Source organism: Rhodococcus sp. MurmanLake-1 (genome assembly GCF_056945715.1).
Genome location: NZ_JBWZNF010000013.1, coordinates 57672 through 112920, shown reverse-complemented (window position 1 = coordinate 112920; position 55249 = coordinate 57672). Strand labels below are relative to the sequence as shown.

Genomic DNA, 55249 nt, shown 5'->3' with positions numbered 1-55249 from the left:
CCCCGCGCAGTGATCGAAATGCCAGACGTATCGAGTCGTTCATGGCGTCGGCGCTGCACGGCACACCTGTCGAGGTGAAACAACAGCTTCACGATCTCGCCGAGCGGACCGGTGCCGACGAAGTGCTGGCGTCGACGTCAACGTACGACCGTGACGCGCTTGCACTTTCGGACCGCCTTCTACGTGAGGTGCTTTAGCGGTGTGGTTGATCTAACGGGGCACGTGAAACTCGAGCAAAGTGGCGACGGAGTCGTCGAGTTCGGTCCACGGCACCGGTACGGAGAGGACGGCGATCGCCGAAGTGGGGAACTTGTCGCGGATACGTTGGGCCGCTTCGGAGTTTTCGTTCGACGCGAGATCGAGTGCAGTCCAGGGAATTCCGGGTTCGTGTCCGACGATCAGGAGCGTCTTGACGTGGTCGGACGTGGTTCGCGCAGCTGCAATGACGTCTGCGGGTGAGCCGCCGAAGATGGACTTCTCGAATCCGGCGGGAGCTTCGATTCCCGTCGAGGCAAGGGTTTCGACGGTCCGCCGGGAGGTGGAGCACAGAACGGCGTCTACGGGCGGGACGTTTTCGCGGATCCATTCGCCGCCGATGCGGGCCTCGCGCAGGCCCCGTTCGGCGAGCGGACGCTCGTGATCACGGATGCCATCGGGGTAGCTGGACTTGCCGTGTCGCATGAGGACGAGGGTGCGGTGGTCGGCCATGCGTTCACGGTATCCGCTTTGTGCCCGTCAGTCCGGTTACTCTGGATGGTCAGGACCTTGAAGGAGGTTTCGATGGCCGGTAAGAAGCTCGATCGAACTAATGCCCGAACTGCACTCGAGGTGGTACGCGAAAGCCCCACCATCGCTTTCATCACCGTTGCCCCGGCAGTGGTCGTGTTCGGCGTGGTGTGGTGGCTCTTCGGTTTCTGGGCCGCGATTCTTCTTGCGCTGGTGTTCGGTGTCGCGGCTGTCGCGACCCAGAAACTGCGTTAGAGGGCGCTCACCTGCGCAACTGCGCGGAGCGCTTCGCCGACCAGGAACCAGACCGTGACGGTCTTGTCGTCGACGCGGCTGCGCAGGACGACGTCGTCGCTGGAGACGATGGGGGAGAGGTACTCGATCAGTGCTCGATGCGGAACTGTACGCAGTTCGGTGCGCGCGCTGAGGACCTCTTCGACTGCCTGCCAGTAGACGGCGTTGTTGACGTGGTCGAACGGGTCGATATCCGTGGCGCGCAGAGCGAACGGCGTGTCCAGAACACCCGCGTCGTCTGCCTCCGGTGCGTTCTCGGCGAGGACACGCTTCCACTTCAGGCGATGCTCGTCGGTGGATTCTTCCAACGGCCGCATGAAGTCGTCGCTCATCCTGGTGGGCATGCCTGACTCGGCGCTGATGTTGATCCAGAAGCCTTCGGTTTCCATCAGCGCGCCGTTGCTGCCGTCGAAGCGCACGCGCATGTTCGCCCATCTCGTGGAGAAGCCGGAGCACCAGCGAGTCATCGTCAACTCTTCCGGCCAGATCGCCGGGCGTACGACATCGACGACCGTACGACGCACTATCCAGAGCGGATGAGTGTCGATGGCGCCGGCGGCTTCGATGTTGTCGTTGCCGATGTCCTGCAGATAACGGGCGACGGCGTCGAGCCTGACCTGCTTGGCGACGTCGATGTCGCCGGTACGGACCGGGCGGGACTTGACGAAGATCGGTCCTCTGTCTGGCTGCGGCGCGAGCGTGAGATCTGGGTTCACGTGAGATTCCTGTTCGCTGGAGTGAGCCGATTCTGTCAGGCTTTTCAGCGAGTGGCGATTATCTGCTTTCCGCAGCCGGAACCGTCGACCATTCGTGCCACGGCGACGGCGGTGTCGGCAAGGGGATGAACGGAGTCGATCACCGGGGTGATGACACCTGCGTCGATCATTGCCGTCAGCACCTCCAGATCCTCGGCGTTCTCCGAAGCCATCAAAGACCCGAGCTTCTGAGATACGAACGGAGACAAGCACAGTGCGCGGATTTGGCGATCGATTCCGCCGAGCCACCGTCCGCCGTTCTCGCCGCCCACGATCACGAGCCTTCCGGTGCGTGTGAGCGCCCGTCGAAGATCTCGCAGTCGGCGGTTGCCGCCGGTGTCGATGATGACGTCGTACCGATGCGATCCGTCGGTGGCGTCGTCGACGCGGTAGTCGAGAACCTCGTCGGCACCGAGGGAGCGGACGGTATCGGTTTTCGAGGTGCTGCATACGCCGGTGACGAGCGCGCCCATGGCTTTTGCCACCTGCACCGCGTAGATCCCGACGCCACCGGATGCACCGAGAACGAGGACGGATTGCCCCGCCTGCACACGGCCGTGGTCGCGCACGGCTTGCAGCGCTGTGAGGGCGGAGACCGGCACCGCTGCTGCTTGTGCGAACGACAACCGGGCAGGTTTTGCGGCAATCTTCGTCTCGAGTGCGCACGCGTACTCCGCAAACGAACCGACCGCGATCCCGTATACCTCCTGGCCGACTGCCACGCGGGTCACCGAACTGCCGACGGCCTCGACTCGGCCGGACACGTCCAGTCCGCGGACCCGGTTCTCAGGTCTGCGAAGTCCAAATCCCGCGAGGCGCAACGGATATGGCAGTCCGGCCATGAGATGCCATGCCCCGCGGTCGACGGACGCGGCCTCGACGCGAATCAGCACTTCGTTGTCGGCGACAGTGGGGCGCGGAATGTGGTCGAGGTAGAGAACGTCGGCTTCGCCGTAGCGATCCTGTACGACGGCGGTCATCAGTTCCTGCGGCATGCGAGTCTCCGTTCGTCGAATGCTTACACCGTAAGTATTGCACTTACGGTGTAAGTTTTGTCAATGTGGAGAAGCGCACAAGATTGACCCGAGATCACGTTGTACGCGCTGCCGTGGCGCTTGCAGATTCCGTCGGAATCGATTCGATGACCATGCGGAAGCTGGGGACCGAACTTGGCGTCGAGGCGATGTCTCTGTACAACCATGTTTCGGACAAGGGGGATCTGCTCGACGGAATGGTCGACGCGGTCTTTGCGGAGATCGATCTTCCGACGCCGGGACTGCCGTGGCGAACGGAAGTTCACGCGCGAGCGGTATCGACTCGGGAGGTGCTGGGGAGGCACCCGTGGGCAACTCCGTTGATGGAGTCCCGAACGACGCCTGGTCCCGCGACCCTACGCCACCACGACGCCGTCATCGGAACACTACGCGCTGCCGACTTTCCGGTCGCCCTTGCTGCGCATGCCTTTTCGATCATGGATGCGTACATCTACGGCTTCGTGCTGCAAGAGGTGAGCTTGCCGTTCGAAACAGCGCAGGAAACGACGGAACTGGCGAAGGCGATCATGGGCTCGTTCGAGAGCGGTCAGTATCCGCACCTGGCCGAGCTGACCACCGAGCACGTCCTAGCTCCGGGATACAGCTACGCCGCCGAATTCGCTTTCGGTCTTGATCTGATTCTCGACGGACTCGAACGTCTGCACATCGGGAGCGAACGATGATCTGACGTGAGTACCGGGTTAAAGTCGAGAAAACCGGGTTACCGGTCCAGACTTCAGACGTCCCGAAGAGGAGCTTTCTGTGCGCGCCATGGTGGTTACGGAACTGTCCGGTCCCGAAGGAATTGTCGCGCAGGAGGTTCCCGAGCCCGCAGCCGAAGGTCTTGTTCTCATCGATGTGAAGGCCAGTGGCGTCTGCTTTCCGGACCTACTCATCACCTACGGCAAGTATCAGATCCGCCCGGAACCGCCGTTCATTCCCGGCGCGGAGATCTCGGGCGTCGTGGTCTCCGCGCCGGAAGGGTCGGGTTTCGCTCCGGGCGATCGTGTTCTCGCGGCCGCGTATCTGGGCGGCTATGCAGAGCGGATTGCCGTCAACCCGGCGCAGGTACTCCGAATTCCGGACGGACTCGCCTTCGACGAGGCGGCCTCTCTGATCATCAACTATCAGACGATGGAGTTCGCGCTGGCTCGTCGCGCGAAGATCGTCGCGGGGGAGACTGTCGTCGTGCTCGGCGCTGCGGGCGGAGTCGGAACGGCAACCATCCAGCTGGCCAAGGCGCACGGCGCTCGGGTGATCGCCGTGGTACGACGCGAAGGCGTCGAGGACTTCTTGCGTGAGCTCGGTGCCGACGAGGTTGTCGCGCTGGCTCCGGGATGGGGAGAGCGGATTCGGGAACTGACCGACGGCGTCGGCGCTCAGATCGTGGTAGATCCGGTAGGCGGGGATGCGTTCGACGACGCGGTCCGGGTTCTGGCGCCGGAGGGGCGTCTTGTGGTTATCGGTTTTGCCGGCGGCGGCATTCCTCAGGTCAAGGTGAACCGGGTGCTGTTCCGCAACATCAGCATTGTCGGCGCGGCGTGGGGCGAGTTCACGCGCACCAATCCCGAAGCTGTAGCCGAGGTGCATGCATCGCTGGTAGAACACGTCCGGAACGGCTTGCGTCCGCTGGTCAAGGCACGGTATCCGCTTGCCGACGCAGCAGTTGCCCTGGCGGATCTCGAAAGCGGCAAAGTTCTCGGAAAGGCCATCTTGCTGCAGGAATGATTCTTCGCAACGTGATGGTGCTCACCAAATAATAAGTTGCAACATGTTTTCATTTGGGCAATAGTTGCAACCGCACTACCATTTGCCAGGTGATCGCTTCCGATTCTGATGACCTGTATGGAGCACTCGACGAGTTGTTCACTCGCCTGATGAGCGCCGGTGATTCGGAGTCGATCGATGCGTTGATCGAACTGGATCTCTCGTTCTCTCAGGTGCGTGTGCTGTTCGTACTTGCACAACGTGATGCGGCGATCCCGATCAACGAGGTTGCCGACGAGCTTCGGCTCTCGGTGGCAGCTACGGGGCGGAACATCGATCAGCTCGTGAACATGGGTCTGGTCGATCGCCGTGAAGACGAGCGGGACCGACGCGTCAAGCGGGTTTCCTTGTCGGAGGCCGGTCGTAAGGTGACGACCAACCACATCGAGTGCAAGCGCGGCCAGCTTCGCGAATTCGCGTCGCGTGTTCCTGAGCCAGAGCGGATTCGTTTGTTCGAGGCTCTCAAGCCCATTCTCGCGGGTGACTATCTGCGAGCACTTAACCAGGAGACTTCGCGATGACATCGCCGAACGCGCCGGCACCGGCGTCCGACAAACTTGACGGGGCGGTCCTCAAGATCGCTTCCGTGGTGGTGCTCGGCGCCATCATGTCGATTCTCGACGTAACCGTGGTGAGCGTCGCGCTCACCACTTTTGCCGAGGACTTCGAAACTTCGTACGCCACCGTCGCGTGGACGATGACGGCCTACACGCTCGCCTTGGCGACGGTCATTCCGGTTACCGGTTGGGCTGCCGACCGTTTCGGCACCAAGCGCCTGTACATGACGGCCCTGGTGCTGTTCGTGCTCGGTTCGGTCGCTTGTGCGATGGCGTGGGACATCACCTCGCTCATCGGCTTCCGCGTGCTCCAGGGTCTCGGCGGCGGCATGTTGATGCCGCTCGGTATGACGATCATGACCCGGGCCGCCGGTCCGGACCGTGTCGGTCGTGTCATGGCAGTTCTCGGTATCCCGATGCTGCTCGGTCCTATCGGCGGCCCGATTCTCGGTGGTTGGCTGATCGAGGCCGCGAGTTGGCACTGGATCTTCCTGATCAACTTGCCGATCGGCATCATCGCTCTGGCTGCTGCGTTCATCATTCTGCCGTCCGACAAGGCGAAGCCTTCGGAGTCCTTCGACTTCCTCGGCATGATCCTGCTGTCGCCCGGTCTGGCGCTGTTCTTGTTCGGTGTGTCGTCCATCCCCGAGGTGGGAACCGTTGCGTCGGCTCGGGTTCTGGTGTCGGCCGGGATCGGTCTGGCGCTGATCATCGCCTTCGTGTTCCACGCGCTCAACAAGGATCACCCGCTGATCGACCTGCACCTGTTCAAGAACCGTCAGTTGACCACCGCCGTCATCACGACGTCGCTGTTCATCGTCGCGTTCATGGGCGCCGGGTTGCTGTTCCCGAGCTACTTCATTCAGGTCGGCGGGCACACCACGCTCGCGGCCGGATTGTTGATGGCTCCACAGGGTCTGGGCGCTATGGTCACCATGCCGATCGCTGGTCGACTGGTCGACAAGATCGGCCCGGGCAAGATCGTCCTGACCGGTTTGCCGCTGATTCTCATCGGTTTGGGTGTGTTCACACAGGTTGCCTCGGATTCCCCGACGTGGCTGCTGATGGGCGCCTTGTTCGTCATGGGCCTCGGTATGGGTTGCACCATGATGCCGCTGATGACCGCAGCTATCGTGACGCTCTCCAACGAGCAGATCGCTCGCGGCTCCACTCTGATGAACATCGTTCAGCAGACCGCAGGTTCGATCGGTACCGCCGTGATGTCGGTGGTCTTGACCAACCAGCTTCTCGATCGTGGCCTCGATACGACGATGGTCGGTGCGGCGTCGCACATTCCGACCGAGCCGGGAAGTCCGCAGGAGTCTGCTGCGAATTCGATTCTCAGTGCGGCGTCGGACGCTTTCGGCAACACCTTCCTCGTTGCCACTGTGCTGATCGTCCTGACCCTCATCCCGGCGTTCTTCCTGCCGCGGAGCAAGACCACCAGGCCGGTGGCCGAGGGCGAGACGGCAACGCCGATCGTTATGCACTGACCGCTTTTCGGTAGATCGTTCGTCCAGGTGAGGGCGGCACACATCTTGTGTGCCGCCCTCATCTTTTTGCCGTGGAATACAGCTGGATGGTTGAATGTTTGATCAGTTACATGCAAACGCATGGATCTAGTTCGCGGAGGAGCAACCATGCAGTTCGGAATCTTCACGGTCGGTGACGTCACCACTGATCCCACGACGGGTAAGACCCCGACAGAGCACGAGCGCATCAAGGCCATGACGACCATCGCCAAGCACGCCGAGGAAGTCGGTCTCGACGTCTTCGCGACCGGCGAGCACCACAACAAGCCGTTCGTGCCGTCATCTCCGACCACGATGCTCGGATACATCGCGGCCCAGACCGAGAAGATCACGCTCTCCACGTCCACGACGCTGATCACCACCAACGACCCGGTGAAGATCGCCGAGGACTACGCGATGCTTCAACACCTCGCTGAGGGGCGTGTCGATCTGATGATGGGACGCGGAAACACCGCGCCGGTGTACCCGTGGTTCGGCAAGGACATTCGCGCCGGTATCCCGCTGGCGCTCGAGAACTATCAACTTCTTCGCCGGCTCTGGGACGAGGAGGTCGTGAACTGGCAAGGGGAGTACCGCACTCCACTCCAGGGATTCACGTCCACCCCGCGCCCGCTGGACGGCGTCGCGCCGTTCGTGTGGCACGGTTCGATCCGCAGCCCCGAGATCGCGGAGATCGCGGCGTATCACGGCGACGGATTCTTCGCGAACAACATCTTCTGGCCGAAAGAGCACTACATCGAGCTGATCAATCTCTACCGCCAGCGTTACGAGCATTACGGCCACGGCTCCGCGGACCAGGCGATTGTCGGTCTCGGTGGTCAGGTCTTCATGCGCAAGAACAGTCAGGACGCGGTCAAGGAATTCCGTCCGTATTTCGACAATGCTCCGGTGTACGGCCACGGGCCCTCACTCGAAGAGTTCACCGAGCAGACGCCGCTGACCGTCGGTTCCCCTGAGCAGGTCATCGAGAAGACGTTGGCGTTTGCCGATTTCTTCGGCGACTACCAGCGCCAGCTGTTCCTGATGGATCACGCCGGGCTGCCGCTCAAGACGGTGCTCGAGCAGCTCGATCTGCTCGGTGAGGAAGTTGTTCCGGTTCTGCGCCGTGAGTTCGCGGCCAGGCGGCCCGCACATGTGCCGGACAACCCGCCCACTCACGCGTCGATGAAGGCGGCTCGTGAGGCAAGCAGTGTCACTGCCTGACGAGCAACCGCCTGAGGTTCCGGTCAGCACCACCGAACTCGCCACCGACGCCTGGGAAGCCTTGTTTCGCGCCCAGGTGTCGGTGCTGCGGCGGTTGGCTGCCGACGACGTCTGGGATCAGGTCTCGATGCGCGAGTACGACGTGCTGTTCACGTTGAGCCTCACACCGAGTAGTTCACTTCGCCTGCATGATCTGAATCGCGAGATCCTGTTGAGCCAGCCGTCGCTCAGCCGCCTGGTAGAACGGTTGGAGGGCGAAGGTCTGGTATCGAGAAGTGTTGATCCACAGGATCGCCGCGGAACGATCGTGCAGCTCACCGAAGCGGGTGCAGCGCTGCAGAAATCAGTGGGTCGCCGTCATGCGGCGAGCATTCGTCGCCACGTCGGACCGGCCCTGGACGCGGATGAACTTCGAATGTTGGCCGAATTGTGCACGCGTCTGCGTCTCGCGCAGTCATGACTAGAGGCAGGATGGACGATATGAGCAACCTCGAAGCGCAGCCCGTCGAGCAGGAATGCGAAGGCCATCCGGCGGAGAGCGAGATTCAGATTCTCACCCCGCGCGACGTACCGCTCGGTGGCCCGCGGGCGATGCGAGTGCGTCGCACCCTTCCGCAACGCGAGCGTTCGCTGATCGGGGCATGGTGTTTTGCCGATCATTACGGTCCGGATGACGTCGGCTCAGGACCGGGCATGCATGTGCCGCCGCATCCGCATACCGGATTGCAAACGGTGAGTTGGCTGTTCACCGGAGAGATCGAGCACCGTGACAGCATCGGTTCCCATGCGATGGTGCAGCCGGGTGAACTGAATTTGATGACGGCCGGGAGTGGGATCGCGCACTCCGAGGTGTCGACGCCGAATACGAAGGTTCTGCACGGGATGCAGTTGTGGGTGGCGCTGCCGGATGCGGCGCGCGATACCGCACCCGCGTTCGTTCACTACCGACCGGAGCCGGTGACCACCGATGGTGTCACGCTCAGTGTGTTCCTCGGCTCGCTCGCCGGTGAAACGTCTCCGGTGTCTACCTTCACCGAATTACTCGGTGCCGAGGTGATTCTCGATCCTGGGGCCGAGATCGCCCTCGATGTCGATCGTTCACATGAGCACGGCGTGATCGTCGATCAAGGATCGGTTGTTCTGCGTGGTACCACCGTCGGCTGGGCCGAGTTGGGTTATCAAGCACCAGGTTTCGGAAAACTGACTTTGCGCAATCCGGGATCCGAACCGGCTCGACTGCTACTGCTCGGCGGGAAACCGTTGGGCGAGCAGGTCATCATGTGGTGGAACTTCATGGGTCGTACCCACGAAGAGATCGTCGAGTATCGACGCAAGTGGCAGGCCGAGCTGGCCTCCGGATTCGACGGCAGCGTCCCGGACCAGCGTTTCGGCGTGGTGCCGGGATACGACGGTCCGGCGCTCCCGGCACCCGAGTTGCCGAACAGTACGTTGCGGCCCCGAGGCTAGTCGCTGCTGTTGCGGCTACCGTCCGCGAGCATCGTCTCGATCAGGCCTGTTCGATGTCCTGGTGAGCCTTCGCGAGCATGATGTAGCCGGCGCCGTTGGCGGTGATACCGGCCTTTTCGCCTTCGGAGAGTTCACGTTTGACCTTGGCGGGCACGCCGGCGACCAGTGATCCAGGCGGGATTTGCATCCCCTGAGACACGACCGCACCGGCTGCAATCAGTGATCCCGAACCGATGTGTGCGCCGTTGAGCACCACGGCACCCATGCCGACGAGAACGTCGTCTTCGACGGTGCACCCGTGCAGCACTGCGTTGTGGCCGACCGAGATTCGCTCGCCCAGCACTGCGGGGAACGTGGGGTCGGCGTGCACCGTGCAGTTGTCCTGAATGTTGGTGTCCGCGCCGATGGAGATCGATTCGGCGTCGCCGCGCAGGACTGCGCCGTACCAGATACTGGCGCCCGCAGCGATGGTCACAGCGCCGACAACGGTGGCGTTGGGTGCGATGAACGCGCTTTCGTCGATCTGCGGGGTGTTACCGAGAACGGTGGCGATGATCGGGTTGGTCATGGTTCTCCTGTGCGTTGGAATTACGTGCTCTGACGGTACCTGGACTATTTCGGTGTGGACTTTCGATTCATGACTACCGTCCCGACACCCGCGGTCACCACCAGGCCGATGGCGACGAGTGTGAAAGCGTCGAGCGTTTGCCCGATCACGAGGACTCCGGCCAGTGCGGCCGCTGCCGGTTCGAGGGCGATGAGGACCGCGAAGACCTTCTTGGCCAAGGAGCGCAGCGCCCACATTTCCAAGCTGTACGGGATGACGGACGAGAGGATGGCGACGGCGGCGCCTGCGGCGAGCATCTTCGGATCCAGCAGTTCGCTTCCGCCCGAGACAACGCCGAAGGGGAGCGTCAATACGGCTGCGACGATGCTTGCCCCTGCCAACCCGTCGGCGCTCGGGAGCGTCGCGGCCAGGTGGGAACCGGCCACGATGTAGCCGGCCCACGCAGTCGCGGCGATCAACGCGAACATCACCCCGATCGGGTCCAAACCGGATTCGCCGTGATCGCCTAACCCGAGCAGCAACACTCCGCCGAAGGCGAGCAGTACCCACGCTCCGTCGGCCCACCGACGAGACAGAACTGCGGCCAGGGTGAGCGGTCCGAGGAACTCGATGGTGACGGCGGTGCCGATGGGCACCGTGTCGAGGGCGAGGTAGAAGGCGCCGTTCATCACGGCGAGGGCGATGCCCAGCGCGAAGATGCCTTTGCGTTGCCGGTTCGACCACCTGCTCCATCGTGGGCGGACGATGACGCCGAGGATGATCGCGGCGATCGTCAGCCGCAGCGTCGTGGCTCCGGCCGGCCCGATCTGCGAGAACAATGTCGTCGCGAATGCCGCTCCGAACTGGAGCGACAGTATCGAGGTGAGGACAGCGCCGACCGGTAGTAGCTGACTGCCCGCCTTCATTCTCCGGTGAACTCGGGACTTCGACGCTCGAGCATCGCGGCGACGGCTTCGTGGTGATCTCGGGTGTGGTGGGCGATCGACTGCATGGCGGCCGAGAGTTCGAGCAGGCTCTCGAGGCTCTGGTGCTGGCCTTCGCGGAGGAGTTTCTTGGTCATGCGGAGTACCTGCGGGGGATTGGCGGCTACTCGCGCTGCCAAAGCGTGCGCTGCGGAAAGCAATTCCTCGGGTTCGGTGATCTGCGAGACCAGACCCCAGTCGAGTGCCTTCGCAGCATCGATGGGTTCGCCGGTGAACGCCATCTCGGCGGCGCGGGCGTTGCCGATCGCGCGGGGGAGCAGCCAGGCTCCGCCGTCGCCGGGGATGAGTCCCACCTTGACGAAGCTCTCGGCGAAGACTGCGGCGGTCGAGGCGATGCGGAGGTCGCACATGAGGGAGAGGTCGCAGCCCGCTCCGATGGCCGGGCCGTTGACCGCGGCGATGGTCGGCACCTCACATGTGTACAGCGCGAGCGGAATGCGCTGGATGCCGTGCCGGTAGCCCTGACGGATCTCGCCGGGAGCACCACCGAACATGCCTTCCTTGTCTCGCATGTGTTTGACGTTGCCGCCGGAGGAGAAAGCCGACCCGGCCCCCGTGAGGATGACCGCGCGCACACTCTGATCTCGGTTGACTGCGGTGACCGCGTCTTCGAGGGCCTCGATCATGTCGATCTCGGAGATCGCGTTGCGGGTGTCCGGGCGATTGAGGGTCCACGTGACCACATCGCCGGTTCGCGAGATCAGTACGGCGTCGCTCATGGGTGCTCCTGGTAGTCGATGGCAGTTGAGCTCAGTCTCTCACCACAAGATTTCTCAATAACAATCATTCGTGCTTGATTTTTATGGACCCGGGTGTGATGCTGGTCGCATGGCCGAACTTCAGACGTTCATCGATGACTTGCGGGCCGAAGGCGAGAGCCTCGACGCCCTGGTTGCGGATCTGCCCGAGGAGAAGTGGGCGACAATGACGCCGGCGGAAGGGTGGAGCGTCGCGCATCAGATCGGGCACCTGCACTGGACGGACAGTGCTGCGATCCTGGCGATCACCGACCCGGACGGGTTTGCGGAGCAGTTGAAGGCGGCGTTCGTGAATCCGGCTGGGTTTGTCGACGACGGTGCTGCCGAGCAGGCGGCCCGCCCGCCGGCGGAGTTGCTCGCCGATTGGCGAGCGGGGCGCACCGCTCTCGTCGAGGCTCTCACCGCCGCCCCGTCCGGTACCAAGTTTCCTTGGTACGGCCCGCCCATGGGCGGAGTGTCCATGGCAACTGCGCGATTGATGGAGACGTGGGCGCACGGGCAGGACGTTGCCGACGCGCTCGGCGTCGAGCGAGCCCCGACGGCGCGCATCAAGAACATCGCTCATCTGGGTGTCCGCACGCGGAACTTTGCGTACTCGGTCAACGAGAAGACGCCGCCCGCCGACGATTTCCGGGTGGAGTTGACGGCGCCGGACGGTTCGCTCTGGACCTGGGGGCCGGAAGATGCACCGCAGAAGGTGACCGGGCCGGCGTTGGACTTCTGCCTGCTGGTCACCCAGCGTGCCAATCGCGCCGATCTCGATCTGGTCGCCGTTGGCGCCGACGCAGACGAGTGGTTGGGGTTCGCGCAGGCATTTGCCGGACCCAGCGGCGAGGGACGAGCCGCACGAGAAGCGGAGGTGGGCAAATGAGTTCGGTACGGATCGGTAACTGCTCCGGGTTCTACGGCGACCGCGTCTCGGCGATGCGCGAGATGCTCGAGGGCGGCGAACTCGACTACCTGACCGGTGACTACCTGGCCGAACTGACGATGTTGATCCTCGGACGGGACCGGATGAAGGACCCGTCGCTCGGCTACGCGAAGACGTTCCTGCGGCAGGTGGAGGACACCCTCGGACTTGCACTCGACAAGGGCGTGAAGATCGTCGCGAATGCCGGCGGTCTCAACCCGGCCGGACTGGCGCACGCGCTGCGCGAGGTCAACACCAAGCTGGGGTTGAACGCGAAGATCGCCCACGTCGAGGGCGACGATCTGGTCTCTCGGGCAGACGAACTCGGACTCGGCTCCCCGCTGACGGCCAACGCCTACCTCGGCGCCTGGGGCATCGTCGAAGCATTGTCGGCCGACGCCGATGTCGTGGTCACCGGACGTGTCACCGACGCTTCGGTGATCGTCGGTCCAGCCGCTCACCATTTCGGTTGGAAGCGAGATGATTTCGATCAGCTGGCCGGTGCTGTCGCGGCGGGCCACGTCATCGAGTGTGGAACCCAGGCCACCGGCGGCAACTACGCGTTCTTCACCGAGATTCCGAATCTGGGCCGTCCTGGATTCCCGATCGCCGAGATCAACGCGGACGGATCTTCGGTCATCACCAAGCATGCCGGTACGGACGGCGAGGTGAGCGTCGGCACCGTGACGGCGCAGCTGCTGTACGAGATCACGGGTGGACGCTACGCAGGCCCGGACGTGACCACCCGCATCGACAACGCGGTGCTCACCCAGGAAGGCCCGGATCGGGTGCTGATCAGCGGAGTCACGGGCGAGGCTCCGCCGCCGCAGTACAAGGTCTCACTCAACACGCTGGCCGGGTTCCGCAACGAGGCCACGTTCATCCTCACGGGTCTCGACATCGAGGCCAAAGCGGATCTGGCGAAGACTCAACTCGAATCCTGGCTGACGAAGAAGCCCGCCGAACTGGTCTGGACTCTCGCTCGCACGGATCACCCGGATTCCGACACCGAGGAAACCGCGAGTGCGTTGCTGCGCTGCGTGGTTCGCGATTCCGATCCCAAGGTGATCGGTCGTCCCTTCTCTGCGGTTGCGGTGGAAATGGCACTCGCCAGTTACCCAGGCTTCTCGCTGACCGCGCCGCCGAGCAACGGACAACCGTATGGAGTGTTCACCCCCGGCTACGTCGACGCGGGATCGGTGCCTCACGTGGCCGTACTGCCCGACGGCACTCGCGTGGACATCGCTCCGTCGACGCTGACGCAGGACCTCGAAGCCGTCGACGAACCTGAGCGTCCGGAGCCGTTGCCGCCACAGTCTTCGCTTTCGGTGCCACTCGGCACGATCGCCGGTGCCCGTAGTGGCGACAAGGGTGGAAATGCCAACGTCGGCGTCTGGGTTCGCACGGACGATCAGTGGAAGTGGTTGGCGCACAATCTGACCGTCGAAATGCTCAAGGAACTGCTACCGGAAGCAGCAGACCTGAACGTCACTCGCTACCAGCTTCCGCACCTTCGTGCCGTCAACTTCGTGATCGAGGGAATTCTCGGCCAGGGTGTTGCCTCGCAGGCGCGGTTCGATCCGCAGGCCAAGGGAATTGGTGAATGGCTGCGTTCGCGCCACATCGACATCCCGATTTCGCTACTCCCCACAACTGACGAGAAAGAGGATTCACGGTGACCGTGTGGACCACACCGGAAAGGCTTGCGCTTCGCGAGACCGTACGCGGATTCGTGAACCAGGAGATTTTGCCGCACCTGACGCAGTGGGAGCGTGACGGCGAGATTCCCCGCGAATTGCACCGCAAGGCAGGCGCTCTCGGGCTGCTCGGCGCCAGTGCTCCCGAATCGGCGGGCGGTGAGGGCGGCGACGCCGTCGACTCCATCGTGATCTGTGAGGAGATGCATCAGGCAGGTGCGTCGGGCGGGCTGTTCGCTTCGCTCTTCACCTGCGGCATCGCGGTGCCGCACCTGATTGCAGCGGGCGACGAGGCGCAGATCGAGAAGTGGGTCAAGCCGACCCTGCGCGGCGACAAGATCGGCTCGCTCGCCATCACCGAGCCCGGCGGAGGCAGCGACGTCGGGCACCTGACAACCACAGCCAAGCGCGACGGCGATCATTACGTCGTGAACGGCGCCAAGACATTCATCACCTCCGGCGTTCGAGCCGACTTCGTCGTTACCGCAGTGCGCACCGGTGGCCCCGGCGCGGGTGGTGTCTCACTGCTCGTGATCGAGAAGGGCACACCGGGATTCACCGTCTCACGCAAACTCGAGAAGATGGGCTGGCGTGCATCCGATACCGCGGAACTGTCCTTTGTCGATGCCCGGGTTCCGGTGGAGAATTTGGTCGGCGCAGAGAACAGCGGCTTCGCGCAGATCGCCCAGGCATTTGTTTCCGAACGTGTCGCGCTCGCCGCGCAGGCGTATGCCAGTGCAGAACGTTGCCTGGAGCTGACCCTCGAATGGTGCCGCGCCCGCGAAACTTTCGGTCGGCCCCTCATCAGTCGGCAGGCCGTGCAGAACACCGTCACCGAGATGGCCCGCAAGATCGACGTCGCCAAGGTGTACACCCACTCGGTGATCGAGCGGTACATGGCCGGTGACGGCGACCTGATCGCCGAGGTGTGCTTCGCGAAGAACACGGCAGTCGAGACGGGCGAATGGGTTGCGAACCAAGCCGTTCAGCTGTTCGGCGGCCTCGGATACATGCAGGAAAGTGAAGTGGAGAGGCAGTACCGGGACATGCGAATTCTGGGAATCGGTGGCGGAACCACCGAAATCCTCACCGGCCTCGCGGCCAAGCGATTGGGGTATCAGTCATGAGTGTCATCCGGTCAACGCTGGACACCAATTCCGAGGTGTATCAGACCGCAACATCGACCATGAACACCAAGCTCGCCGAGATCGAGGTCGAGCACGCCAAAGCGCTTGCCGGTGGCGGCGAGAAGTACACCGAGCGGCACCACAAACGGGGAAAGCTTCTGGCGCGCGAGCGGATCGAACTCCTGCTCGATCAGGATTCACCGTTTCTCGAGCTGTGTCCCCTCGCTGCGTGGGGGAGTGACTTCCCGGTCGGCGCCAGCACCGTGGTCGGTATCGGCGTTGTCGAAGGTGTCGAATGCCTGATCGTCGCCAACGATCCCACCGTGCGCGGCGGCACCAGCAATCCGTGGACGCTGCGTAAGGGATTCCGGGCCAACGACATCGCCATGCAAAATCGTCTCCCGGTGATCTCGCTGGTCGAGTCCGGCGGTGCAGACCTGCCGACGCAGAAGGAGGTGTTCATCCCGGGCGGGCGTATGTTCCGTGACCTCACACAGCTTTCCGCAGCCGGTATCCCCACCATTGCACTGGTCTTCGGTAACTCGACTGCCGGCGGCGCGTACATCCCGGGCATGTCCGACCACGTCGTGATGATCAAGGAACGCTCCAAGGTGTTCCTCGCAGGTCCGCCGCTGGTCAAGATGGCCACCGGTGAGGAATCAGATGACGAGGCACTCGGCGGCGCCGAAATGCACGCTCGCAAGTCCGGGTTGGCCGACTACTTCGCAGCCGACGAGCAGGACGCGATCCGCATCGGTCGCTCGATCGTCAAGCGACTCAACTGGACCAAGAAGGGGCCGGCGCCTCGCGCGGAGATCATCGAACCGCTCGAGGATCCGGAAGAGTTGCTCGGCATCGTTCCGGCCGATCTGAAGATTCCGTTCGATCCGCGTGAGGTCATCGCCCGTATCGTCGACGGTTCCGACTTCGACGAGTTCAAGCCGCTCTACGGTTCCTCCCTCGTGACCGGCTGGGCCGAACTCAACGGTTACCCGATCGGCATCCTGGCCAACGCACGTGGAGTGCTCTTCAGTGAGGAGTCCCAGAAGGCAACGCAGTTCATCCAGCTTGCCAACCGCTCCAACACGCCGTTGCTGTTCCTGCACAACACCACCGGCTACATGGTGGGTAAGGAGTACGAGGAGGGCGGCATGATCAAGCACGGATCGATGATGATCAATGCGGTTGCCAACTCCAAGGTTCCGCACATCTCGATCTTGCTCGGAGCGTCGTACGGCGCCGGTCACTACGGCATGTGCGGACGGGCATTCGATCCGAGATTCCTCTTTGCCTGGCCCAGTTCCAAGTCCGCCGTCATGGGCGGTGCGCAGCTTGCCGGCGTCATCTCCATCGTGGGACGCGCTGCTGCCGAGGCCCGCGGCCAGGTTTTCGACGAGCAGGCTGATGCCGGCATGCGCGCGATGATCGAGAACCAGATCGAGGCCGAGTCACTTCCGATGTTCCTGTCCGGGCGTCTGTACGACGACGGCGTCATCGATCCCCGAGACACCCGCACCGTGGTGGGAATGTGCCTGTCGGCCATTGCCACCGCCCCGATCGAAGGCACCGAGAACTTCGGCGTCTTCCGTATGTGAGGCACGCCGTGACAATCACTTCAGTACTGGTCGCCAATCGTGGCGAAATCGCCCGCCGTGTCTTCGCAACCTGTCGGAAGAACGGAATCGGCACGGTTGCGGTATTTTCCGACGCGGATGCCGACAGCCCTCACGTCGCCGAAGCCGATGCTTCGGTTCGCCTGCCGGGTAACACGCCTGCCGAGACCTACCTGCGGGGCGAGTTGATCATCGCCGCCGCGAAGGCTTCGGGCGCCGACGCGATTCACCCCGGATACGGATTCCTCTCCGAGAACGCGGAGTTCGCGCGCAGCGTCATCGACGCGGGGCTGACGTGGATCGGCCCACCCGTCGAATCCATCGAGCTCATGGGGTCGAAGGTCGAGTCCAAGAAGATCATGGACGCCGCCGGAGTTCCGGTGCTGTCCGAACTCGATCCCGCTGCGGTGACCGAAGCTCATCTGCCAGTGCTGATCAAGGCGTCGGCGGGCGGCGGCGGACGCGGAATGCGTGTCGTTCGTGAATTGTCTTCGCTGCAAGGCGAACTGGAAGCGGCGCGGCGTGAGGCGCAGTCCGCCTTCGGCGACCCGACTGTCTTCTGCGAGCGCTACCTCGAGACCGGTCGGCACATCGAGGTTCAGGTCATGGCCGACCGCCACGGTGGGGTGTGGGCGGTGGGGGAGCGCGAGTGCTCGATCCAGCGTCGGCATCAGAAGGTGGTCGAAGAGGCACCGTCGCCGCTCGTGCAACGCATCCCCGCCATGCGCGAGAAGCTGTTCGACGCCTCGCGGCTCGCAGCCAACGCCATCGGTTACGAAGGCGCAGGAACCGTTGAATTCCTGGCTGACGAAAAAGGCGACTTCTTCTTCCTGGAAATGAACACCCGTTTGCAGGTAGAGCATCCGGTCACCGAGTGCACCACCGGACTCGATCTGGTGGAACTGCAATTGCAGGTCGCTTCAGGTGAAGCACTTCCGGACGAACAGCCGGAGATCCGGGGGCATTCGATCGAGGTGCGACTGTACGCCGAGGACCCCGCCAAGAACTGGCAGCCTCAGAGTGGAACCGTTCACCACATCGAGTTGCCCGGTGACCCGCAAGAATTCAGTGTTCTGCGTGAGCAGGGCGTTCGCCTCGACTCCGGCGTCGTCGACGGCAGTGTTGTCGGCGTCCACTACGACCCGATGTTGGCCAAGATCATCTCGTACGCGCCGACGCGGACCGCAGCTGCTCGGCTGCTCGCGTCGACGCTGGCGCGCACCAGGATTCACGGTCTGCGGACCAACCGCGACCTGCTCGTCAATGTCCTGGCTCACCCGGCCTTCATTGCCGGGGACACCGATACGGCGTTCTTCGAGACCCATGACCTCGAGAAGTTGTCAACGCCTCTGGCCGACACCGACGCCGAAAGGCTTTCGGCGCTGGCGGCGGCACTTGCCGATGCCGCGCACAACCGGTCGTCGGCGCGTGTCATCGGCCGCTTGCCCAGCGGGTGGCGCAACCTGCCGTCGCAGCCGCAGAGCAAGAGCTACTCCACTGCGTCGGGCGACTACGACGTCCGCTACTCCCTGAGCCGAAGCGGCGTGTTGAACGCAGAATGCTTCGACGACGTGAGCCTGGTATCGGCAACTGCTGCCCGGGTAGTGCTCGAGCAGAGCGGAGTACAGCGTTCGTTTGACGTGGCGGCATACGGGAGTGAGATTTTTGTCGACTCCTCGCTGGGGCCGGTCGCGTTGACGGCAGCACCGCGCTTCGTGGATCCGTCGGCGGAAGTCGCCGCCGGTTCGTTGCTCGCTCCGATGCCGGGATCGGTTATCCGCCTCGGTGCCGCACTCGGTGACACCGTCACTGCCGGCCAGCCGATTCTGTGGCTAGAGGCCATGAAGATGGAACACACCGTCACCGCGCCGACTGCCGGTGTCCTGGTAGAACTTCCGGTCGCCGTCGGCCAGCAGGTCGAAGTCGGATCGGTACTCGCACGTGTGGAAGAACCCGCTACAGAAGAGGAAGCATGATGAGTTTCATCGAAACCGAAGAGCAGAAGGAACTGCGGGCATCCGTTTCCAAACTGGGTGAGCGCTTCAACTACGTCGACTACGTGCTGCCCAAGGCGCGCAAGGGTGAGCCGCTCACCGAATTGTGGAACGAGGCGGGCAAACTCGGATTCCTGGGCGTCAACCTGCCGGAGGAATACGGCGGCGGCGGTGCCGGTATCTACGAACTCGCGCTGGTGCAGGAGGAATTGGCGGCACAGGGTGCCGGTCTGCTCCTGGTTGTCGTATCCCCGGCCATCTGCGGCACCATCATCGGCAAGTACGGCACGGCGGAGCAGAAGCAGCAGTGGCTACCCAGCCTCGCCGACGGTTCCAAGATCATGGCGTTCGGAATCACCGAGGCCGACGCTGGTTCCAACTCTCATCAGATCACCACGACGGCACGCAGGGATGGCGACGACTGGATCCTGAGCGGCAACAAGATCTACATCTCGGGTGTCGATCAGGCTGACGCGGTCCTCATCGTCGCGCGCACCGAGGACTCCAAGACCGGCAAGCTCAAGCCCGCTCTGTTCATCGTCCCCACGGATTCTCCCGGATTCGTGAAGACGCAGATGGAGATGGACATCATCGAGCCGGACCACCAGTTCATCTTGTTCCTCGACGATGTACGGCTGCCGGCCGACGCTCTGGTCGGCGAAGCCGATGCCGCCCTGATGCAGTTGTTCGCCGGCCTCAACCCCGAGCGCATCCTGGGTGCGTCGATGGCCATCGGCATGGGCCGTTACGCCCTGAACGCTGCGGTGAAGTTCGCCAACGAGCGCACGGTGTGGAAGACGCCGATCGGTGCGCACCAAGGTATTTCGCATCCACTCGCGCAGGTGAAGATCGAACTCGAGCTCGCCAAGCTGATGATGCAGAAGGCCGCGGTGCTCTACGACAGCGGCGACGATTTCGGTGCTGCCGAAGCCGCGAACATGGCAAAGTACGCCGCCGCCGAAGCCAGCATCAAGGCGCTCGATCAGGCGATCCAGACGCACGGCGGCGCAGGCCTGACGAAGGAATACGGGTTGGCCGCCATGCTCGGCGCGGCTCGTATCGCCCGCGTCGCGCCGGTGAGCCGCGAGATGATCCTCAACTTCGTCTCGCAGCACTCTCTCGGTCTGCCGCGGTCGTACTAAACGGTCCTACTGAAGAGGAGACTCATGACGGATCAGGACAAGCCATACGTACGGTACGAAGTATCGGGCGGTGCTGCCACGATCACTCTCGACTCGCCCCACAACCGCAACGCGATTTCGACGCGGTTGGTCACGGAATTACAGGCCGGGTTGACGTCAGCGGCCGCCGATCCGGCAGTTCGAGCGGTGGTGCTCACCCACACCGGTGGAACATTCTGTGCGGGAGCCGATCTCAGCGAGGCTTCCGGATCGTCCGCGTCACCGGAAGAGGCCGTCAAAGAACGAGGGCGGGGAATGCTGACGCTCTTGCGCAGCATTCTCGAGCTTCCCAAGCCGGTGATCGGGCGCATCGACGGTCACGTCCGAGCCGGGGGTATGGGTCTTGTCGGGGCGTGCGACATCGTCGTCGCCGGACCGGCGAGCACCTTCGCGGTGACGGAATCACGGTTGGGTTTGGCAGCGTCCATCATTTCGCTCACGGTCCTACCGAGGCTCGACCAGCGATCTGCGAGCCGCTACCTGCTCACCGGAGAGAAGTTCGGCCAGCACGAGGCCGAATCCATCGGACTCGTCACCGCCGCGTCGCAGGACACGGGGGAGTCGATCACCGAACTGCTCGGCACCTTGCGCCAATGTTCACCGCAGGGACTTGCCGAATCGAAGTGGATCACGACGCGTTCGGTCCTGGCCGGATTCGACCGTGACGGCGAGGAGATGATCGCGCAGTCTGCCCGGCTGTTTTCCTCTGACGAGGCTCGTGAGGGCATGATGTCTTTCTTGCAGAAGCGTCCAGCAGCCTGGGCGCAGTAGAACTGCGCACTGGAACACAGCGGTAGAAAGGATGGCGGCGCGATGACTCGAGAACCCAAGCAGGACCGAAGTCGAGTCACGCGCTCCCACCTGCTCGAAGTGACTGTGGAGTGTCTCGCCGAACTCGGATGGAGCGCAACGACGATGAGCGTCGTCGCCCAGCGTGCCGGGGTGTCCCGCGGTGCGATGCAGCATCACTTCCCGACCCGCGAGGACCTCATCACGGCGGCGCTCGAGGTGATGTTCGACGCCAGGATGGATCAGGCGCGAAAGGAATCGACCGACCTTCCGGTGGGTGCCGGACGAACCGAGGCGGTCATTTCGCGGTTGGTCGAGTACTACACCGGAACTCTGTTCAAAGCAGCACTGCAGGTGTGGACGGCCGCTGCCTCCGACCCCGACCTGCGGGCCCGCGTGTTGCCCCTCGAGGAACGGTTCGGGCGCATCGCGCACCGCATGGCCGTCGAGAGTCTGGGTGTCGACGACTCCGATCCGGTGACGCACCGTTTGGTACAGGCGACCCTGGACCTGGCCCGCGGGCTGGGGCTGGCAGACGTCTTGACCGACGACTCGCGTCGACGCACCGAGGTGGTCAAACAATGGGCGGCGCAATTGGATTCCACGCTGGTTCGGGTACCGGTCCCAACTCCCTGAATCGGTAGCGGCGTGGCGGCGACCGATGAGCGAGGTGCGTACGTGGCGTGTGTCGGGGGCCACCGAGAAGTACAGTCGGCTCCATGGCCGCACGCACCCTCACTTCGATCGGGACTTCGGTATTGGTCTCGGCTGCCGTGCTTTCGGCGGTGGTCGGCTGCAGCTCCGACGACGGGGCCGTCGATCAGCCGGGCGACGGCGCGGGTTCGCAGGCACTCGCACCCACCGATCCCGGTCCGATGTTCGCCGAATGCGGCTCGGTGACCGACGAAGAAGTTGTCAATGCCTTCAACCTCGGCGCTTTTGCGACGACGACGCGCAACGGCGTCGGTTGCCAGTGGGAGGTCGCTGGTTCGAGCGGTCCGAGCGTCAGTTTCTCCTGGTACCGCGGTAGCCCGATCGGCCGCGAACGGGCGGGGTCCGACCTGCTCGGACGTCCTGCCGACGACATCACGATCGGCGGTCATCAAGGCTTCATCGCGTCCACGGCAGGTTCGTTGTGCGAGTTGGGTATCGCGTTCGGCGGAGACTTCGTGCACTGGTCGATCACCTACGGTTTGCTGCCACCGACCGCGGATCCATGCACGGTGGCGCGGGATCTGATGGAAAAAACAGTTTCGAGGGCACAGTGAAGTTCGAGGGCGCCGTGAAGCGCGTACGGATCGGGCTCGCCCTGGCTGGATCGCTGGTTCTGCTGACAGGCTGCGGCTCGGTGGTTACCGGGGCTCCCCGTGCGGAGGGCAGCTACGGCGGTAGTGACAGCCAGGAATTCGCCAACGTCCTCCAAGAATGCGAGGCCGTCACCGACGAGCAGATCGCCGGCGCGGTGGGTGCCGACGCCGTCGGGCGTGGGTTCTTCGGTGCCATCTGCCGTTGGGACGGCATCGGGGCCGCGGGTCCGATCAAGATCACCTTCAACTGGTTCGAGACGGGCACCCTCGATCACGAGCGCGCTGCATTCGAACATCTGGGATACGTGGTGGCGAAAATCGACATCAACGGCAGTGGCGGTTACGAGGTTCGCCAGCCGGCCGAGCCGCAGAGCTGCGGCGTGAGCGCGAGCGCACCGGCCGGGGGAGTGTTCGGTTGGTGGGTCACCGAGCCGCAGGGCGGCGCGGATCCGTGCGAGGCTGCGGCAAAGCTCGGCGCGTTGACGTTGAACCGCAGCATCTGATCGTGACCGGTCCGGCTGCGTGGTCTGAGTTTGCAGCCAGAGTGTCTGGTCAGAGCGTGAGGTCACTATCACCGTGGCCTCGCTTTGACCTCGTGGCGCGCCGACAGGTATCGTTATGGGTCGTGTCCGGCATGCCCGGGCCGATCTGTGTGCCTAGCTAGGTATTGCCGTGCGCGCGTTCGAGCAGAAACTGCTGATGAACGAGCATCCGGCTGCCTGTGTGGGGGTATGCGACACGCCCGACCTCGGGGGCAGTGCGCGGCATGAAAGTGCTGAGTACAGACTCTGAGGTGGGTGAGGAGCAGCAGCTCTCTTGCTCCAACTGCTAGATCCCTAATTTCAGAACAGCCACGTTTTCGAACGGCCCGAGTTCGCTCGAGCAGTCTGTTCGTCACAAGAAAGCCGGTAAATGCCAACCATCAACCAGCTGGTCCGCAAGGGTCGCCGCGACAAGACCGCCAAGGTCAAGACGGCAGCCCTCAAGGGCAGCCCGCAGCGTCGTGGCGTGTGCACTCGCGTGTACACCACCACCCCCAAGAAGCCGAACTCCGCGCTCCGTAAGGTCGCACGTGTTCGCCTCACGACTTCGGTCGAGGTCACCGCGTACATCCCCGGTGAAGGTCACAACCTTCAGGAGCACTCCATGGTGCTCGTCCGTGGCGGTCGTGTGAAGGACCTCCCGGGTGTCCGTTACAAGATCATCCGCGGCTCCCTGGACACCCAGGGTGTCAAGGGTCGCAAGCAGGCACGCAGCCGCTACGGCGCCAAGAAGGAGAAGAGCTAATGCCACGTAAGGGCCCCGCTCCGAAGCGCCCGCTCATCAACGACCCGGTTTACGGTTCCCCGTTGGTGACGCAGCTCGTCAACAAGATCCTGCTGGACGGCAAGAAGTCCACCGCAGAGCGAATCGTGTACCAGGCTCTCGAGCAGGCACGCGAGAAGACCGGCACCGATCCGGTCGTCACTCTCAAGCGCGCCCTGGACAACGTCAAGCCTGCACTCGAGGTTCGTAGCCGCCGCGTCGGTGGCGCTACCTACCAGGTGCCGGTCGAGGTTCGTCCCGGTCGTTCCACCACGCTGGCACTGCGCTGGCTGGTCACCTTCTCGCGTGCACGTCGTGAGAAGACCATGGTCGAGCGTCTCGCCAACGAGCTCCTCGATGCCAGCAATGGCCTCGGTGCAGCTGTGAAGCGTCGCGAAGACACTCACAAGATGGCCGAAGCCAACAAGGCATTCGCCCACTACCGCTGGTGATGTAAAGCGTCGGAGCAACTGCCATCGGGTGGGGCTCCGACGCTTGTCGCCGTTGGCGACCTGATCATCTCGCCGGTTTCCGGACGCAGGTGGCCAGGTTCGCCTCGGCAGAGACATAATTGAAAGACCATGGCCTTGACGGTGGAACACACCGGATACGGCCGACACCCGAAAACCAAGCAACGAGCGGGGAAGAAACCTGTGGCACAGGAAGTGCTGACTGACCTGAACAAGGTCCGCAACATCGGCATCATGGCGCACATCGATGCCGGCAAGACCACCACCACCGAGCGCATCCTGTTCTACACCGGTGTCAATTACAAGATCGGTGAGACGCACGACGGTGCGTCGACGACGGACTGGATGGAGCAGGAGAAGGAACGCGGCATCACGATCACGTCTGCCGCCGTGACTTGCTTCTGGAACAACAACCAGATCAACATCATCGACACCCCCGGCCACGTCGACTTCACGGTCGAGGTGGAGCGGTCGCTGCGCGTGCTCGACGGCGCAGTTGCTGTCTTCGACGGTAAGGAAGGTGTCGAGCCGCAGTCCGAGCAGGTTTGGCGTCAGGCTGCCAAGTACGACGTTCCGCGCATCTGCTTCGTCAACAAGATGGACAAGATGGGCGCGGACTTCTACTTCACAGTCCAGACCATCATCGACCGTCTCGGCGCGAAGCCGCTCGTTCTCCAGCTGCCCATCGGCGCTGAGGACGACTTCGACGGCGTCGTCGACCTGGTCGAGATGCGTGCCATCACCTGGCGCGGCGTAGTTCCGACCGGTGCACTGCCGACCATCGAAGAGATCCCCGCGGACCTCGTCGAGAAGGCTGCAGAGTACCGCGAGAAGCTGCTCGAAACCGTTGCCGAGTCCGACGAAGCTCTCATGGAGAAGTACTTCGGCGGCGAAGAGCTCACGGTCGAGGAAATCAAGGGCGCCATCCGCAAGATGACGGTCGCTTCCGAGCTGTACCCGGTCATCTGTGGCTCCGCGTTCAAGAACAAGGGCGTTCAGCCCATGCTCGACGCAGTCATCGATTACCTGCCGAACCCGCTGGACATCGGCGAGGTCGTCGGCCACAAGCTCGGTGACGAAGAAGTAGAGATCACTCGCAAGCCGAGCAAGGAAGAGCCGTTCTCGGCTCTCGCCTTCAAGATCGCTGCTCACCCGTTCTTCGGCAAGCTGACCTTCGTCCGCGTGTACTCGGGTCGTATCGATCCGGGCGCTCAGGTGCTCAACGCAACCAAGGGCAAGAAGGAGCGCATCGGAAAGCTCTTCCAGATGCACGCCAACAAGGAGAACCCGGTAGACGAGGCCGTAGCCGGCCACATCTACGCAATGATCGGCCTCAAGGACACCACCACCGGTGACACCTTGTGCGATCAGGCGAGCCCCATCGTCCTCGAGTCGATGTCGTTCCCCGCGCCGGTCATCCAGGTCTCCATCGAGCCCAAGACCAAGTCCGACCAGGAAAAGCTGGGCGTCGCGATCCAGAAGCTCGCCGAAGAGGATCCGACCTTCTCGGTCGAACTCGACGAAGAGACCGGTCAGACCGTCATCGGCGGTATGGGCGAGCTCCACCTCGACATCCTCGTCGACCGCATGCGTCGCGAGTTCAAGGTCGAGGCGAACGTCGGTAAGCCGCAGGTTGCGTACCGCGAGACCATCACCAAGAAGGTCGAGAAGCACGACTACACCCACAAGAAGCAGACGGGTGGCTCGGGCCAGTTCGCAAAGGTCATCATCGCTCTGGAGCCTTTCGTGGGCGAAGACGGTGCTACCTACGAGTTCGAGAACAAGGTCTCCGGCGGACGTATCCCGCGCGAGTACATCCCCTCCGTGGATGCTGGTGCGCAGGACGCGATGCAGTACGGTGTTCTCGCCGGCTACCCGCTCGTGAACCTGAAGCTGTCGCTGCTCGATGGTGCTTACCACGACGTCGACTCCTCGGAAATGGCGTTCAAGGTTGCCGGTTCGCAGGCACTGAAGGAAGCCGCCCGCAAGGCCGGCCCCGTCATTCTCGAGCCGCTCATGGCTGTCGAGGTCACAACGCCCGAGGAGTACATGGGCGACGTGATCGGCGACCTCAACTCCCGCCGTGGCCAGATCCAGGCCATGGAGGAACGCAGTGGTGCCCGTGTCGTGAAGGCGCTGGTTCCGCTCTCGGAGATGTTCGGTTACATCGGTGACCTGCGGTCGAAGACCCAGGGCCGTGCGAACTTCTCCATGGTGTTCGATTCCTACGCAGAGGTTCCCGCGAACGTCTCGAAGGAAATCATCGCCAAGGCGACGGGCGAGTAAGCACAGCGAGCTCCCCAGCCCGCGCCGGCAAGTGACCTCGGTTGCTTCCGGCACGAAGCACGACCAAGTAACAACCAACCGCACTGCTGCATACGGCAAGCAACAACAGTCCAGGAGGACACAAAGTGGCGAAGGCGAAGTTCGAGCGGACGAAGCCGCACGTGAACATCGGCACCATTGGTCACGTCGACCACGGCAAGACCACGACGACGGCGGCCATCACCAAGGTTCTCGCGGATGCATTCCCCGACCTGAACGAGGCTTCGGCCTTCGATCAGATCGACAAGGCTCCCGAGGAAAAGGCTCGTGGCATCACGATCAACATCTCGCATGTTGAGTACCAGACGGAAAAGCGCCACTACGCGCACGTCGATGCACCGGGTCACGCCGACTACATCAAGAACATGATCACCGGCGCAGCTCAGATGGATGGCGCTATCCTCGTCGTCGCAGCTACCGACGGCCCGATGCCCCAGACGCGCGAGCATGTCCTGCTCGCTCGCCAGGTTGGCGTTCCTTACATCCTCGTCGCCCTGAACAAGGCCGACATGGTTGACGATGACGAGATCCTCGAGCTCGTCGAGATGGAGGTCCGCGAACTGCTGGCCGCTCAGGAATTCGACGAGGAAGCCCCCGTCATTCCGATCTCGGCACTCAAGGCACTCGAGGGTGACCCGAAGTGGACGCAGTCCATCCTCGACCTGATGGCTGCAGTCGACGAGTCCATCCCGGACCCGGTCCGCGAGACGGACAAGCCCTTCCTCATGCCCGTCGAGGATGTCTTCACGATCACCGGCCGTGGCACGGTTGTCACCGGTCGTATCGAGCGTGGCTCGGTCAACGTGAACGAGGAGGTGGAGATCGTCGGCATCAAGGAGACCTCCACCAAGACCACCGTCACGGGTATCGAGATGTTCCGCAAGCTGCTCGACTCGGGCCAGGCCGGCGACAACGTCGGACTGCTCGTTCGTGGCATCAAGCGCGAAGATGTCGAGCGTGGACAGGTTGTCGTCAAGCCGGGCACCACGACTCCCCACACGGAGTTCGAGGGCCAGGCATACATCCTGTCGAAGGACGAGGGCGGCCGCCACACCCCGTTCTTCAACAACTACCGCCCGCAGTTCTACTTCCGTACCACGGACGTTACGGGCGTCGTGACGCTGCCTGAGGGCACCGAGATGGTCATGCCCGGTGACAACACCGAGATGTCCGTCAAGCTCATCCAGCCTGTCGCCATGGACGAGGGCCTGCGCTTCGCAATTCGCGAAGGCGGCCGTACGGTCGGCGCCGGCAAGGTTGCCAAGATCATCAAGTGAGACTCTTGTCTCGCTAGCTGATTCACAGCACTAGGAAAGGCGCTCATTCCCTTCGGGGAGTGAGCGCCTTTTCTGTGTCTATGGCCAGGTGGTCTGCGATCGGTTGTTCGGGGTGCTTCTACTTGGAGGCTTCTACCCGGTCGAGATGCAACAGAACCTGTACCGCGACAGGTGAGCCGTCGAGGCTTCGCCTGGTTGCACGGGCGATGTGTTCGGCCGAAGTGGTGAAGCCGACGACATCGATCGCCGGGTCTGCGGTGACGACAATCGACAGCGTTGGCAGTCCGCGATCGATCGTCGCTTTGCTTCTGGTGCTGCGCACGCCGCTCAGCTGGGCGAGTTCTGCCGCTACGCCGTCGGCGACCGGTCCCAGATCCACACTGACGTCTGTGCCGGACTCGTTGTGCCGCAATGTGACTGCGCTCGTTCGGCGTCGACGAAGGTTCAGGTACAACAGCCCGAAACCGGCGAAGACGCAGAGGATGAAGGTGCCCGACAGCACCCAGTGCCACCAAGGCTCCTCCGGAAGACCGAAGAGGACCTCACGATCGAGTCGTGACACCCAGGTCCTGATCAGTGAGGCACCCGCGTCCCACGCGATGGCGTATGCGCCCGCCGCGAGGAGTGCGATTCCGACGATGAGGACGATGGTCCGATCGACCGCGGAGATCCAGCGGTTCACGAGGCGTCCTTTCGTCGTACTGGCGTTTCTCTCACGACTACCGAAAGCTGCAGTGGCTGCTGGAGTATCGCGAGATGAGGCCGAACTGCCGCGTCGACGGCCGCGGCCAGTTCGGTTCGATCGCCGCCGGTGGATTCGATGTGGACCTTGATGTGTTTGCGGTCGACGCTGGTGTGGGCCGAGTCGACGCCGGGAACGACCGCTGCGTGGCTACTGCACAGACGTGCAATGTCCGTCGGCCGCATCCATACCGTCGATGCGCTCGGGTTACCCAACGGCACATGGGTTTTCGCCCGGCGTTTGAGGGCGGACATGATCAGGACAACGCCCGCGACGACGGCAGCGATGGCCACCGGAAGCAGCCACGGTTGCCAGTGCAGACGCGACGTCCACTCCACGGAGTTTCGGATCCAGGGCGCCGAATCGAAGGTTCCGCGGTTGATGAACCATTCGCGCGAGACCACGAAAGCGAGTGCGAGTAGACCGCACGCGATGACGACGGCTGACACCGCGGCGGCGGGGTTCGCGGAGGGAACTCGGGGTGGAATCGGATCCGAGAGTGCCTCCTGTGCGGGGCCTTCCGCGATTTCGACGCCGGAAACACAGGATTCGTCAGAACCCTCGGTTGCCGCGATCATGACGTTCATGTCGTGGAGGGGCAGGCCGGTCAGCGACTCGACGCTGCGTCCGACTTCTGCCCGCACGCGACCGGTCAGTTCGGTGACCGAACATGGCCAGGACACAGCGAGGAACAGATTGATGGCCACGGCGTCGCTGCCCATCGAGATGTCGGCTCGCGGAAGGTCGCGCCCGGTCAGGCGGGTCAAGCCACCGGACTGGCGGACCACCCCCGGGACGTTCACCGCTGCGGCAGTGGCTATCTTGGCCATCGCCCGGTCCTTGATGACCAGTGAACCTCGTAGGCCGGGATCGTCTGCCGCGTTCGGAGTGGTCGGCTCAGCCACGGCCACGGCTTCGGAGGATCGCGCCGAGATCGAGATGTCCGTCGCGGTGTGCTCCGATCGCCATACCGGCGGCGCCGAGCAGGACGGCGAAGACGAATCCGCTGAATCCGCCCATGATTCCGGCGAGCGCGAGGAGCAGACCGACCAGCAGTCCGACGGTAGTGCTGTTCATGTCAGTTCCCTTCTCGAATGTTCGGTGCGATCTCGGTGACGGTGGAAAGCTCGGTGACTGCATCTTCGGAATTTTCGGGTGGATATCCCGCTGTCGACAAGTCTCCGACGGTCACGTTCACCGGTACGTCGACCAACCGTGCCACCACCGCTCGGACGCGTTCGGCGACGCCGCGAACGTCGGCCGGATAGTGAACGGAAATGTGTACCGCACAAGAGTTTTCGTCGACGACGACGCCGGTGACTCGACGTCCGGGGAGGTAGGTTCCCACCTCACCGAATTGCCCGCCGTGCAGATCTGCCACTTCCGGGATCGCAAGAACTGCGTCGGCGACGATCTCGGCCGCGTCGATCTCGCGGCCGGCGTCGGCGGTACTCACTGAACCCTCGGCTTGGCTTCCGGATCGGTACTGCCGCCGCTCTCTGCATCCTCGAAGAGCATGACGTCGAAGACGGTGATGTTGACCTCGGTGACCTCGAGACCCGTCATGCTTTCGACTGCGGCAATGACGTTTCGGCGGATACCTACCGCCAATTCGTGGAGTGCGACGCCGTATTCGGCGACAATGCCGATGTCGATGGCGGCTTGTTTCTCGCCCACTTCCACCGCGACGCCCTGGGCATGGTTGACGCGGGCGCCCGGAATACGGTCGCGAAGTGCCCCCACCGCGCGCGCGGTGCCCCCACCGACGTCGTACACGCCGTTGATCTCGCGGGTCGCGATACCGGCGATCTTGGCGACCACGGCGTCGGCGATGATCGTCTTGCCCTGGGTGCTGACTAGTTCCGCGCCACCGTCGGCGCCGAATCGGACGCTGTTCTTTTCACTGGAATCGCTGGTCATGGGGGCTCCCTGCTCATGTGTCAGTGCGTGCGTCTGAAGTACCTCCAACTGTAGTGACTGGTAGGTGGCCATGCGGGATGCACCACACCTACTCCGGCATTTGGTATGGCAGAGTCGGGGGCAAATAGTGACGGCGTTCATAGTGAGCGCTGCTAGTGACGTGGGTCGGACAGGTGGTACGTGGTGGCACGGATAGTGATCGTGGGTGCGGGGTTGTCGGGGCTGCGGACCGTCGAGGAACTGCGACGAGCAGGCTTCGAGGGTGAATTGACGCTCGCCGGTGGGGAAACACATCTGCCCTACGACCGGCCGCCGCTGTCGAAGGAAGTGATCCGCGGCGACAAGGACGAGACGACGCTGCGTCCGGCAGAGTTCTACGTCGAGAACAAGGTGGATCTCAAGCTCGGTTCGCCCGCGACCTCGGTGGACACTGCCGCAAAGTCGGTGGCGTTCGCGGACGGATCCACCCTCGACTACGACGAGTTGGTCATCGCGACCGGACTGACTCCGCGTCGCATTGCCGGCCTTCCGGAGCTGTCCGGAGTGCACGTTCTGCGCTCCATCGAGGAGGCGCTGGCCCTTCGCGCCGAGCTGGCTCCCGGCAAGCGTGCGCTGATCGTCGGGGCCGGCTTCATCGGCTGCGAACTGGCCGCCAGCATGAAGTCTCACGGCGTCGACGTCGTGTTGCTCGAGCCTCAGCCGACACCGCTGGCGTCGGTGCTCGGCCCCACCGTTGGCGCCCTCGTCGAACGTCTGCATCGGAACGAGGGCGTCGATGTCCGCGTCGGCACCGGCTTGACCTCGTTGTCCGGCGACGGAGCGGTTGCCACTGCGACCTTGAGCGACGGTTCGGAGATCCCGGTCGACGTGGTGGCGATCGGAGTCGGTTCGGTGCCGGTCACGGGATGGCTCGACGGTTCGGGAATCGAACTCGACAACGGAGTGCTCTGCGACGGCGTCGGCCGCACCAGTACCGAACACGTCTGGGCCGTCGGCGACGTCGCGTCCTGGCAGATCGGTGATCGACGTAAGCGCGTCGAGCACTGGACCAATGCGGGCGACCAGGCCAAGATCCTGGCGGGAGCGCTCACCGGAACGGGTGATCCCGATGCTCCGGCGCAGGTTCCCTACTTCTGGAGCGATCAGTACGACGTCAAGATCCAGGCGTTGGGGACCGTCGCACCCACGGACACCGTTCACATCGTCAAGGACGACGGCCGAAAGTTCGTCGCCTACTACGAGCGCGACGGTGTGCTGGCAGCTGTCGTCGGCGGAGGTAGCGCGGGAGCGGTGATGAAGATGCGCGCCAAGATCGCAGCCGGCACGCCCATCTCTGACGTGTTGGAGTCCACACCGGCCTGAACGGATGAGGCAGGACCGGTTCCGAGGCGATAGATTTGTGCGGTGATCGTTGCACTCATCGACTCGGGACTGGGCCTGCTCCCTACCTCTGCGTGGCTCAGACGCCTGCGCCCGGATCTCGATCTGGTGCTCTCCCTGGATCCGGACGGCGCCCCCTGGGGCCCCAAGCCTGAGCCGTGGGTCGTCGACCGGGTACTCGGTGCGGTGCGGCGGAGCCTCGATCGTGGGGCTCAGGTCATCGTTCTTCCATGCAATACCGCCAGCGTCACCGCGCTGCCACACGTGCGAGAACTGGTCGGGCCGGAAGTACCGGTCATCGGAACGGTGCCCGCGATCAAACCCGCCGCTGCCGCGTGCGATTCAGTGGCGATCTGGGCTACAGCCGCGACGACGGCCAGCCGGTACCAAGCCGATCTGATCGAGCAGTTCGGCAACGGCGCCAAGGTCGTCGGAGTGCCGTGCCACGGCCTGGCCGATTCGATAGATCTCGGTGATCGCGCAGCCGCACTTGCTGCCATCGATTCCGCGGTTGCCCGGACGCCGGACGACGTCAGCGGCGTTGTCCTCGGGTGCACCCACTACCCACTGCTCGCCGACGAGATCGCAGCACGGTTACCCGCCGGCGTCACACTCTTCGACAGCGCCGAAGCCGTTGCACGACAGACTCTGCGGCGGATCGACGGGCTCGGTGCCGCGGGCGAAGGATCGGGAACCGTCGAGGTGTTCGTGAGCGGTCGTCCGGGCGCACTACCGCCCAGCGCCGAAGCCTTCGACGCCGGGCGGTTGTTGGGCGCGATCAAAGCCTGATCCAGCCGCTCTGTCAATGGGCGGCTACGCCGCCGTGACCCCCGTGATGCATCCGCGCACTCATCACCGGCATCGCACTCACCGCGACCACAACGGTCAGAACCCCGACAACCCAGGCCGTCCACGACGCACCGCGCAGAGCGTCGAAGTTCATCACCCAGGGTGAAATGAACATCAAGACGCCGAAAACACCCATCGCGTAATCCGCCATGGTCATGTCCGGACGTGCCATGTGCGCCAGACCCGACAGTGCAACCAGGACACCCAGGACGACGAGTGACCACATTGCCCGATCGGTGGTGTCGAGCCACATCGGCGAGAGAGCCGCAAAGACGCCGAGAACCACCGCGACGGCATCTTGCATTCGATTCCACGACTTCATGACGAGACCTCCAAAGACGAGAGTGTGTCCACCTGTAGTACACGCCCGCGGAAGATCGAGATCAACTCTCCGCCAATTGCATTCGCGTTGCAGTTAGAGGCGATGCGGAGGCTCGAATATCAAGATTTGTGACCATTCGTCCGGATGGCCACGAGCCCGCGCGGCGCGCTTGCCGCGATATGTCCCGAGAGTGCCATGAGGGTGAGAGTGGTGAATGCGATAGCGGCGGTGATCATGGGTGGTCCTTTCACTGACTGTCCTCCAGTGTCGTCTGCCGACCTGTGGCCGAGCAGGGCAGACGGTGTGAGGACGCTGAGAGAATCGAAGAGTCCGCACAGACGACCCGTGAGAAGGTTCTGGGGTGACGCAATCGAGTGCCCAGGACGTGATCGAGCAGTTGGCCGACCTCGCGGATCCCGCAGATGCCGTCCACTTGCAGCGGTTCTTCAAGACAGCGCCGGGGGAGTACGGCGAGGGTGACGTATTCATCGGCGTGCGAGTACCGAAGACGCGATCGGTGGTGAAGAAGCACGTCGGACTCGCGTTGCCTCAGATACGTCTCCTTCTCGACAGTGACGTTCACGAGCACCGATTGGCCGGGCTGCTGATCCTGGTCGCTCAATTCGAAAAAGTCAGTCGCCCAAAATTTTTCGACGGCGAGGGCCGCGCTCGCATCGCAGGTTTCTATCTGACCGCTGTCGAGGACGGGCGGGTCAACAATTGGGATCTAGTGGATTCGTCCGCCGGACAGATCCTCGGCGGCTGGCTGTACGACCGAGATCGCCGGCTGATCTTCGAGCTTTCCGATTCGGGTGACCTGTGGCGACGACGGGTGGCGCTGCTGACGACGTACGGATTCATCACTCGCGGCGACGCGTCGACCACGCTCGAGCTTGCCGCGCAGGTGCTGGGTGATCGACGAGACCTGACCCAGAAAGCGATGGGCTGGATGCTCCGCGAGGTGGGCAAGCGGGTGGATCGGGATTTGTTGACCGGCTTCCTTACTGAGAATGCAGCAGACATGGGACGCACGGCGCTGAGCTACGCGTGCGAACATCTGACCGCAGACGAGCGAGCGCACTTCCGGGCGGCCCGCTAGCGAAGTACCGCTCGGTAGGTTGTGGGACGATTCTCGGTATGCCCGCCACCCGTGTCGAGGCGTCTCGAATTGTGACGATCGGTTCACTGATCGCTGCCGGCGTCGCAGCTCTGTGTTATCTCGTGTACTCCGTTCGAGCCGTCGAACCCGTTGATTTTCTCGTCTACCGCTACGCTGTCCAGGCATTTGCCGCAGGCTCGAACATCTACGAGAGCAACCTTGTCGGCCCGTTGATCGTCGACGAGGGCATGCCGTTCACCTACACCCCGTTCGCGGTGATCTTCCTCTGGCCGACTGTTCTCTTCGACTGGTGGACGGCATATCTGCTGTGGTCGGCGTTGTGCATCGCGGCGGTGGTGTGGACAGTCGCCAAGTTCACTCCCGCTCGCGTCCCCAAGCGGCCGCTCGTCATGGCGGCATTGGTCCTGGCCGTGTCGGTGACACCCATCGTCAGCGCGCACATCTCCTTCGGCCAGGTGAACCTGGTGCTGATGGTGCTCGTACTGCTCGACGTGACCCGCAGAGGCGATTCGAAATTCGGCCGGTGGTTTCCACGAGGACTTTTGATCGGCGTCGCAGCCGCGATCAAGCTGACGCCGGCGCTGTTCATCGTCTACTTCGTCGTCACGAAGCAGTGGCGACTCGCGATCTGGAGTTCGATCGGATTTGCCGCGGCGACCGCCGTCGCAGCAATGGTGGACCCGGCCGTCAGCTGGACCTTCTGGTCGGACGTCGTCTGGAACCTCAGTGACCGGGTGGACTTGAGCGGGCAGGCGATCGCGAGTGCCGGTAACAGTTCACTGCAGGGCGGACTTGCGGCACTGGGCACATGGACGGCGTCTCTGGCGATGCCGTTGACCGTGCTGTGCGCGGCGGTAGCGCTCTGGGTCGCCCGAGATGTATATCGCGTCGGTCGTGGGGTCGATGCGGCGTTGGTGATCGGATTGAGTGCGCCGATCCTTTCGCCGATCAGCTGGATTCATCACTGGGTGTATCTCGTGCCTGCTGCCGTCACGGTTCTCTTTCGGCTTCGATCGCCGCTGCAGTTCGGTGCGGCCGCTGTGGGGTTGGCCGTCGTCTATTGCGGGCCGAGTATGGGGCAGCAGTTCATCGAGACGTCGCCGCTGCTGCTTCCTCTGGGTTTGGTCCTTCGTGAGGGCTTCCTGATCGTGACCCTGGTGCTGATTCTTGCGCTGTGGCGGTTGCCCACAACGGCGCCGGAGTGGATTACGGGGCGGGACTCGGAAGATGGCGCGGATGATGGCTCAGAAGATGACAAAGCCCCCGATTCCGCAGGGAATCAGGGGCCGTCATGCATCGAAGCAGGGTTCAGAACTCGATCTTCAGGCGATCGGTGATCGGCTTCGCCTGGCAACCGAGGATGTAGCCGTTCGCCACGTCCTCGGCGTCGAGGATTTCGGAGTTGTCCATCTGAACTTCGCCTTCGGTGACGGTGCAGGCACACGACCCGCACTCACCTTCCTGGCAGGAGTACGGAACGTCGAGACCCTTGGCGAGCATGATGTCGACGAGCGTCTGCTTGCGCGGCCAGACGAGGGTGTGGGTTTCACCGTCCAGTTCGACCTCGACGGTTGCGGCGTCGGCAGCTTCCTCGTCGGAGACTTCGGCTACCTCGACGTCACGGAACGGGTCGCCGGCGAGTGAATTGAAGACCTCGGCGTGAACCTGCGTGCGGGGCATGCCCGCTTCTGCCAGTGCCTTGTGGACGGCGTCCATGAAGGGGCCTGGACCGCACATGAAGGCCTCGTACGCGACAAATGGCTTGGCCAGTGTCGCCAACTGTGAGACGGCGGGGAGTCCCTGCACGGTTTCGATCCAGTGGACCACGGTGAGGCGGCCGGGGTGTTGCGCTGCCAGCTCGCGAAGTTCGGCGCCGAAGATGACGGACTTCTCGTCGCGATTCGCGTAGATCAGCACGACGTTGCCGCTGCCCTGCGTGAGGGCGGACTTGAGGATCGAGATCACCGGAGTGATTCCGCTGCCTGCACCGAAGAGCAGGAAGTCGTGATCGAGCGACTTGGGCGTGAAGACACCTGACGGCGGCAGCACTTCGATGGTGTCGCCGACCTGGAGCTTGTCGCACAGCCAGTTGGAGCCGTAGCCGTCGACAGTTCGCTTGACGGTCACCTTGGGGGCGTCGTCGGTGAAGGGTGAACTGGCCAGGGAGTAGCAGCGTGCGACCGAGCCGGTCTGATCACTCGGGATGCGCAGGGTCAGGAATTGACCTGGCTTGTAGTCGAACTTGTCCTTCAGTTCTGCGGGAATTTCGAACACCAGCGACCGGGCGTCGGAAGTCTCTTCGATGACTCCGGACACGGTGAGTACCGCCGATCGCGAGCTGTGCGGTACCTCGACTGTCGTCATCGCGAAGCTAGTCCTCTCGTGAAGCTGGGTAAAGCGCAGGTCAGTGAAGTGCAACATCTAGAACGTGTTCTAGTTCAATGTTAGCAGTGATGAAAAGCTACTGGGGATCGTAGTCGCCGAGCAACACGTTCCCGATCAGCGGGAACCACGGCAGTCGGATCCGGCCTTCCTGGCGGTCCGGGGTGGCGACGACCTGCCCGAACGGGCGGTTCGCGGGCGGCGTCCGGGCGGTTGAGCTGCCGAAGTCTGTGCACGGGGTGTTTGTCGGTACACAGTGGGAACCAGGTGAGACGCCGGTCACAAAGAATCGGCTCGAATCCCTCCCGCAGTCACATTCGTGCACATCCATGAGGAGATACCGATGGCTATCGAGCTCAACCAGATCTGGGACTTTCCGATCAAGGAGTTCCACCCCTTCCCGCGCGCCCTGATGGGTGTGGGCGCTCACGACATCATCGGTGTGGAGGCCAAGAATCTCGGCTTCAAGCGCACCCTTCTGATGACGACCGGTCTGCGTGGTTCGGGCATCATCGAGGAACTCGTCGGCAAGATCGAGTACCAGGGTGTCGAGGTCGTGCTCTACGACAAGGTCGAGTCGAATCCCAAGGACTACAACGTCATGGAGGCCGCGGCTCTCTATCAGAAGGAGAAGTGCGACTCGATCATCTCGATCGGCGGTGGTTCGAGCCACGACGCCGCCAAGGGTGCTCGCGTCGTGATCGCACACGACGGTCGCAACATCAACGAGTTCGAGGGCTTCGCCAAGTCCACCAACAAGGAGAACCCGCCGCACATCGCCGTATCCACCACGGCTGGAACGGGTTCCGAGACGTCGTGGGCATACGTCATCACTGACACCTCGGACATGAACAACCCGCACAAGTGGGTGGGCTTCGACGAGGCGACCATCGTCACGTTGGCGATCGACGATCCGCTGCTCTACTACACCTGCCCTCAGCATTTCACCGCGTACTGCGGCTTCGACGTACTCGCGCACGGCAGTGAGCCTTTCGTTTCTCGTCTCGATTTCGCGCCTTCGCTCGGTAACGCGATCTACTCGGTCGAGTTGGTCGCGAAGAACCTGCGCGAGGCCGTCTTCGAGCCGCGTAACCTAAAGGCGCGCGAGGGAATGATGAACGCGCAGTATATTGCCGGACAGGCCTTCAACTCCGGTGGCCTCGGCATCGTTCACTCGATCTCGCACGCGGTCAGTGCATTCTTCGACAGCCACCACGGTTTGAACAACGCCATCGCGTTGCCGCGTGTGTGGGAGTACAACCTGCCTTCGCGCTACGAGCGCTACGCCCAGTTGGCCGGCGCACTCGGTGTCGACACTCGCAACCTCACCACGGTTCAGGCCGCGGATGCTGCCGTCGAGGCTGCCATCCGTCTGGCCAAGGACGTCGGTATCCCCGACAACTTCGGGCAGGTTCGCACAGACTCGTACGCGAAGAACCAGATGAACACCAAGAAGTACGAGGGTCGTGGTGATGTCATCAAGGGTGACGAGAAGACGGTGCGCGCCATCTCCGAGCACATTCAGGACGACTGGTGCACCCCGGGTAACCCCCGTGAGGTCACCGTGGAGTCGATGATCCCGGTTGTCGATCACGCGATCAACAAGTCGTACTTCTAGCAGGGCCTCCGGCCCCGTGCGCGCTTAAGGAGTCCAGAGACTCCTCGAGCGCGCACAGGGGCTGTGCCCCTATCGAAAGGTATTCCATGTCCGGTCGCAGTTTCTCCAGCGGAATCGAAGTGAAAGATGCTCTGCGAGAGCAGGACTACATTGCCGATGACGAGTTCGCGGTAGTCGTTCATCTGGCGACGGCGCTGGGGCGTCCGCTCCTGCTCGAAGGGCCGGCCGGTGTCGGTAAGACGGAACTGGCGAAGTCTCTGGCTGCGATCGGGGGCCGCAAACTGGTGCGATTGCAGTGTTACGAAGGGCTGGACGACAATCGAGCCCTGTACGAATGGGACTACGCGAAGCAACTCCTGCACGTGCAGATGCTTCGCGACCGGATCAGTGATCAGGTTTCCGAATTCGACAGCGTCGCCGAAGCATCCAAGTTTCTGGCCGATCAGGATTTCGGGTTGTACTCCGAGAACTTCCTGTCCGTGCGGCCGCTGCTCGAAGCGATCCTCTCACCCGATCCGGTAGTGCTTCTGGTCGACGAGGTGGACCGCACCGAGGAATCGATGGAAGCACTGCTCCTCGAGATTCTCGCCGAACAGCAGATCACCATTCCCGAGGTCGGTACGTTCGTTGCCCGCTCGCAGCCCTGGGTCATCCTGACGTCCAACGACACCCGCGAGCTCTCACCCGCGCTCAAGCGTCGTTGTCTGCATTACCATCTCGGCTATCCGACGTCGGAGCGTGAACGCGAGATCGTCACGGCCCGAGCGCCGGAGGTGGATGAGGCTACGGCCACCGAAGTTGTCGAATTGGCTCGCATCTTGCGTGATCTCCCGCTGCGCAAGAGCCCGTCCATCTCGGAGGTCATCGACGCGGCCAGAGCGGCAACAGTGCTCGCCGCCAGCGGATTCGACACCGCTTCCGACGCCAAGGTGCGCGACATCCTGCTCACGGCGTTGCTCAAGTACTCGTCAGATGTGACGCTGGCCAAGGAACGATTCGACGGAAAGCGTCTCGAATCACCGTCGCGTGACGGTGGCGAGCCGATCGAGCGATCCACGGTGGCAAGCAAACCCGCCAACACGACGACGGCCGTGTTCCGGGGGACCGGTGGACGTGACCCCCATCAACAGGGAATCCGCGGCGGCAGCGGAATCCGTTCGACGAGATGACGACGCTCGGTGGCCTCGCCGTGTGGCAACCGTCGTTTGTTCTCGACGTGGTGTCCGCGAGTTTCGGCCGATTGCTGAGGGCAGCCGGAGTTTCCGCGTCACCGGCCGAGGTCATCGAGGTTCGGCGTGTACTCGCGATGGTCGGCGCTTCGGATCGTGAGACGTTGCGAGCATGTCTTCGGGCTGTGTGCGCCAAGTATTCTCACGAACAGGCCGGTTTCGATCGGGCGTTCGACGCGCTGTTCCGGCCGGCCGCAGGTAAAGCGCACGCCGAGCGGATGGCTTCGCGCGCCGAGGTGGCGGACGGTCTGCCCACCGCACTGGGGATCGACGAGGATCAAGAAGTAGGCCGGTATGCCGAGTACAACGAGCGCGCGGCGGAGGTCGGCGACTACTTCGACACTCCGGAAGCGGAGAAGGGGTTCAACCCGCACAAGGACGACGACGATGTGTCGATGACGTCCAGCGATGCGGAACTGTCGGTGGATACCGGTTCGGAGACAGGTCGACGGGGAGTCAGCTACACGGTCGACGTGGACCGTGCCGCGTCGGCAGTGGTCGGCGACCTGAGCACCAGTGTTGCTGCAGCAGTGATCGGTTCGTTGTCCTGGGACGATCCGACGTCGATCCTCGCCTGGCTGGATGCATACGACCCGAGCAAAGCGTATGCGGACGTCTCCGACGACGGGCCGCTGACGCAGGCGCAACTGAACCGGCTCGTCGAGGCGGTCGAAGCGTTCGTGCAAGCACTCTCGGCCGCTGCACTCGCCGAAAGCGCTCCCGATGCGCCCGACAGCGAATCTGTTGCGGGCGCAACGCACAACGACATCGAACTCGCGTGCCACGAGGTGCTTCGGCGGATGAGAGGACCGTCCAGACCGCGGCCCCGTGAGCGCTCTCGTGGGCATCTCGACATGCGACGCACGGTGCGTTCGAGTCTGCGCACCGACGGAATTCCCTTCCATCTGGTCGTGAAAGCTCCTCGCCCCGATCGTGTTCGACTACTTCTCATCGCAGACGTGTCGCTGTCCGTGCGCCCGATCACCGCGTTCACTCTGCGGTTGGCTCAGGCAATGCATCGCCGGGCAGATCGTTGTGAAGTCCTCGCATTCGTCGATCGTCCGGTCGACGTGACCGACACCCTTCTCGCCAGTAGCGGTGACGGCGCACTGGCTGCGGTACTTGCGCACCCGGGTCTGGATCTGGAAGCCAGCAGCGATTACGGTCGAGTGCTCACAGAATTGTTGGACGAGCACGGAAACAGCTTGAACTCACGGACGTCCGTCATCATCGTGGGCGACGGTCGGTGCAACGGGTTGCCCCCACAGGTGGACAAGCTCGAGGAACTCCGCCGAAAGGTTCATCGTCTGGCCTGGATCACGCCTGAACCTCAGCGTTACTGGAACCAGGCATCGTGCGCGATGCCGGAGTATTCGGAGATCTGCGACGAGGTTGTTGTTGCCCGAGATGCCGCGCAACTGATGGCAAAGGCCGCTGAACTGGGGCACGCACTTCGCTGATGTCACTGCACTTCACCGATGTCACTGCGCGATCCGTCGTGAACTAGTTTGATCTCATGTCCGAAATCAGGGGATCGATCTGGCGGCCGATCGCGGCGCTGACAGTGCTCGGCGCCGTGTGTGGGCTGGTGGCGCTCGGCGTGTTTCAGTGGTGGTGGAACTCGTTGGCATCACCTCACATTCTCACCGGCGGGTCCTATCGGGAGCCGTTTGCCGAGCCGACATACACCGGACCCATATTCATGGACCTCTTTCCGGCAGAACCTGCTCCGTGGCTGTATTCGGGACTGGTCCTCGGACCGACGGCGGTCGGCTTGCTTGCCGGGATCGTGTTCGTGGTGTTCGTCCGGCGTAATCGCGCGCAGGACCGCGCGATTACGCCGGACGATCGATCAGAGCGCTAGCAACGCGCGCGAGCCCAGTCGAGGATCCGCCAACGGGCGTAGCGCCAACCGCAGCAAGACCAAGGCGTTGTCGTCGCCGGCGATCCTGTTGACTTTCAACGTATTGCATTCGACGCACTGGTGAACGAGCATCCACTCACCGTCTTGCCGGACCGACAGGCACAGCGCCGCCATGGCACCTCTGCACTGTTGTGCCCGGTCACCCGGAACACGACCATCCACGTGGCGGCTGGCCAGACAGTTCGGGCAATGGTTCCGATGTGCGGTACCCGGGGCCGCAGTGGAAATGTCCAAACGGCATGTGAGACAACGGAAGCTCGATCCTTGTTCGCCGCCGATTCCGTGCAATACGTGCTTGGTCCGTTGCGGTGCCCGCCGCGCGCGGGTGCTGGGATTCCTACGTGGCATCTGCTTTCTCACCCCTCACAAGTCGCCGAAGGCTTCGAGCGGGAAGGGTGGTTGTGCGAGCGGCCGCACCGCCATCCTCATCAACAACAACTGGTTGTCGTCACGGCTGACGGGGTTGGAGGTGAGTTCGAGGCACTGTGCGCAGCGGTGGATGATCATCCAATCGCCGCTTCGCAGCACCGCGATCGAAATGGGGGCCATCCGCATTCCGCAGTCCGACGGTCCACCTTCCACCTGGTCGAACAGGTGTCGGGAATGCAGGCAACTGGGGCAGTGGTTTCGGCGATCACCATCGGGGTCGTACGTCATGACGGTGAGTCCGCACTGAATGCACGAGAAGGTGTCGGTTTTCGAGATGGAATTGTGTGATTGAGGCACTGGAGAACTCCTAGCTGAGTGAACAAAGCAGGTAGGAGCAGGCCGAGTGGCCTCGCGGCTGTCAGTCCGTCGTTTCGGGGATCAGCAAGTGACTCTCGAGGTTGCCGGCAGTGCAGGGGCGAGAGGCGCGCTCGGCGCGGGCTGGGTCATAAACACCTTCTGGATCGGTACTACGGGCCGCTCTGGCCAGAACCGAAAGTACAACGGGACCTGATTGCCGCGCCATCTATTTTCCGGCGACGACTACCTGCCCGAACGGGTAGGTAAGCGCCTCTCCTTCGGTGGGTGTGCCCCGACTGCTGTCCGCGTAGGCTCGGGGCCAGCACTTGTAAGGTGGATCACACCAGTTGGTGCTCGGGCGAGCGAGCTGGGAATTCGCGAAGCGGTGATCTCGGTGCCGCGCGAGAGGAGAGTGGGGTCGTGTCCGTGGCATATCCGGATGCTGTGAACCACGGTGTTCATCGCCGCGGCACTGCTGCTCGACTAGTCAAATTTCACGCCCCCGAGATCGTCTTCGGTATCGGTTCCCTGGTCGAGGCAGCACACGCGACTCTGCGGTTCGGCGGGTTCCGCCCGTTTCTGGTCACCGATCCCGGCTTGATCGACGCGGGGTGGGTCAGCGAACTCGAGGACCATCTCACGGAGCAGGGCTTGACCGCGACAGTGTGGTCAGGGCTGACGCCCAACCCCAAGGACTTCGAGATCGCGGCCGGTTTCGAGGTGTACCAGGAAGGCGAGTGCGACGTCATCATCGCGCTCGGTGGCGGTTCCGTCATCGACGCGGCTAAAGGTGTAGCCGTCCTCGCTGCCAACGGCGGCAACATACTCGACTACGAGGGTGTCGATCAGGCGACAAAACCGATCCCGCCGTTGGTGATGGTTCCCACCACGTCCGGAACGGGCGCTGACGTGTCGCAGTTCTGCATCGTCACAGACACGACCCGCGGCACCAAGATCACCATCATCGGCCGTGCCCTGATGCCAGATGTGACGGTCATCGATCCGCGGTTGCTCACGACGATGCCCGAGTGGCTCAATGCAGCAACGGGATTGGACGCACTGACGCACGGAATCGAAGCCTTTGTCTCACTGGCGCACAATCCGTTGACCGATCATCACGCGCTCCGCGCGGTCGGCCTCGTGACGGAGAATCTGGTGCACACGATCCAGGACCCGATGGAGATGGAAGCTCGATCGGTGATGGCGCAGGCGAGTCTCGAGGCCGGGTTGGCGTTCACCAACGCGATACTCGGAGCCGCGCACGCCATGAGCCATCAGGTGGGCGGCATGCTTGATCTGCCACATGGCGTCATCAACGGAATTCTGTTGCCCCACGTCATCCGATTCAATTCCACGACGGACGCTGCCCCCTTTGTCGCCATCGCTGCGGCACTGAGCCTTCCTGAACAGCACGGCACCCCGGAGGAAGCAGCGCTGGCGGTGGCCGACCGGGTCGAGCGTCTCGCCCGGGAGGTTGGGGTCCCGAAGGGGCTGGGGGAGTTGGGTGTTCGCGAGGAAGACCTCAGTCGACTTGCCAGCTTCGCGTTGCTCGACGCCTGCATGTCCACCAATCCCAGGGAAGCGACGCAGGAGCAGATGGTGGCGTTGTTCCGAGGTGCCTTGTGAAGAGGGACAGTGTGATGCGGTGCAGGGTGAATCGGTGCAGACGATGACCGCGGACCTGTCGCGACTCACCGGTTTACGTTCGGGTAAGAGTTCATTTTATCCGCAGTACCGCGGCGCTGCCGAGCGTCTCGAACGCGTCGTACATGCGTTGGAATTGATCTCGCGGGCTTTGGTGCGGACCGTCGAGGGGCCGGAAACCCTCGTCTGCGCGGTCGCGGAAGCCGCCCGTGCTCATCTGAGTGCCAACTGGATAGTCTTCGCCTTGGCCGACGGAACATTGCCCGACGCCGGACCACGGCGATTGGTTCTCGGCCCGGACGCCACCCCATTTCTGGTCGACAACGTCGAGGGGCCACCACTTCCGGAGGATGTCGTCGAATGCCTCGACGACATCCGGTGCGGAAGAATCGAATCCAACTCGGTGATCGACGCTCACTATGCGTTTGTGCCGATCGTGCTCGGCGGCGGTGTGGTCGGCGCCTTTGCGGCCTGGACGCCGGCCAACCGGACGCTCGACACGACGGACGGAGCTGTGCTCAGCATTCTGGCCAGCCAGACTGCTGTGGCCCTGCAGAACTCGGCGCTCTACCAGCGCGGACAACTACTGCTCGAACGAGCCGAAGACGCATATGCGGAGGCCAATCGCACTGCAGCCGACCTCGCGGTGCGCAACAGCGAATTGGAGTCCACGCAGCGTCAACTCGGAGTGGCTCACCGGCACCAGGTGGTCGACGACGAACGGCACCGGATCGCCCGCGAACTTCACGACAGCGTGACACAGGCTGTGTTGTCGGCCGGCATGCAGATCGAGGTCTGCCGGAGCGACATCCCGGAGGCGGAACGCAGTGAAAGACTGGACTTGGCAAAGGATTTGACCAGGCGGGCGGTCGAGCAGCTTCGCTCGGCGATCTACGCGCTCAATCATTCCTCGGACGCGGACCGGACGTCGCTGCCCGAGATGCTCGAGCAGCTCGGCGTGGTTCACATGCCGGACGAGTTGGCGGTCAGCGTTCGCGTCGGCGGCACCCCGACCGAGCTTCCAGGCGATGCCGAACACGCTCTTCTGCGGATCGCGGGGGAGGCGCTGTTCAATGTTGCGGTGCATGCCCATGCGAGTCGAGCGGTCCTGCGGTTGACCTATCGAGCGGATACGGTGCTGCTGTCGGTTTCCGACGACGGTGACGGCGACCCTGCGCGGATGCGTCTGATCCTCAAACTCGCAGCCACCAACGACGTCGACGGCCGTCATCGCGGACTGGCGAACATGCAGACACGAACTCTCGAGTTGGGTGGTGCGCTCGAAGTTCGGCGAGCGCGGATCGGTGGAATTCAGATTCTCGTGCGACTGCCACTACCACTGCCACAGGCACTTCCGCTCCAGGCGGATGTCGACAATCTTTGCTCCACCACTGAAATCGAGAGCGAGGAATCATGACCACTGCGCGTCCCGTCATCACCCGCGGAGCATCGCCGGTTCAGGGATTGGTTCGAATCGTCCTGGTCGACGACCATGCAATTTTGCGGCAAGGGCTCCGCTCGGTTCTCGAGCGCGAAAGCGACCTCGAGATCGTGGGGGAGGCTTCGTCTCTCGCCGAGGCGCTTGCCGTGGTCGACAAGGTGGGCCCGGACATCGTCTTGATGGATCTGAAACTATCCGCCAGTTCCGACTACGAGGGACTGACCCTTTGTGGCCAGTTGTCTACGGCGCATCCCGGGCTCGGACTGTTGGTTCTCACCACCTTTCTCGACGATCAACTGGTGGTGCGAGCGGTACACGCGGGCGCGCGCGGCTATGTCGTCAAAGACGTCGACACCACCGAATTGGTGCGTGCGATCAGGGCTGTCTCGCGGGGTGAGAGTGCGTTCGATTCTCGCAGCGCATCGGCTGTCGTCCGATCGCTCAACGGGCAGTCGTCATCCAAAGAACGACTGACCGATCGTGAACTCGAAGTACTGAGACTGCTCGCAAACGGCTTGTCCAACATCAAGATCGGTGAGCGATTGTTCATCTCGCCGACCACGGTCAAGTTCCACGTCAGCAACATCATGCGCAAACTCGAGGTGAGTCGGCGAGCAGAGGCCGTCTACGCCGCGAGTAAGCAAGGTCTGATCTAGCTCCGCTCGGAGACCGCCCAGGCGCGCAGCGCCTGATGCTGTACGAGGAGCACGCTCGATCGAGTTGTGCGCAGAGTCGACGCGGTCATCTCGGCAGTCAGACCCACTGCGATTCGCAATACCAGGACCTCACGTTGGTCGTCGGTGAGGCGACGTGGGCGTTTGAATTGTCCGTCGATGTTGCGTGACTGGGGAATTGACGCAATCCGTTGCGAGGCCAACTCGTAGGCGAAGTTCTCGATGCGTGTGTCGGCCGAGATCGTTTCGGACATTCGTGTGACGACGTCCAGGGTGCATTGATGGGCGAGATCGTCGGCGAATGTTGCGACAGGCGTCCCGAGAAGCCTGGCGCGATAGTAGAGAACGACGCGAGGGTGCAATCGGGCCAGGAGTTTCGACAGTGCGTGATGATCGCCGGCGAATGCCCCGGCGGCGTTGCGGTTCAAGGAAATCGATTGTTCACAGGTTTCGGGTGAAGCGGTTCGTGCGGAGGGTGGCGTCGGTGAAGTCTTCGCGCCCCTGATCGACAGCTTCATCAACAACTCCTCGGGTACAGCGCACCTCATCATGCTGGAACGAGAATTGAGGTACCCCACCGAAAATGCGGGTAAACCTGAAGTTACCTTCCAGGTGTCCGGTCTTTTCGCTGGGAGCGCCAGTCCGCGAGCATGCGCGGCATTTCCGCGGCCATGAAGTCGAAGAAGTCGCGCAGATCTTCCATACGATCGCCGGCCGTAGTGCCTTCACCGAGGACCCGAATGCCCTCGTCCGCAACTGCCGAGACCTGGTAGAGGGACGATTGTTTCGTGACAAACGCGTCGGCCCACATGTCGACGCTGACGCAGTAGTGCTGACGCCTCGATCCGGGGACGGCCACTCGCTCGATCAATCCGACTTGCTGGAGGTATCTGACTGCTCCGGAAATGGCGGCGGGGCTCACTCCCAATCGGGATCCGAGATCTCCTGGCGTGGACGAGGGTGTCTCGCTGGTCATCAACGCGGCCCACACGCGGGCAGGCATCGGCGGAAAACCCATGTCGCTCAGAACGAGTGAGAGTCGTTCGACAAAATGTCGGCTCTCGTCCGGTGCAACGGTGTGGCTGGTGTCGGTCATCGGAACCCTTCGATCTTTTCTTCTTTTCTATCTTCACACATTTGTGAAATCGGCGTACGGTCAGATTCATGGGTGCGGCAATTTCAGTGAAAAGCCTCGTCAAGACCTTCGGTACCACCCGCGCGCTGGACGGCCTCGACCTCGAAGTCTCAGCAGGTGAAGTGCACGGATTCCTGGGACCGAACGGCTCTGGAAAGTCGACCACTATTCGGGTGCTCCTCGGCCTGCTCCGCTCGGACTCCGGAGACGCAACTGTTCTCGGCGGCGATCCGTGGCGAGACGCTGTTACCTTGCATCGACGTCTCGCTTACGTGCCTGGCGACGTGAATCTGTGGCCCAACCTCACCGGCGGGGAGGCTATCGATCTGTTGGCGGGTCTGCGCGGTGGCTTGGACCGAAAACGCCGCAGCGAGTTGCTCGATCGCTTCGAACTTGACCCGACCAAGAAGGCGCGGACGTACTCGAAAGGTAATCGGCAGAAGGTTGCACTTGTGGCGGCGTTTTCGTCCGACGTCGACCTTTACGTACTCGACGAACCGACATCGGGGCTCGACCCGTTGATGGAAGCGGTGTTTCAGGACTGCGTCGAGGAGGTGGCTCACGCCGGAAAGACGGTCCTGCTGTCGAGCCATATCCTCGCCGAGGTCGAAGCGCTGTGCGATCGCGTGAGCATCATCCGCGACGGGCGGACGGTGGAAGAGGGAACGCTGTCCGAACTCAGGCATCTCACGCGCACGTCCATCTCGGCGGAGACACAGCGCCAGATCGGCGGACTCGACGGGCTCGGCGGTGTCCACGACGCGGTGATCGACGGTAACCACGTCACCTGCGAAGTTGACAGCGCGCAACTCGGACCACTCATGACGTACTTGGTCGGATTCGGAATCGTGGCGCTCACTTCCACTCCGCCGACACTCGAAGAACTCTTCTTGCGTCATTACGGTGACGAGCGCGCCAGGGAGACTTCGGTCCACCTGCGAGCCGAGACCGGTGTACGGCCATGACCGTTGTTGTCGAGGCCGCTCCACCGGTACCGGCCTCGGCAAGTCAATTCACCGGCACGCGCCGACTGGTCCGGCTGGCTTTGCGACGGGACCGAATTCAGCTTTCCGTGTGGGTCATCTCGATCGTCTTGTTCATGCTGCTGGTTGTCGCCAGTGTGACCGGGCTGTACTCGACCCCCGAGGAATTGCGAAACATCGCAGTCAGTTCCGCGGTATCGCCGGTGGCGCTGGCGACCAACGGAATCGTGTCCGGCGATTCGCAGGGCGCGATAGTCGCCAGTCAGTCGGTGCTCGTGTTCGCGTTGGTGGCGGCATTGATGAGCACCCTTGCGGTGGTTCGGCATACACGACAGAACGAGGAGACCGGCCGTGCCGAGATGATCGGTGCTGCGGTGGTGGGTCGGCGAGCGCTTCTGACCTCCGCACTGATTGTCACGGTCGGTGCAAACCTGGTTCTGACATTGGGAATTGCGCTGGGATCGATCGCCGTCGGTTTGCCGGTGTTTGGTTCGCTCGCGTTGGGTGCCTCGATAGGTGGGGCCGGAATCGCGTTTGCCGGCGTGGCGGCGGTGACTGCGCAGATCACCGACGGTGCTCGTACGGCCAACGGTCTGGCGGGTGCCGCGATCGGTGTGGCCTTCATGCTGCGCGCGATCGGCGACGTGAACAGTACGGTCGTCGACGACGGAACTCGCGTGGTGAGCGGTTGGTTGTCGTGGCTTTCGCCGATCGGATGGGCGCAACAGATCAGACCTTTCGACGACGACGCCTGGTGGATCCTGCTGTTGCTGATCGGATTTGCGGTTGTGCATGTGGTGGTGGCGTTTGTTCTCATCGGCCATCGTGATCAGGGAGCGGGGCTCGTGCAGCCCCGGCCCGGCCCGCCGACCGCAGCATCGTGGTTGCCGTCGGCTTGGGGCCTGGCGTGGCGCATGCAGCGAATGACGATGTTCTGGTGGATCCTTGCCGTTGTCATTCTCGGGTTCGCCTACGGCGCTGTGGGCAACGAGATCGACGCGATGGTGGGATCGTCGCAGCAAACCGCGGAGATGTTCGAGAAACTCGGTGGCGGCGGTACGGATCTGGTGGATTCGTACTTGGCCACTGCACTCGGTCTCACCTCGATAGTGATCGCGGCATATTCGGTCCAGAGTCTTCTCCGGATGCGGGGCGAGGAAACATCGGGACGGCTCGAACCGTTGCTGGCAACCTCTTTGTCGCGGTGGAGGTGGATGCTTTCCCACCTGGGTGTGGTTGTGGGCGGGGTGATCCTCGCGCACGTCCTGATGGGTGCCTTCACCGGATTTGCCTTCGGGCTCGTCACGGACGACATCGGCGGCAACACACTTCGCATGACAGGCGCTGCCTTGGCCTATCTACCTGCAGTGCTTGTAGTCGTGGGGTTGGTGTCGTTGGCTTTCGGACTGTTTCCGACCTACGCGTCGGCGCTCTCCTGGGGAATCTTGGCGGCATGCATCGTGCTCGGGCAACTCGGAACGTTGCTGAAGCTTCCACAGTTAGTGCTGGATCTGTCACCCTTCACCCACGTGCCGGGTGCCCCCGCCGAGCCAGTGACAGTTCTACCGCTGCTGGCAATGATCGTTGTGGCAGTAGTGCTTTCGACAGCATCGCTTGTTGCGTTCCGTCGTCGCGACCTCCAGGGGTAGTAGGGCTGAACTCAATTGGGAGTTCAACTCAGAATTCGACGAAGCTGGCGAGCCCGAGCGGCGAGCCGTCCGGTCGAGTCGAATAGTTCGGATTCGTCAACACAGAGAGTGTCTGTCGCCCAGGCGGTCCCGTGGCGTAGGCGATACCACGGTGACAGTGATTGGGGATCTGCCGTGAGGTGCTCCGGTGTGAAATGCGCGGTGAACTCGATAGTGGGTATAGCCACGGGCATCGTCAGTGTTGCGAACAATCCGGGCGGAAGCGCGTCGAGAAGGACCGCGGCGCGCTCTTGGGCCGTGAAATCGAGGTCTGTGAGCAATCGGATCCAGACGTCGAATTCCGGGGCGTCGCCACCGGCGAACGGCCTCGCGGAATTGATCGGCCGGATGTCGAGGTGCTGGGAGAACGGCACAAAATCCACCGGGATCTCCAGCGGCGGCAGGGTTGACGGGTCGGCCGGAGTCGGTTCGGCGACAGGGGCGGACATCGTTGTGCCTCCTGTGTCGCGGGCTAGCCGAACGAGAGCGGATCCCGAACCGGTCAGCGTGACGTGGCAACTGACGGTCCGCCCGCCCCGCATATCGTCGACAGTCAGCTCGGCCGGCCCCGGAGGGACGGGGCGGTCCAGGTGCGCCGTGACTGCCAGAGGTTCGGCTCCGGACGCGTCGGCAGCCACTCGCAGCATCCGTGCAACGGCGAGTCCGCCCTGAATGCCGTCGAAACTCCGCCAGCTGGAGTCGAATTCGGTGTGATGACACGCTGCGTCGGTCGACGGCGCTACCGTCGCGGACGTCTGACTATTAATTGCCATAGTCAGCACCCTAGATGCTGACTATGGCTATGGCAAGCTAGGGTCTACTCGGGAGTGCTGGACGACCCACCGAAGAGCATGTAGATGAGGATCTGAAGAATGCCGAGAGGATTGATCTCGCCGAGGCTGCTCATGTGTGAGGAACTCCTGTTTGCGGGGATGGGTACTGTTGCGTCGCAACGTCACTGAAAGTACGGCAATTCAGACAATGCGGTGCGGAATTTACCGATCATTCACTGTCCGCGAGTCGGGCGACAGTGCAGGTAGGCGTCAGTGACTACGTCGAGAACGCGATTGCCGTCTGTATCGACCAATTTCGCTGTGATGGTGACCAATCCCCGCGCGCGATTGTCGAACACGACGTTGTCGACGGTGACCGTTCCGCTCAGGGTGTCACCGGGGCGAAGTGGACGTAGGAAGCTCACGTCGCGCATGGACTTTCCGGCGATCACGTTCCACTGGTCGTAGAGACTGTCGACCACCAACTTCTGGCAGATCGACAGGGTGTGCAGCCCGCTGGCGATCAACCCGCCGAAGACCCCGGACCCGGCGGCTTCCTTGTCGATGTGAAACCACTGGGGGTCCCACTGGGTTGCGAACTCGACGATCTCCTCTTCGGTCACCGAATACGAGCCCAATGGGATCACTTGGCCGATCTCGAGATCTTCGGCGAACACTGTGCGTTGGTGAAGGGCGGCCGAATCATTCATGTCTGTGTGAATCTCCTGCGTGTTCCGGGTGTACTCGGAACATACTCCACGCAGTGCGTTCGGCTCCTTCGCAAGTCCTTGTCCAGGGTCACTAGAATCGTCACATGGTTGACGACGCGAAGATCGAGCCGAGGGCGCTGGCAGGAACGTGGCACTTCGAGCGCGACATCGTCGACCGCCTTTCCGGTTCCACCAAGCATGTCTTCGGCGAGACCACTATCTCCGACGCCGGTGACGGTCGGATGCGCTGGTACGAGAGTGGCACTCTGCGTGACGGCGATCTGGAATTGCCAGTGTTCCGCACTCTGTTCATTGCAAAGCGCGGCCTCGAATGGGCCGTGACATTCGAAGACGGCAGAGAGTTCCACGACTGGGCGCCGGGGGAGGAAGTCGAGCACCTGTGCGGTGCGGACACCTACCGCGGGCGAATCGACGTCACTGCAGTAGATGGATCGGCTTGGGCGGTCGTCTGGACCGTGACGGGGCCGAGCAAGAACTACACGATGACCACGCATCTCACCCGGCCCTGATCGCAGCGATCACCAGTTATTCGACGCCGATCGTCACCTCGGTGGACTTCACGAATACCGTTGCAGCTTGGCCTGGTTCGAGGTCGAGATCCAGTGCGGCGTCGCGGGTGATCGACGAAGTCACGATCTGGTTGCCGCCGTCCAACTTCACCTTGACCGTTGCCATGACGGTGCCGAGGTTGACCTCGGTGATGGTGCCGGTGAGTTGATTTCGTGTGGACAGTCGCATTGCTGAACTCCTGTGCTCTGGGGTGGGTGTACTTCGACCATAATCCGATGGTCGCGTATCTACCCAGCGATTCCGCAGGTGCGGACATGCGGGCACCGCAGGTGCGCGAATATTGTCGGGCGGTGGAGGTAGATTCCGGTCATGACTGAACCCGTGAAAGGCCCGGCGTCGTATTTTCCGTCGATCGAGAAGAAGTACGGTCGGCCGATCGGTGAGTGGCAAGAGCTGATCAAAAGCTCAGACCTCACCAAGCACATGGAATTGGTGAATTGGTTGAAGTCGGAGCACGGGATGGGGCATGGACACGCGAATGCACTTGTCGCCCATACGCTGAAAGAAGGTTAGTTCTTTTCAGGCGGCCGATGCGTCCAGCACCAACCAGCCGCCGTGATGCTCGAATACCTCGAACGGCACACCGGTCTGCCGGCCGACCGCACGCAGTGACTCGAGATCGAACGTACGGATGTGGCCGTGGCACGCGGTGGCTTCGTCTTCGAAGGGGACGGCTATGACGACCCGTTGACGTGCGATTCGGAGTGCCTGCGCGATCACGGCTTCGCCGACCGAGTCGTCGACGTGCTCGAGGAGATGAATTGCGGTGACGGTGTCGGCGCTGTTGTCCGGTGCCGGTACTTCACCCGCGTCGCAGATCACCGTGTCGATCGTGATGCCGAGTTCGGGGGCTACCGCGTCGAGCAGGATCATCGTTCCGGGCAGGATGTCCGTGGCGGTCACGTCCATTCCGGCGCGCGCGAGCCGCAGGGGCAGGAAACCGAAGCAGGAACCCAGATCGAGTACGGAACCGCGAACCAGTTCTTCGGCTTTGTCGTGAATCGGCGCGAAATCTGCAGTGCCGTCCAGTAGTTCGGCAAGGGAGTTCCGGTAGTAGGTGGTCCAGGATTCGAGAGCGCCGTCCACGGTGGACCGAACCAGTCCGACCATCGTCAACTCGAATTCGTCCTGACCGAACTCCGCGTCCTGGATCGACGAGGTGACTCCGGCTACGAGTCGCTCGCTCAGATCGGCGGGAGTGAGGGAGTGCCTGACGTGGAGTCGGCCGCCTCGACGATCGAGCGAGATCGGACCGGAATCGACACGTTCGACGGTGACATGCCCGAACGACCACAAGCCCGGCGTCGACGGTGCCAGTGAATCCAGGACCGGTTCGTTCGTGATGGTGGACATGATCGCCTTTCTCAGGTGGTGATGCTTCTCAGGTGGTGATGCCGGTCCGCAAGGACTGCGTACCTGTTTTCAAGAGTTCCGGTAGCTCGAGTGAATCGTCGGTGAGCCACTGTTCGTACGCCGACATGGCGACCCCGAGCAGAAGATAGCCGACCGTGCGCGGGCCGTGATCGGTCGGCTCGAGATTCATTCGGCGTGCGACGTAGTCGGCGACCACCTGCCGCCAACCTTCGTACATCACCACAGAGTATGCCTGAAGCGTCGGAACTTCGAGGATCAATTCCATCCGTTTGCGATGTACCGCAGTCTCTTCCGGCGGGAAGGTGTTGAACGTCAACAATGCGGATTCGAGTGCGTCGACCAACGGTATGTCAGCGGGCAGTGAATCCAGGTGCTCGCGCATCTCGTCGAGATGTCCGTCGAAGTCGCCCCAGGGGACGGCGTTCTTGGACGGAAAGTAGCGAAAGAAAGTCCGACGCGCGATGCCGGCGGCGTCGGCTATCTGGTCGACGCTCACCTCGTTGAAGCCGACGGTGGAGAACAGTTCGATGCCGATCGTGCTGATTCCCTCCCTCGTTGTGGAGGGGCGACGACCTATCCGAGCGGACGGTTTCTTGCGGCTACGCATACTTTTTTCGCTCCATGTGTGTCATTCTGCACTCGATGCCATTACAGTGGTGAACCGAGTCACAGTGAAGTCCCACTAGTGACCACCAACTCCCAGGTTGGAAGTCTGATCTACAGACTTCCAGACGGAGTGCGACCGCAGGAGGAATCCATGTCAGATCGTGACAACAAGGCGCTCGAGAACGACCTCGTCGAGGAGTCCCTCGTTGAGGAAGTTTCCATCGACGGCATGTGCGGCGTGTACTGACCGTGTCTGCTTTGGATCTCGATGCGGGGTGGAAACTCCACCCGCAGGTAGCGCTTCGCCCCGAACCTTTCGGGGCGTTGCTCTACCACTTCGGAACGCGCAAGCTGTCGTTCCTGAAGAACACGACCATCGTTGCGGTGGTCAAGGCGTTGCCAGACCATCCTGATGTCAGGTCCGCACTACGTGCGCAAGGCATCGAAGATGACGCGGCTCCCCAATATGCCCGCGCGCTGAGCACTCTCGCCGATTCGCACATGATCGTGCCTGTCTGAGCCAGACGCTCGCCCCCACGTGCGGAACAGCCCTTCTGCACGTTCGCCCGCTTCATTTCTTCGCGAGGACGCAGCCATGACCTCAGTTCTTGAACAGCCCTCTCCGCCCGCCAAGGTGGGTCGCCTCGTCGATCAGTTCGAACTCGGACTCGACGCCCCCATCTGCCTGACGTGGGAACTCACCTACGCCTGCAACCTGTCCTGCGTGCACTGCCTTTCGTCGTCGGGTCGCCGCGACCCCAACGAGCTGAGCACCGAACAGTGCAAGTCCATCATCGACGAGCTGCAACGTATGCAGGTCTTCTACGTCAACATCGGTGGCGGCGAGCCGACGGTACGCTCCGACTTCTGGGAGCTCGTCGATTACGCAACGGACCACCAGGTTGGCGTGAAGTTCTCCACCAACGGCGTGAAGATCGACAAGAAGGTCGCGGCACGGCTTGCGGCCAGTGACTACGTCGACGTGCAGATTTCCATCGACGGTGCCACCGCTGAGGTCAATGACGCTGTGCGCGGGCCTGGTTCGTTCGCAATGGCCGAGCGGGCTCTCGCGAACCTGAAGGAAGCCGGCTTCAAGGACGCCAAGATTTCGGTGGTCGTCACGCGGCACAACGTCAGTCAGCTCGACGAGTTCAAGGCTCTCGCGGACAAGTACGACGCGACCCTGCGCATCACTCGACTGCGCCCTTCGGGTCGCGGCGCCGATGTGTGGGACGACCTGCACCCACGCCCGGAGCAGCAGCGTGAGCTCTACAACTGGTTGGTGGCCAACGGCGAAGGCGTCCTGACGGGCGACTCGTTCTTCCACCTCTCCGCGTTCGGCGATGCACTGCCCGGTCTCAATCTCTGTGGCGCGGGCCGCGTCGTGTGCCTGATCGACCCGGTCGGTGACGTGTACGCATGCCCGTTCGCGATTCACGAGCAGTTCCTCGCCGGAAACATCGTGAAAGACGGTGGATTCCAGGAAGTCTGGCAGCACTCGGACCTGTTCGAGGAGCTGCGCTCGCCGCAGACCGGTGGCGCCTGCAGCAAGTGCAATCACTACGACTCCTGCCGGGGTGGCTGCATGGCAGCCAAGTTCTTCACCGGACTGCCGATGGACGGACCTGACCCCGAATGCGTCATCGGTAACGGTGAAATGGCATTGGCGTCGGCGGGAGAGGTCCCGAAGTCCAGCGTCGACCACTCCCGTTCCGGTCAACGTAAGACCCCACGTGCATCGGTGCCACTGACACTGATGATGCGTCCGCCCGCCAAGAT

General features: G+C 62.8%; 63 protein-coding genes (2 of these 63 only partly in view). 41 read left to right on the top strand and 22 right to left on the bottom strand.

Features of this window, described 5'->3' with window-relative positions; all coding sequences use genetic code 11:
- Positions 1–197, top strand: the end of a protein-coding gene (locus AC2ETI_RS27085) for an LLM class flavin-dependent oxidoreductase (RefSeq protein WP_070384961.1). The gene continues 811 nt to the left of window position 1, outside the view; the window shows 197 of its 1008 coding nt (coding positions 812–1008); its start codon lies beyond the left edge, outside the window; it ends in the stop codon at positions 195–197.
- A 13-nt stretch (positions 198–210) separates the two neighbouring features.
- On the opposite strand, the gene AC2ETI_RS27080 is transcribed toward AC2ETI_RS27085, so the two are convergent.
- Complete coding sequence (locus AC2ETI_RS27080; protein WP_483634665.1) at positions 211–708, bottom strand: SixA phosphatase family protein; 498 nt, start codon at positions 706–708, stop codon at positions 211–213.
- Between the two features lie 72 nt (positions 709–780).
- On the opposite strand from AC2ETI_RS27080, the gene AC2ETI_RS27075 reads away from it, so the two are divergent.
- Positions 781–981 (top strand): hypothetical protein, encoded by a 201-nt coding sequence (locus AC2ETI_RS27075; RefSeq protein ID WP_003941897.1) that lies wholly within the window; start codon positions 781–783, stop codon positions 979–981.
- Here AC2ETI_RS27075 and AC2ETI_RS27070 read toward each other — a convergent pair.
- Together AC2ETI_RS27070 and AC2ETI_RS27065 are read right to left on the bottom strand one after the other, a co-directional pair.
- Entirely contained in the window at positions 978–1736 is a 759-nt protein-coding gene (locus AC2ETI_RS27070; RefSeq protein ID WP_020906825.1) for an acyl-[acyl-carrier-protein] thioesterase, read from the bottom strand. The two genes, AC2ETI_RS27075 and AC2ETI_RS27070, sit on opposite strands and share 4 nt — an antisense overlap.
- 44 nt (positions 1737–1780) lie before the next feature.
- Positions 1781–2770, bottom strand: a complete 990-nt coding sequence (locus AC2ETI_RS27065) for an NAD(P)-dependent alcohol dehydrogenase (protein ID WP_020906826.1) — start codon at positions 2768–2770, stop codon at positions 1781–1783.
- 65 nt (positions 2771–2835) lie between these two features.
- Here AC2ETI_RS27065 and AC2ETI_RS27060 point away from each other — a divergent pair, with 65 nt between their 5' ends.
- From AC2ETI_RS27060 to AC2ETI_RS27030, 7 genes are all read left to right on the top strand, one after another.
- On the top strand, positions 2836–3492 hold the full coding sequence (locus AC2ETI_RS27060) for a TetR/AcrR family transcriptional regulator (RefSeq protein ID WP_019744300.1): 657 nt from the start codon (positions 2836–2838) through the stop codon (positions 3490–3492).
- A 79-nt stretch (positions 3493–3571) separates the two neighbouring features.
- Entirely contained in the window at positions 3572–4537 is a 966-nt protein-coding gene (locus AC2ETI_RS27055) for an NADPH:quinone oxidoreductase family protein (protein WP_019744299.1), read from the top strand.
- A gap of 89 nt (positions 4538–4626) precedes the next feature.
- A complete protein-coding gene (locus tag AC2ETI_RS27050; protein ID WP_003941890.1) occupies positions 4627–5097 on the top strand; it encodes a MarR family winged helix-turn-helix transcriptional regulator in 471 nt (156 codons plus the stop codon).
- Positions 5094–6626 carry a DHA2 family efflux MFS transporter permease subunit gene (locus AC2ETI_RS27045; protein WP_003942006.1) on the top strand — a complete coding sequence of 511 codons (1533 nt, stop codon included), beginning with the start codon at positions 5094–5096 and terminating at the stop codon, positions 6624–6626. Before AC2ETI_RS27050 ends, AC2ETI_RS27045 begins: the two co-directional genes overlap by 4 nt.
- Before the next feature lie 147 nt (positions 6627–6773).
- Complete coding sequence (locus AC2ETI_RS27040; protein ID WP_020906827.1) at positions 6774–7868, top strand: LLM class flavin-dependent oxidoreductase; 1095 nt, start codon at positions 6774–6776, stop codon at positions 7866–7868.
- Positions 7855–8328, top strand: coding sequence for a MarR family winged helix-turn-helix transcriptional regulator (locus AC2ETI_RS27035; RefSeq protein ID WP_172933348.1), 474 nt, complete (start codon positions 7855–7857; stop codon positions 8326–8328). The genes AC2ETI_RS27040 and AC2ETI_RS27035 overlap by 14 nt, the downstream gene beginning before the upstream one ends.
- 20 nt (positions 8329–8348) lie before the next feature.
- Positions 8349–9335 (top strand): pirin family protein, encoded by a 987-nt coding sequence (locus AC2ETI_RS27030; protein WP_031333068.1) that lies wholly within the window; start codon positions 8349–8351, stop codon positions 9333–9335.
- Between the two features lie 40 nt (positions 9336–9375).
- On the opposite strand, the gene AC2ETI_RS27025 is transcribed toward AC2ETI_RS27030, so the two are convergent.
- The 3 genes from AC2ETI_RS27025 to AC2ETI_RS27015 are packed head-to-tail and all read right to left on the bottom strand — an operon-like array spanning position 9376 to position 11605.
- Positions 9376–9903 carry a gamma carbonic anhydrase family protein gene (locus AC2ETI_RS27025; RefSeq protein WP_212633894.1) on the bottom strand — a complete coding sequence of 176 codons (528 nt, stop codon included), beginning with the start codon at positions 9901–9903 and terminating at the stop codon, positions 9376–9378.
- Between the two features lie 44 nt (positions 9904–9947).
- Positions 9948–10808, bottom strand: a complete 861-nt coding sequence (locus tag AC2ETI_RS27020; protein WP_020906830.1) for an EamA family transporter — start codon at positions 10806–10808, stop codon at positions 9948–9950.
- Positions 10805–11605, bottom strand: a complete 801-nt coding sequence (locus AC2ETI_RS27015; RefSeq protein WP_020906831.1) for a crotonase/enoyl-CoA hydratase family protein — start codon at positions 11603–11605, stop codon at positions 10805–10807. Before AC2ETI_RS27015 ends, AC2ETI_RS27020 begins: the two co-directional genes overlap by 4 nt.
- Before the next feature lie 109 nt (positions 11606–11714).
- Between AC2ETI_RS27015 and AC2ETI_RS27010 the strand changes: the two genes are divergently transcribed.
- The 14 genes from AC2ETI_RS27010 to tuf all read left to right on the top strand — a co-directional run bounded on the left by AC2ETI_RS27010 (position 11715) and on the right by tuf (position 27639).
- On the top strand, positions 11715–12515 hold the full coding sequence (locus AC2ETI_RS27010; RefSeq protein ID WP_483634664.1) for a TIGR03084 family metal-binding protein: 801 nt from the start codon (positions 11715–11717) through the stop codon (positions 12513–12515).
- Complete coding sequence (locus AC2ETI_RS27005; RefSeq protein WP_483634663.1) at positions 12512–14233, top strand: acyclic terpene utilization AtuA family protein; 1722 nt, start codon at positions 12512–12514, stop codon at positions 14231–14233. Before AC2ETI_RS27010 ends, AC2ETI_RS27005 begins: the two co-directional genes overlap by 4 nt.
- Positions 14230–15378 (top strand): acyl-CoA dehydrogenase family protein, encoded by a 1149-nt coding sequence (locus tag AC2ETI_RS27000; protein WP_007728404.1) that lies wholly within the window; start codon positions 14230–14232, stop codon positions 15376–15378. Before AC2ETI_RS27005 ends, AC2ETI_RS27000 begins: the two co-directional genes overlap by 4 nt.
- Positions 15375–16973, top strand: a complete 1599-nt coding sequence (locus AC2ETI_RS26995) for an acyl-CoA carboxylase subunit beta (protein WP_019744291.1) — start codon at positions 15375–15377, stop codon at positions 16971–16973. Before AC2ETI_RS27000 ends, AC2ETI_RS26995 begins: the two co-directional genes overlap by 4 nt.
- A gap of 8 nt (positions 16974–16981) precedes the next feature.
- On the top strand, positions 16982–18967 hold the full coding sequence (locus AC2ETI_RS26990) for an acetyl/propionyl/methylcrotonyl-CoA carboxylase subunit alpha (protein ID WP_483634662.1): 1986 nt from the start codon (positions 16982–16984) through the stop codon (positions 18965–18967).
- Positions 18967–20127, top strand: coding sequence for an acyl-CoA dehydrogenase family protein (locus AC2ETI_RS26985; RefSeq protein ID WP_029536739.1), 1161 nt, complete (start codon positions 18967–18969; stop codon positions 20125–20127). Before AC2ETI_RS26990 ends, AC2ETI_RS26985 begins: the two co-directional genes overlap by 1 nt.
- A gap of 24 nt (positions 20128–20151) precedes the next feature.
- Positions 20152–20937: an enoyl-CoA hydratase family protein gene (locus AC2ETI_RS26980; RefSeq protein ID WP_020906835.1), complete on the top strand. Its 786-nt coding sequence runs from the start codon at positions 20152–20154 to the stop codon at positions 20935–20937.
- 42 nt (positions 20938–20979) lie between these two features.
- Positions 20980–21591, top strand: a complete 612-nt coding sequence (locus AC2ETI_RS26975) for a TetR/AcrR family transcriptional regulator (RefSeq protein WP_019744287.1) — start codon at positions 20980–20982, stop codon at positions 21589–21591.
- 83 nt (positions 21592–21674) lie between these two features.
- Positions 21675–22223 carry a DUF3558 domain-containing protein gene (locus tag AC2ETI_RS26970; protein WP_020906837.1) on the top strand — a complete coding sequence of 183 codons (549 nt, stop codon included), beginning with the start codon at positions 21675–21677 and terminating at the stop codon, positions 22221–22223.
- The gene (locus AC2ETI_RS26965) at positions 22220–22765 is read left to right on the top strand and encodes a DUF3558 domain-containing protein (RefSeq protein WP_483634661.1); all 546 of its coding nucleotides are present in this window, start codon (positions 22220–22222) and stop codon (positions 22763–22765) included. The genes AC2ETI_RS26970 and AC2ETI_RS26965 overlap by 4 nt, the downstream gene beginning before the upstream one ends.
- A gap of 409 nt (positions 22766–23174) precedes the next feature.
- Positions 23175–23549, top strand: a complete 375-nt coding sequence (rpsL, locus tag AC2ETI_RS26960; RefSeq protein WP_003941908.1) for a 30S ribosomal protein S12 — start codon at positions 23175–23177, stop codon at positions 23547–23549.
- Positions 23549–24019, top strand: coding sequence for a 30S ribosomal protein S7 (rpsG, locus tag AC2ETI_RS26955; protein WP_003941856.1), 471 nt, complete (start codon positions 23549–23551; stop codon positions 24017–24019). Before rpsL ends, rpsG begins: the two co-directional genes overlap by 1 nt.
- A gap of 201 nt (positions 24020–24220) precedes the next feature.
- The gene (gene fusA, locus AC2ETI_RS26950) at positions 24221–26323 is read left to right on the top strand and encodes an elongation factor G (protein WP_003942073.1); all 2103 of its coding nucleotides are present in this window, start codon (positions 24221–24223) and stop codon (positions 26321–26323) included.
- 125 nt (positions 26324–26448) lie between these two features.
- Positions 26449–27639, top strand: coding sequence for an elongation factor Tu (gene tuf, locus AC2ETI_RS26945; protein ID WP_019744283.1), 1191 nt, complete (start codon positions 26449–26451; stop codon positions 27637–27639).
- Positions 27640–27757: 118 nt separating this feature from the next.
- Here tuf and AC2ETI_RS26940 read toward each other — a convergent pair whose 3' ends face one another.
- Genes AC2ETI_RS26940 through AC2ETI_RS26920 form a run of 5 tightly spaced genes read right to left on the bottom strand, consistent with a single transcriptional unit; the run spans position 27758 to position 30301 of the window.
- The gene (locus AC2ETI_RS26940) at positions 27758–28321 is read right to left on the bottom strand and encodes a hypothetical protein (protein WP_019744282.1); all 564 of its coding nucleotides are present in this window, start codon (positions 28319–28321) and stop codon (positions 27758–27760) included.
- Positions 28318–29292, bottom strand: coding sequence for a DUF6286 domain-containing Asp23/Gls24 family envelope stress response protein (locus AC2ETI_RS26935; RefSeq protein ID WP_019744281.1), 975 nt, complete (start codon positions 29290–29292; stop codon positions 28318–28320). The genes AC2ETI_RS26940 and AC2ETI_RS26935 overlap by 4 nt, the downstream gene beginning before the upstream one ends.
- Complete coding sequence (locus tag AC2ETI_RS26930; protein ID WP_003942043.1) at positions 29279–29458, bottom strand: hypothetical protein; 180 nt, start codon at positions 29456–29458, stop codon at positions 29279–29281. Before AC2ETI_RS26930 ends, AC2ETI_RS26935 begins: the two co-directional genes overlap by 14 nt.
- 1 nt (position 29459) lies before the next feature.
- Positions 29460–29837 (bottom strand): hypothetical protein, encoded by a 378-nt coding sequence (locus AC2ETI_RS26925; RefSeq protein WP_020968986.1) that lies wholly within the window; start codon positions 29835–29837, stop codon positions 29460–29462.
- Positions 29834–30301 (bottom strand): Asp23/Gls24 family envelope stress response protein, encoded by a 468-nt coding sequence (locus tag AC2ETI_RS26920; protein ID WP_003941912.1) that lies wholly within the window; start codon positions 30299–30301, stop codon positions 29834–29836. Before AC2ETI_RS26920 ends, AC2ETI_RS26925 begins: the two co-directional genes overlap by 4 nt.
- Positions 30302–30484: 183 nt before the next feature.
- Between AC2ETI_RS26920 and AC2ETI_RS26915 the strand changes: the two genes are divergently transcribed.
- Together AC2ETI_RS26915 and AC2ETI_RS26910 are read left to right on the top strand one after the other, a co-directional pair.
- Positions 30485–31663, top strand: coding sequence for an NAD(P)/FAD-dependent oxidoreductase (locus AC2ETI_RS26915; protein WP_029254871.1), 1179 nt, complete (start codon positions 30485–30487; stop codon positions 31661–31663).
- Positions 31664–31705: 42 nt separating this feature from the next.
- Positions 31706–32470, top strand: coding sequence for a glutamate racemase (locus AC2ETI_RS26910; protein ID WP_019744277.1), 765 nt, complete (start codon positions 31706–31708; stop codon positions 32468–32470).
- Positions 32471–32483: 13 nt separating this feature from the next.
- On the opposite strand, the gene AC2ETI_RS26905 is transcribed toward AC2ETI_RS26910, so the two are convergent.
- Positions 32484–32852: an SPW repeat domain-containing protein gene (locus AC2ETI_RS26905; protein ID WP_029254873.1), complete on the bottom strand. Its 369-nt coding sequence runs from the start codon at positions 32850–32852 to the stop codon at positions 32484–32486.
- Between the two features lie 361 nt (positions 32853–33213).
- Between AC2ETI_RS26905 and AC2ETI_RS26900 the strand changes: the two genes are divergently transcribed.
- Entirely contained in the window at positions 33214–33951 is a 738-nt protein-coding gene (locus AC2ETI_RS26900; protein ID WP_195791831.1) for a DNA alkylation repair protein, read from the top strand.
- 38 nt (positions 33952–33989) lie between these two features.
- On the top strand, positions 33990–35309 hold the full coding sequence (locus AC2ETI_RS26895) for a glycosyltransferase 87 family protein (RefSeq protein WP_483634660.1): 1320 nt from the start codon (positions 33990–33992) through the stop codon (positions 35307–35309).
- Here AC2ETI_RS26895 and AC2ETI_RS26890 read toward each other — a convergent pair.
- Positions 35281–36336, bottom strand: a complete 1056-nt coding sequence (locus AC2ETI_RS26890) for a ferredoxin--NADP reductase (protein WP_020906844.1) — start codon at positions 36334–36336, stop codon at positions 35281–35283. The genes AC2ETI_RS26895 and AC2ETI_RS26890 overlap by 29 nt on opposite strands.
- Positions 36337–36697: 361 nt before the next feature.
- On the opposite strand from AC2ETI_RS26890, the gene mdo reads away from it, so the two are divergent.
- From mdo to AC2ETI_RS26870, 4 genes are all read left to right on the top strand, one after another.
- Complete coding sequence (mdo, locus tag AC2ETI_RS26885; protein WP_003942095.1) at positions 36698–37972, top strand: NDMA-dependent methanol dehydrogenase; 1275 nt, start codon at positions 36698–36700, stop codon at positions 37970–37972.
- An 86-nt stretch (positions 37973–38058) separates the two neighbouring features.
- A complete protein-coding gene (locus tag AC2ETI_RS26880; RefSeq protein WP_070384956.1) occupies positions 38059–39141 on the top strand; it encodes a MadB family AAA-type ATPase in 1083 nt (360 codons plus the stop codon).
- Entirely contained in the window at positions 39138–40661 is a 1524-nt protein-coding gene (gene madC / locus AC2ETI_RS26875) for a MadC family VWA domain-containing protein (RefSeq protein ID WP_483634659.1), read from the top strand. The genes AC2ETI_RS26880 and madC overlap by 4 nt, the downstream gene beginning before the upstream one ends.
- 56 nt (positions 40662–40717) lie before the next feature.
- On the top strand, positions 40718–41065 hold the full coding sequence (locus AC2ETI_RS26870; protein WP_020968992.1) for a hypothetical protein: 348 nt from the start codon (positions 40718–40720) through the stop codon (positions 41063–41065).
- Here AC2ETI_RS26870 and AC2ETI_RS26865 read toward each other — a convergent pair.
- A complete protein-coding gene (locus AC2ETI_RS26865) occupies positions 41054–41473 on the bottom strand; it encodes an RNHCP domain-containing protein (protein ID WP_070385004.1) in 420 nt (139 codons plus the stop codon). The genes AC2ETI_RS26870 and AC2ETI_RS26865 overlap by 12 nt on opposite strands.
- Before the next feature lie 15 nt (positions 41474–41488).
- Positions 41489–41851, bottom strand: coding sequence for an RNHCP domain-containing protein (locus AC2ETI_RS26860; RefSeq protein ID WP_020906849.1), 363 nt, complete (start codon positions 41849–41851; stop codon positions 41489–41491).
- Positions 41852–42271: 420 nt separating this feature from the next.
- On the opposite strand from AC2ETI_RS26860, the gene AC2ETI_RS26855 reads away from it, so the two are divergent.
- From AC2ETI_RS26855 to AC2ETI_RS26845, 3 genes are read left to right on the top strand one after another with little or no spacing between them, the layout of a single operon-like run.
- A complete protein-coding gene (locus AC2ETI_RS26855) occupies positions 42272–43477 on the top strand; it encodes an iron-containing alcohol dehydrogenase (protein WP_483634658.1) in 1206 nt (401 codons plus the stop codon).
- 43 nt (positions 43478–43520) lie between these two features.
- Positions 43521–44912, top strand: a complete 1392-nt coding sequence (locus AC2ETI_RS26850; protein WP_024487311.1) for a MadS family sensor histidine kinase — start codon at positions 43521–43523, stop codon at positions 44910–44912.
- Positions 44909–45592 carry a MadR family response regulator transcription factor gene (locus AC2ETI_RS26845; RefSeq protein WP_019744264.1) on the top strand — a complete coding sequence of 228 codons (684 nt, stop codon included), beginning with the start codon at positions 44909–44911 and terminating at the stop codon, positions 45590–45592. The genes AC2ETI_RS26850 and AC2ETI_RS26845 overlap by 4 nt, the downstream gene beginning before the upstream one ends.
- Here the strand turns inward: AC2ETI_RS26845 and AC2ETI_RS26840 are convergent.
- Complete coding sequence (locus tag AC2ETI_RS26840) at positions 45589–46128, bottom strand: RNA polymerase subunit sigma (protein ID WP_041815731.1); 540 nt, start codon at positions 46126–46128, stop codon at positions 45589–45591. The two genes, AC2ETI_RS26845 and AC2ETI_RS26840, sit on opposite strands and share 4 nt — an antisense overlap.
- Positions 46129–46211: 83 nt before the next feature.
- Positions 46212–46706 carry a GbsR/MarR family transcriptional regulator gene (locus tag AC2ETI_RS26835; RefSeq protein ID WP_019744262.1) on the bottom strand — a complete coding sequence of 165 codons (495 nt, stop codon included), beginning with the start codon at positions 46704–46706 and terminating at the stop codon, positions 46212–46214.
- A 68-nt stretch (positions 46707–46774) separates the two neighbouring features.
- Here AC2ETI_RS26835 and AC2ETI_RS26830 point away from each other — a divergent pair, with 68 nt between their 5' ends.
- Positions 46775–47710, top strand: coding sequence for an ABC transporter ATP-binding protein (locus AC2ETI_RS26830; RefSeq protein ID WP_020968998.1), 936 nt, complete (start codon positions 46775–46777; stop codon positions 47708–47710).
- Positions 47707–49377: an ABC transporter permease gene (locus AC2ETI_RS26825; protein WP_483634657.1), complete on the top strand. Its 1671-nt coding sequence runs from the start codon at positions 47707–47709 to the stop codon at positions 49375–49377. Before AC2ETI_RS26830 ends, AC2ETI_RS26825 begins: the two co-directional genes overlap by 4 nt.
- 23 nt (positions 49378–49400) lie before the next feature.
- Here the strand turns inward: AC2ETI_RS26825 and AC2ETI_RS26820 are convergent, their stop codons facing one another.
- Together AC2ETI_RS26820 and AC2ETI_RS26815 are read right to left on the bottom strand one after the other, a co-directional pair.
- Complete coding sequence (locus AC2ETI_RS26820) at positions 49401–50189, bottom strand: thioesterase family protein (RefSeq protein WP_483634656.1); 789 nt, start codon at positions 50187–50189, stop codon at positions 49401–49403.
- A 233-nt stretch (positions 50190–50422) separates the two neighbouring features.
- Positions 50423–50899 carry a MaoC/PaaZ C-terminal domain-containing protein gene (locus AC2ETI_RS26815; RefSeq protein ID WP_483634655.1) on the bottom strand — a complete coding sequence of 159 codons (477 nt, stop codon included), beginning with the start codon at positions 50897–50899 and terminating at the stop codon, positions 50423–50425.
- Positions 50900–51003: 104 nt separating this feature from the next.
- On the opposite strand from AC2ETI_RS26815, the gene AC2ETI_RS26810 reads away from it, so the two are divergent.
- Positions 51004–51429 carry a DUF6314 family protein gene (locus AC2ETI_RS26810; protein WP_019744256.1) on the top strand — a complete coding sequence of 142 codons (426 nt, stop codon included), beginning with the start codon at positions 51004–51006 and terminating at the stop codon, positions 51427–51429.
- Between the two features lie 16 nt (positions 51430–51445).
- On the opposite strand, the gene AC2ETI_RS26805 is transcribed toward AC2ETI_RS26810, so the two are convergent.
- Positions 51446–51658, bottom strand: coding sequence for a TOBE domain-containing protein (locus AC2ETI_RS26805; protein WP_003942061.1), 213 nt, complete (start codon positions 51656–51658; stop codon positions 51446–51448).
- A gap of 141 nt (positions 51659–51799) precedes the next feature.
- Between AC2ETI_RS26805 and AC2ETI_RS26800 the strand changes: the two genes are divergently transcribed.
- Entirely contained in the window at positions 51800–52003 is a 204-nt protein-coding gene (locus AC2ETI_RS26800; protein WP_019744255.1) for a DUF4287 domain-containing protein, read from the top strand.
- Positions 52004–52009: 6 nt separating this feature from the next.
- On the opposite strand, the gene mftM is transcribed toward AC2ETI_RS26800, so the two are convergent.
- Both mftM and mftR read right to left on the bottom strand, forming a co-directional pair.
- On the bottom strand, positions 52010–52843 hold the full coding sequence (gene mftM / locus AC2ETI_RS26795; protein ID WP_019744254.1) for a mycofactocin oligosaccharide methyltransferase MftM: 834 nt from the start codon (positions 52841–52843) through the stop codon (positions 52010–52012).
- 28 nt (positions 52844–52871) lie between these two features.
- Positions 52872–53471 carry a mycofactocin system transcriptional regulator gene (gene mftR / locus AC2ETI_RS26790; RefSeq protein ID WP_019744253.1) on the bottom strand — a complete coding sequence of 200 codons (600 nt, stop codon included), beginning with the start codon at positions 53469–53471 and terminating at the stop codon, positions 52872–52874.
- A gap of 150 nt (positions 53472–53621) precedes the next feature.
- Here mftR and mftA point away from each other — a divergent pair, with 150 nt between their 5' ends.
- The 3 genes from mftA to mftC form a co-directional block, all read left to right on the top strand.
- The gene (gene mftA, locus AC2ETI_RS26785; RefSeq protein WP_063836238.1) at positions 53622–53717 is read left to right on the top strand and encodes a mycofactocin precursor MftA; all 96 of its coding nucleotides are present in this window, start codon (positions 53622–53624) and stop codon (positions 53715–53717) included.
- Positions 53702–53989: a mycofactocin biosynthesis chaperone MftB gene (gene mftB, locus AC2ETI_RS26780; RefSeq protein ID WP_007728309.1), complete on the top strand. Its 288-nt coding sequence runs from the start codon at positions 53702–53704 to the stop codon at positions 53987–53989. Before mftA ends, mftB begins: the two co-directional genes overlap by 16 nt.
- A gap of 76 nt (positions 53990–54065) precedes the next feature.
- Positions 54066–55249: the 5' portion of a mycofactocin radical SAM maturase gene (gene mftC, locus AC2ETI_RS26775; RefSeq protein ID WP_003942089.1), read on the top strand. The gene runs 34 nt beyond the window's last position; 1184 of the gene's 1218 nt are visible here — the first part of the coding sequence; the start codon lies at positions 54066–54068; the stop codon falls past the right edge of the window.

Coding starts and splice junctions, on each gene's coding strand:
- AC2ETI_RS27080 (WP_483634665.1), bottom strand. CDS start 708: ATGGCCGACCACCGCACCCTCGTCCTCATGCGACACGGCAAGTCCAGC.
- AC2ETI_RS27075 (WP_003941897.1), top strand. CDS start 781: ATGGCCGGTAAGAAGCTCGATCGAACTAATGCCCGAACTGCACTCGAG.
- AC2ETI_RS27065 (WP_020906826.1), bottom strand. CDS start 2,770: ATGCCGCAGGAACTGATGACCGCCGTCGTACAGGATCGCTACGGCGAA.
- AC2ETI_RS27045 (WP_003942006.1), top strand. CDS start 5,094: ATGACATCGCCGAACGCGCCGGCACCGGCGTCCGACAAACTTGACGGG.
- AC2ETI_RS27040 (WP_020906827.1), top strand. CDS start 6,774: ATGCAGTTCGGAATCTTCACGGTCGGTGACGTCACCACTGATCCCACG.
- AC2ETI_RS27030 (WP_031333068.1), top strand. CDS start 8,349: ATGAGCAACCTCGAAGCGCAGCCCGTCGAGCAGGAATGCGAAGGCCAT.
- AC2ETI_RS27025 (WP_212633894.1), bottom strand. CDS start 9,903: ATGACCAACCCGATCATCGCCACCGTTCTCGGTAACACCCCGCAGATC.
- AC2ETI_RS27020 (WP_020906830.1), bottom strand. CDS start 10,808: ATGAAGGCGGGCAGTCAGCTACTACCGGTCGGCGCTGTCCTCACCTCG.
- AC2ETI_RS27015 (WP_020906831.1), bottom strand. CDS start 11,605: ATGAGCGACGCCGTACTGATCTCGCGAACCGGCGATGTGGTCACGTGG.
- AC2ETI_RS27010 (WP_483634664.1), top strand. CDS start 11,715: ATGGCCGAACTTCAGACGTTCATCGATGACTTGCGGGCCGAAGGCGAG.
- AC2ETI_RS27005 (WP_483634663.1), top strand. CDS start 12,512: ATGAGTTCGGTACGGATCGGTAACTGCTCCGGGTTCTACGGCGACCGC.
- AC2ETI_RS26995 (WP_019744291.1), top strand. CDS start 15,375: ATGAGTGTCATCCGGTCAACGCTGGACACCAATTCCGAGGTGTATCAG.
- AC2ETI_RS26985 (WP_029536739.1), top strand. CDS start 18,967: ATGAGTTTCATCGAAACCGAAGAGCAGAAGGAACTGCGGGCATCCGTT.
- AC2ETI_RS26980 (WP_020906835.1), top strand. CDS start 20,152: ATGACGGATCAGGACAAGCCATACGTACGGTACGAAGTATCGGGCGGT.
- AC2ETI_RS26975 (WP_019744287.1), top strand. CDS start 20,980: ATGACTCGAGAACCCAAGCAGGACCGAAGTCGAGTCACGCGCTCCCAC.
- AC2ETI_RS26970 (WP_020906837.1), top strand. CDS start 21,675: ATGGCCGCACGCACCCTCACTTCGATCGGGACTTCGGTATTGGTCTCG.
- rpsL (WP_003941908.1), top strand. CDS start 23,175: ATGCCAACCATCAACCAGCTGGTCCGCAAGGGTCGCCGCGACAAGACC.
- rpsG (WP_003941856.1), top strand. CDS start 23,549: ATGCCACGTAAGGGCCCCGCTCCGAAGCGCCCGCTCATCAACGACCCG.
- AC2ETI_RS26930 (WP_003942043.1), bottom strand. CDS start 29,458: ATGAACAGCACTACCGTCGGACTGCTGGTCGGTCTGCTCCTCGCGCTC.
- AC2ETI_RS26920 (WP_003941912.1), bottom strand. CDS start 30,301: ATGACCAGCGATTCCAGTGAAAAGAACAGCGTCCGATTCGGCGCCGAC.
- AC2ETI_RS26905 (WP_029254873.1), bottom strand. CDS start 32,852: ATGAAGTCGTGGAATCGAATGCAAGATGCCGTCGCGGTGGTTCTCGGC.
- AC2ETI_RS26895 (WP_483634660.1), top strand. CDS start 33,990: ATGCCCGCCACCCGTGTCGAGGCGTCTCGAATTGTGACGATCGGTTCA.
- AC2ETI_RS26890 (WP_020906844.1), bottom strand. CDS start 36,336: ATGACGACAGTCGAGGTACCGCACAGCTCGCGATCGGCGGTACTCACC.
- mdo (WP_003942095.1), top strand. CDS start 36,698: ATGGCTATCGAGCTCAACCAGATCTGGGACTTTCCGATCAAGGAGTTC.
- AC2ETI_RS26880 (WP_070384956.1), top strand. CDS start 38,059: ATGTCCGGTCGCAGTTTCTCCAGCGGAATCGAAGTGAAAGATGCTCTG.
- madC (WP_483634659.1), top strand. CDS start 39,138: ATGACGACGCTCGGTGGCCTCGCCGTGTGGCAACCGTCGTTTGTTCTC.
- AC2ETI_RS26870 (WP_020968992.1), top strand. CDS start 40,718: ATGTCCGAAATCAGGGGATCGATCTGGCGGCCGATCGCGGCGCTGACA.
- AC2ETI_RS26865 (WP_070385004.1), bottom strand. CDS start 41,473: ATGCCACGTAGGAATCCCAGCACCCGCGCGCGGCGGGCACCGCAACGG.
- AC2ETI_RS26850 (WP_024487311.1), top strand. CDS start 43,521: ATGACCGCGGACCTGTCGCGACTCACCGGTTTACGTTCGGGTAAGAGT.
- AC2ETI_RS26845 (WP_019744264.1), top strand. CDS start 44,909: ATGACCACTGCGCGTCCCGTCATCACCCGCGGAGCATCGCCGGTTCAG.
- AC2ETI_RS26840 (WP_041815731.1), bottom strand. CDS start 46,128: ATGAAGCTGTCGATCAGGGGCGCGAAGACTTCACCGACGCCACCCTCC.
- AC2ETI_RS26835 (WP_019744262.1), bottom strand. CDS start 46,706: ATGACCGACACCAGCCACACCGTTGCACCGGACGAGAGCCGACATTTT.
- AC2ETI_RS26830 (WP_020968998.1), top strand. CDS start 46,775: ATGGGTGCGGCAATTTCAGTGAAAAGCCTCGTCAAGACCTTCGGTACC.
- AC2ETI_RS26825 (WP_483634657.1), top strand. CDS start 47,707: ATGACCGTTGTTGTCGAGGCCGCTCCACCGGTACCGGCCTCGGCAAGT.
- AC2ETI_RS26820 (WP_483634656.1), bottom strand. CDS start 50,189: ATGGCAATTAATAGTCAGACGTCCGCGACGGTAGCGCCGTCGACCGAC.
- AC2ETI_RS26815 (WP_483634655.1), bottom strand. CDS start 50,899: ATGAATGATTCGGCCGCCCTTCACCAACGCACAGTGTTCGCCGAAGAT.
- AC2ETI_RS26810 (WP_019744256.1), top strand. CDS start 51,004: ATGGTTGACGACGCGAAGATCGAGCCGAGGGCGCTGGCAGGAACGTGG.
- AC2ETI_RS26805 (WP_003942061.1), bottom strand. CDS start 51,658: ATGCGACTGTCCACACGAAATCAACTCACCGGCACCATCACCGAGGTC.
- AC2ETI_RS26800 (WP_019744255.1), top strand. CDS start 51,800: ATGACTGAACCCGTGAAAGGCCCGGCGTCGTATTTTCCGTCGATCGAG.
- mftM (WP_019744254.1), bottom strand. CDS start 52,843: ATGTCCACCATCACGAACGAACCGGTCCTGGATTCACTGGCACCGTCG.
- mftR (WP_019744253.1), bottom strand. CDS start 53,471: ATGCGTAGCCGCAAGAAACCGTCCGCTCGGATAGGTCGTCGCCCCTCC.
- mftA (WP_063836238.1), top strand. CDS start 53,622: ATGTCAGATCGTGACAACAAGGCGCTCGAGAACGACCTCGTCGAGGAG.